This is a genomic window from Saliphagus sp. LR7, assembly GCF_003344565.1.
Taxonomy (GTDB): domain Archaea; phylum Halobacteriota; class Halobacteria; order Halobacteriales; family Natrialbaceae; genus Saliphagus; species Saliphagus infecundisoli.
Genome location: NZ_QPND01000021.1, coordinates 1 through 53,520 on the forward strand (window position 1 = coordinate 1; position 53,520 = coordinate 53,520).

40 protein-coding genes and 4 pseudogenes are annotated in these 53,520 nt (G+C 54.0%); 29 read left to right on the forward strand and 15 right to left on the reverse strand.

Features of this window, described 5'->3' with window-relative positions; genetic code table 11:
• Nucleotides 1-63 precede the first annotated feature (63 nt).
• Both DVH23_RS19235 and DVH23_RS19240 read left to right on the forward strand, forming a co-directional pair.
• A complete protein-coding gene (locus DVH23_RS19235; protein ID WP_114579024.1) occupies nucleotides 64-303 on the forward strand; it encodes a hypothetical protein in 240 nt (79 codons plus the stop codon).
• 163 nt (nucleotides 304-466) lie between these two features.
• Complete coding sequence (locus DVH23_RS19240) at nucleotides 467-772, forward strand: hypothetical protein (protein WP_114579025.1); 306 nt, start codon at nucleotides 467-469, stop codon at nucleotides 770-772.
• A gap of 300 nt (nucleotides 773-1,072) precedes the next feature.
• Here DVH23_RS19240 and DVH23_RS19245 read toward each other — a convergent pair.
• Both DVH23_RS19245 and DVH23_RS19250 read right to left on the reverse strand, forming a co-directional pair.
• Nucleotides 1,073-1,372 (reverse strand): annotated as a pseudogene (locus DVH23_RS19245) (chromosome segregation protein SMC); the annotation flags it as partial.
• Nucleotides 1,373-1,429: 57 nt separating this feature from the next.
• A complete protein-coding gene (locus tag DVH23_RS19250) occupies nucleotides 1,430-2,392 on the reverse strand; it encodes a transcription initiation factor IIB family protein (RefSeq protein ID WP_114579026.1) in 963 nt (320 codons plus the stop codon).
• 145 nt (nucleotides 2,393-2,537) lie between these two features.
• Between DVH23_RS19250 and DVH23_RS19255 the strand changes: the two genes are divergently transcribed.
• On the forward strand, nucleotides 2,538-2,780 hold the full coding sequence (locus DVH23_RS19255; protein WP_157972505.1) for a hypothetical protein: 243 nt from the start codon (nucleotides 2,538-2,540) through the stop codon (nucleotides 2,778-2,780).
• Nucleotides 2,781-2,936: 156 nt separating this feature from the next.
• On the opposite strand, the gene DVH23_RS19260 is transcribed toward DVH23_RS19255, so the two are convergent.
• Nucleotides 2,937-3,614, reverse strand: coding sequence for a helix-turn-helix domain-containing protein (locus DVH23_RS19260; RefSeq protein ID WP_114579028.1), 678 nt, complete (start codon nucleotides 3,612-3,614; stop codon nucleotides 2,937-2,939).
• Between the two features lie 412 nt (nucleotides 3,615-4,026).
• Between DVH23_RS19260 and lrp the strand changes: the two genes are divergently transcribed.
• Nucleotides 4,027-4,488 (forward strand): HTH-type transcriptional regulator Lrp, encoded by a 462-nt coding sequence (gene lrp, locus DVH23_RS19265; RefSeq protein ID WP_114579029.1) that lies wholly within the window; start codon nucleotides 4,027-4,029, stop codon nucleotides 4,486-4,488.
• A 1-nt stretch (nucleotide 4,489) separates the two neighbouring features.
• Here lrp and DVH23_RS19270 read toward each other — a convergent pair whose 3' ends face one another.
• Nucleotides 4,490-4,768 carry a hypothetical protein gene (locus DVH23_RS19270; protein ID WP_114579030.1) on the reverse strand — a complete coding sequence of 93 codons (279 nt, stop codon included), beginning with the start codon at nucleotides 4,766-4,768 and terminating at the stop codon, nucleotides 4,490-4,492.
• A 522-nt stretch (nucleotides 4,769-5,290) separates the two neighbouring features.
• Between DVH23_RS19270 and DVH23_RS19275 the strand changes: the two genes are divergently transcribed.
• From DVH23_RS19275 to DVH23_RS19340, 14 genes and pseudogenes are all read left to right on the forward strand, one after another.
• Nucleotides 5,291-6,082: a hypothetical protein gene (locus DVH23_RS19275; protein ID WP_114579031.1), complete on the forward strand. Its 792-nt coding sequence runs from the start codon at nucleotides 5,291-5,293 to the stop codon at nucleotides 6,080-6,082.
• On the forward strand, nucleotides 6,079-6,714 hold the full coding sequence (locus tag DVH23_RS19280; RefSeq protein WP_157972506.1) for a hypothetical protein: 636 nt from the start codon (nucleotides 6,079-6,081) through the stop codon (nucleotides 6,712-6,714). The genes DVH23_RS19275 and DVH23_RS19280 overlap by 4 nt, the downstream gene beginning before the upstream one ends.
• Before the next feature lie 112 nt (nucleotides 6,715-6,826).
• Nucleotides 6,827-6,964 (forward strand): hypothetical protein, encoded by a 138-nt coding sequence (locus tag DVH23_RS24705; RefSeq protein WP_232833830.1) that lies wholly within the window; start codon nucleotides 6,827-6,829, stop codon nucleotides 6,962-6,964.
• Nucleotides 6,964-7,314, forward strand: a complete 351-nt coding sequence (locus DVH23_RS19285; RefSeq protein ID WP_114579033.1) for a hypothetical protein — start codon at nucleotides 6,964-6,966, stop codon at nucleotides 7,312-7,314. The genes DVH23_RS24705 and DVH23_RS19285 overlap by 1 nt, the downstream gene beginning before the upstream one ends.
• A 587-nt stretch (nucleotides 7,315-7,901) precedes the next feature.
• Nucleotides 7,902-8,234, forward strand: a complete 333-nt coding sequence (locus DVH23_RS19295; RefSeq protein ID WP_114579035.1) for a hypothetical protein — start codon at nucleotides 7,902-7,904, stop codon at nucleotides 8,232-8,234.
• Between the two features lie 151 nt (nucleotides 8,235-8,385).
• The gene (locus DVH23_RS19300) at nucleotides 8,386-9,354 is read left to right on the forward strand and encodes an ArdC-like ssDNA-binding domain-containing protein (RefSeq protein WP_114579036.1); all 969 of its coding nucleotides are present in this window, start codon (nucleotides 8,386-8,388) and stop codon (nucleotides 9,352-9,354) included.
• Between the two features lie 80 nt (nucleotides 9,355-9,434).
• Nucleotides 9,435-9,554: pseudogene (locus tag DVH23_RS19305) on the forward strand (IS5/IS1182 family transposase); the annotation flags it as partial.
• A 107-nt stretch (nucleotides 9,555-9,661) separates the two neighbouring features.
• The gene (locus tag DVH23_RS19310) at nucleotides 9,662-12,808 is read left to right on the forward strand and encodes an exodeoxyribonuclease V subunit beta (protein ID WP_114579037.1); all 3,147 of its coding nucleotides are present in this window, start codon (nucleotides 9,662-9,664) and stop codon (nucleotides 12,806-12,808) included.
• 56 nt (nucleotides 12,809-12,864) lie between these two features.
• Complete coding sequence (locus tag DVH23_RS24395; RefSeq protein WP_198668014.1) at nucleotides 12,865-13,695, forward strand: hypothetical protein; 831 nt, start codon at nucleotides 12,865-12,867, stop codon at nucleotides 13,693-13,695.
• Nucleotides 13,688-14,590 (forward strand): hypothetical protein, encoded by a 903-nt coding sequence (locus DVH23_RS19320; RefSeq protein WP_114579038.1) that lies wholly within the window; start codon nucleotides 13,688-13,690, stop codon nucleotides 14,588-14,590. The genes DVH23_RS24395 and DVH23_RS19320 overlap by 8 nt, the downstream gene beginning before the upstream one ends.
• Nucleotides 14,587-17,613 (forward strand): hypothetical protein, encoded by a 3,027-nt coding sequence (locus tag DVH23_RS19325; protein ID WP_114579039.1) that lies wholly within the window; start codon nucleotides 14,587-14,589, stop codon nucleotides 17,611-17,613. The genes DVH23_RS19320 and DVH23_RS19325 overlap by 4 nt, the downstream gene beginning before the upstream one ends.
• Nucleotides 17,613-18,389, forward strand: a complete 777-nt coding sequence (locus DVH23_RS19330; RefSeq protein ID WP_114579040.1) for a hypothetical protein — start codon at nucleotides 17,613-17,615, stop codon at nucleotides 18,387-18,389. The genes DVH23_RS19325 and DVH23_RS19330 overlap by 1 nt, the downstream gene beginning before the upstream one ends.
• Nucleotides 18,386-23,875 (forward strand): DEAD/DEAH box helicase, encoded by a 5,490-nt coding sequence (locus tag DVH23_RS19335; protein WP_114579041.1) that lies wholly within the window; start codon nucleotides 18,386-18,388, stop codon nucleotides 23,873-23,875. The genes DVH23_RS19330 and DVH23_RS19335 overlap by 4 nt, the downstream gene beginning before the upstream one ends.
• 116 nt (nucleotides 23,876-23,991) lie before the next feature.
• Complete coding sequence (locus DVH23_RS19340; protein ID WP_114579042.1) at nucleotides 23,992-24,312, forward strand: hypothetical protein; 321 nt, start codon at nucleotides 23,992-23,994, stop codon at nucleotides 24,310-24,312.
• 1,232 nt (nucleotides 24,313-25,544) lie between these two features.
• On the opposite strand, the gene queC is transcribed toward DVH23_RS19340, so the two are convergent.
• From queC to DVH23_RS19365, 5 genes are all read right to left on the reverse strand, one after another.
• Nucleotides 25,545-26,243 (reverse strand): 7-cyano-7-deazaguanine synthase QueC, encoded by a 699-nt coding sequence (queC, locus tag DVH23_RS19345; protein WP_114579043.1) that lies wholly within the window; start codon nucleotides 26,241-26,243, stop codon nucleotides 25,545-25,547.
• Nucleotides 26,240-26,839 (reverse strand): GTP cyclohydrolase I, encoded by a 600-nt coding sequence (gene folE, locus DVH23_RS19350; protein WP_114579044.1) that lies wholly within the window; start codon nucleotides 26,837-26,839, stop codon nucleotides 26,240-26,242. Before folE ends, queC begins: the two co-directional genes overlap by 4 nt.
• 3 nt (nucleotides 26,840-26,842) lie before the next feature.
• A complete protein-coding gene (locus DVH23_RS19355; protein WP_114579061.1) occupies nucleotides 26,843-27,622 on the reverse strand; it encodes a 7-carboxy-7-deazaguanine synthase QueE in 780 nt (259 codons plus the stop codon).
• Nucleotides 27,623-27,626: 4 nt separating this feature from the next.
• A complete protein-coding gene (locus DVH23_RS19360; protein WP_114579045.1) occupies nucleotides 27,627-28,079 on the reverse strand; it encodes a 6-carboxytetrahydropterin synthase in 453 nt (150 codons plus the stop codon).
• 226 nt (nucleotides 28,080-28,305) lie between these two features.
• Nucleotides 28,306-30,024, reverse strand: coding sequence for a DUF262 domain-containing protein (locus DVH23_RS19365; protein ID WP_198668015.1), 1,719 nt, complete (start codon nucleotides 30,022-30,024; stop codon nucleotides 28,306-28,308).
• A gap of 399 nt (nucleotides 30,025-30,423) precedes the next feature.
• On the opposite strand from DVH23_RS19365, the gene DVH23_RS19370 reads away from it, so the two are divergent.
• The 5 genes from DVH23_RS19370 (at nucleotide 30,424) to DVH23_RS19390 (ending at nucleotide 37,856) form a co-directional block, all read left to right on the forward strand.
• Nucleotides 30,424-33,324: a DUF6884 domain-containing protein gene (locus tag DVH23_RS19370; RefSeq protein ID WP_114579046.1), complete on the forward strand. Its 2,901-nt coding sequence runs from the start codon at nucleotides 30,424-30,426 to the stop codon at nucleotides 33,322-33,324.
• A 213-nt stretch (nucleotides 33,325-33,537) separates the two neighbouring features.
• Nucleotides 33,538-34,572 (forward strand): tRNA-guanine transglycosylase, encoded by a 1,035-nt coding sequence (locus DVH23_RS19375; RefSeq protein WP_114579047.1) that lies wholly within the window; start codon nucleotides 33,538-33,540, stop codon nucleotides 34,570-34,572.
• Nucleotides 34,569-35,465, forward strand: coding sequence for a hypothetical protein (locus tag DVH23_RS19380; protein ID WP_114579048.1), 897 nt, complete (start codon nucleotides 34,569-34,571; stop codon nucleotides 35,463-35,465). Before DVH23_RS19375 ends, DVH23_RS19380 begins: the two co-directional genes overlap by 4 nt.
• A complete protein-coding gene (locus tag DVH23_RS19385) occupies nucleotides 35,466-36,623 on the forward strand; it encodes a BREX system ATP-binding domain-containing protein (protein ID WP_114579049.1) in 1,158 nt (385 codons plus the stop codon).
• Nucleotides 36,624-36,917: 294 nt separating this feature from the next.
• Complete coding sequence (locus tag DVH23_RS19390; protein WP_114579050.1) at nucleotides 36,918-37,856, forward strand: ADP-ribosylglycohydrolase family protein; 939 nt, start codon at nucleotides 36,918-36,920, stop codon at nucleotides 37,854-37,856.
• Nucleotides 37,857-37,950: 94 nt separating this feature from the next.
• Here the strand turns inward: DVH23_RS19390 and DVH23_RS23810 are convergent, their stop codons facing one another.
• From DVH23_RS23810 to DVH23_RS19405, 4 genes are all read right to left on the reverse strand, one after another.
• Nucleotides 37,951-38,223 carry a hypothetical protein gene (locus tag DVH23_RS23810; protein WP_157972507.1) on the reverse strand — a complete coding sequence of 91 codons (273 nt, stop codon included), beginning with the start codon at nucleotides 38,221-38,223 and terminating at the stop codon, nucleotides 37,951-37,953.
• A gap of 64 nt (nucleotides 38,224-38,287) precedes the next feature.
• A complete protein-coding gene (locus DVH23_RS19395) occupies nucleotides 38,288-39,310 on the reverse strand; it encodes a hypothetical protein (protein ID WP_114579051.1) in 1,023 nt (340 codons plus the stop codon).
• Nucleotides 39,310-39,780, reverse strand: a complete 471-nt coding sequence (locus DVH23_RS19400; RefSeq protein ID WP_114579052.1) for a hypothetical protein — start codon at nucleotides 39,778-39,780, stop codon at nucleotides 39,310-39,312. Before DVH23_RS19400 ends, DVH23_RS19395 begins: the two co-directional genes overlap by 1 nt.
• A gap of 85 nt (nucleotides 39,781-39,865) precedes the next feature.
• Nucleotides 39,866-41,260, reverse strand: a complete 1,395-nt coding sequence (locus DVH23_RS19405) for a hypothetical protein (protein ID WP_157972508.1) — start codon at nucleotides 41,258-41,260, stop codon at nucleotides 39,866-39,868.
• 181 nt (nucleotides 41,261-41,441) lie between these two features.
• Here DVH23_RS19405 and DVH23_RS24710 point away from each other — a divergent pair.
• The 3 genes and pseudogenes from DVH23_RS24710 to DVH23_RS19420 all read left to right on the forward strand — a co-directional run.
• Nucleotides 41,442-41,639, forward strand: a pseudogene (locus DVH23_RS24710) (HNH endonuclease); the annotation flags it as partial.
• A gap of 48 nt (nucleotides 41,640-41,687) precedes the next feature.
• Nucleotides 41,688-42,530, forward strand: coding sequence for a zinc ribbon domain-containing protein (locus DVH23_RS19410; protein ID WP_232833831.1), 843 nt, complete (start codon nucleotides 41,688-41,690; stop codon nucleotides 42,528-42,530).
• A 520-nt stretch (nucleotides 42,531-43,050) separates the two neighbouring features.
• A pseudogene (locus DVH23_RS19420) lies at nucleotides 43,051-43,647 on the forward strand (IS5/IS1182 family transposase); the annotation flags it as partial.
• Here the strand turns inward: DVH23_RS19420 and DVH23_RS19425 are convergent.
• Both DVH23_RS19425 and DVH23_RS19430 read right to left on the reverse strand, forming a co-directional pair.
• Nucleotides 43,647-44,837: an McrC family protein gene (locus DVH23_RS19425; protein WP_114579055.1), complete on the reverse strand. Its 1,191-nt coding sequence runs from the start codon at nucleotides 44,835-44,837 to the stop codon at nucleotides 43,647-43,649. The pseudogene DVH23_RS19420 and the gene DVH23_RS19425 sit on opposite strands and share 1 nt — an antisense overlap.
• Nucleotides 44,834-47,173 (reverse strand): McrB family protein, encoded by a 2,340-nt coding sequence (locus tag DVH23_RS19430; protein WP_114579056.1) that lies wholly within the window; start codon nucleotides 47,171-47,173, stop codon nucleotides 44,834-44,836. The genes DVH23_RS19425 and DVH23_RS19430 overlap by 4 nt, the downstream gene beginning before the upstream one ends.
• Nucleotides 47,174-47,564: 391 nt before the next feature.
• On the opposite strand from DVH23_RS19430, the gene DVH23_RS24715 reads away from it, so the two are divergent.
• From DVH23_RS24715 to DVH23_RS19445, 3 genes are all read left to right on the forward strand, one after another.
• Entirely contained in the window at nucleotides 47,565-47,762 is a 198-nt protein-coding gene (locus DVH23_RS24715; RefSeq protein WP_114579057.1) for a hypothetical protein, read from the forward strand.
• 562 nt (nucleotides 47,763-48,324) lie between these two features.
• On the forward strand, nucleotides 48,325-52,005 hold the full coding sequence (locus tag DVH23_RS23815) for a hypothetical protein (RefSeq protein ID WP_157972509.1): 3,681 nt from the start codon (nucleotides 48,325-48,327) through the stop codon (nucleotides 52,003-52,005).
• 367 nt (nucleotides 52,006-52,372) lie between these two features.
• Nucleotides 52,373-53,056 carry a hypothetical protein gene (locus DVH23_RS19445; RefSeq protein ID WP_157972510.1) on the forward strand — a complete coding sequence of 228 codons (684 nt, stop codon included), beginning with the start codon at nucleotides 52,373-52,375 and terminating at the stop codon, nucleotides 53,054-53,056.
• The last annotated feature ends 464 nt before the right edge of the window (nucleotides 53,057-53,520 follow it).

Below are 53,520 nucleotides of genomic sequence, written 5' to 3' on the forward strand. Positions count from 1 at the left end.
AGACAGAGTGTACCGTTCCCTGGAGTTGTTCGTTACCCCGGGAGGGGTGAAGTGAGATCAATTATGGGCGACGACGCCGATCGAACTCCGAGCCGAGAGGAGAACAGCCGGTCAGGACTGACACCAAAACAACGGCTTGGGACAGCGAATCCACGCCTCTTGGACGCGTGCATCGTCACGATCCACGATATGGAGACGCTCCAGGAGTGTGTCGCCTACGAGAACCAGCACGAACAGCGCGTTCCAATCCTCGAGATGCTTGCCCGGCGTGCCGAAGAACTGCGTGAAGAAGACGAGTCGTGAGTGATCCCACAGCCTATCCCGACGATTATAGCAAGACGGCTTGGTTTCGTTGCCTTGTGCAACAGCGGGCGGGAACCTCCAACGGCGTTGCACAAGGCCGCCAGCAACCGGTGCCGCCCGGTAGTGTTGTTCGGACCTCAGAGAGGGGTGGAGGGTTTCACAGATGAGCGATCGACCAGAGATCACGATCCAGCACCAAGCAGCGTTCACCGACGATGGTGAGCTCGAACTAACCGGAGAAAGCGTCGAGACCTCCCTCGAGGATTTCGGCGCCGACGTCAGTCATCGCGATCAAGATACGCACCTCGATCGGCCCGCAGCCAGCCAGTTCGGTATCGACGATCGCGTCGAAGTGCGCCAGTCAGAGGCCGACGACACTGACCAGTCACCACTGTTCGCGAATACGGCCGATGATCAACAGACGCTCACAGGCGAGGACGCCAGCGCACAGTTCCTCTTCGATGACTGACCACCAACCTCCACGAGCGAACGCGAGAACACGCGTCCTCACGTTGGCTGCAACGACTCCGAATCCGCCGACCAGTGGAGTGTACGCACACGGTGATCCATGTCCTCGCTGCGAGGCAGCAGTGTTGGCGGGACGGGTCGACGAGAAAGGAAAGCAGTATCTCGAGTGCGAACAGTGCCTGTACCGCCCTACAATAGCCGGAAACACCGGAGACGACTGACAATGAGGCCGAGAATACTAAAGACGGATGCTGATCGTCACTATCGACCGGGTCGGCGGGTAGCAGAGACACGCCCCTACTCACCGATGTAACCCCTGATAAATCTCAGTAACGTCGTTGTGGGCGTCGTCAAGGGCGCTTGCGTCCTCTGGAAGCAAGGCGACGATCAGACAGTCCGCATACGTCTCGAAATACTCGACCAGCGCGGCGATCCGATCCGAGTCGATTGCCTCCAGGGAATTGAGCAGCATGAACGGTACCTGCTCGTAGACGTCGTGGACGAGGTAGCCCGCGAGCGCGAACACGAGTCCCGTCAGTTCGCGTTCGCTCTCCGAGAGGTGTTCGATCCAGATCCGGTCGATATTCGCGTAGTCGAGCATGCCCGAAGGAGCGCTTTCTATCTGGTCGTCAGATCAATTGATGGTCCGTAGGGATCTTTAGGAAGACGGCAGCCCCATTGCTTCGAACTGTTCCTGGTAGCGATTGCGAATCGTGACTTCTGTGACGTTAGCGACGTCTGCGACCTCCTGTTGGGTTTTCTTCTCGTTGCAGAGTAACGAGGCTGCGTAGATCGCCGCCGCCGCAAACCCGGTCGGCGATTTCCCCGAGAGCAACCCCTTCTCGGCCGTGGTCTCAATGATGTCCTTGGCTTTCGCCTGGACATCTTCGCTGGCCGCCAACTCCGAGCAGAATCGCGGGACGTACTCCACCGGGTCGACAGGCCTCATCTCAAGGGAGAGTTCGTTAGCGACGTACCGATACGTTCGCGCGATCTCTTTTTTCTCAACTCGGGAAACGTCGGTAACCTCCTCGAGACTCCGCGGGATGCCCTCTTGACGACAGGCCGCATACAGACAACTTGTTGCGACGCCCTCGATCGATCGGCCACGAATGAGATCTTCCGACAGGGCTCGGCGATAGATCACACTGGAAACCTCGCGTACTGATCCGGGAACTCCCAGCGCGGAGGCCATTCGATCGGTCTCGGTAAGTGCGAACTGAAGATTACGCTCGCCAGCGTTTTTGGTCCGAATGCGCTCTTGCCATTTGCGAAGTCGCTGCATTTGCTGGCGTTTGCCCGACGAGAGCGAGCGCCCGTAGGCGTCTTTGTTTTGCCAATCAATGGTCGTCGTCAAGCCCTTGTCATGCATCGTCTGGGTGGTCGGTGCCCCAACCCTGGATTTCTCGTTTCGTTCGGTGGCGTTGAACGCTCGCCACTCAGGCCCATGATCAATGTTCTTTTCCTCAACAACTAAGCCACACTCCTCGCAGACGATCTCACCCTGATCTTCACTCGTGACGAGGGCAGTTGAGCCACACTCCTCGCAGGTTCGATCATCTGTTTTTTCGGCCTGCATCGAGTTCTTCTTCCGTTCACGTTGACGAGTGGGGCGTTCCATGTTACCAAGGGAACCATTCTGAAGAACCTTAAGGTCTCCTTTCGAACAGATGCGACTCTCATCTCGTCAGCAGGGCTTGCTGGCGAACGTCTGTTGTGGCAGGTACAGGCATCACGCTCACGCCGCTGGCACTCAAACTACAGGTGTGGATGATCCTCCGTCTGATACTGCGGATGACGACGAGCCGTGGATCCTGATGGAGTGGTCGTTGTGGGACGAGCGAGACGACGAACAGACCGGCCGCCGTATCAGGGTCGTCCCGTACGATGGTCCAGAGGGAGCGTGGAAGGCAATACTCGAAGCCCAACCCCATGCCGAATTCTGGGTCGAACGAGCCACGATCGGGTATGGGGATTCACCAGCTGATTTCGACGTCGTCAAACTATAGGAGAAGATCGTGGGACGTCTGTTGTGAGACAGGCATGGTTGATGTCCCTCCGATACAAGCCTGTATCGCTATGAGCGGTCGCTAACCGTCGTCGCAGAACAACAGAATGACTAGCTTGTGAGTTCGTGATCACGTCGTTGTCAGCAGGCCCCTGCGTTAGTGGGCAATCTCGTCGTGACCGGGCTGTCCGATCTGTTCGCTGGCGAGGACCTTGTTCGCCCGTCGGAGGCGCTCGGAAAGTGCTTGGTGCGAGATGTCGAGTTCGGCGGCCAAGTCCTCGAGGGAGATCCGGCGAGGAACGTCGTAGTAGCCCCGGTCGTAGGCTTCGTTGATTGCCTCTTCTTGAGCCTCGGTGAGTGCTGCGGTTTCCTCAAGGTCAGCGTTGCGGCCGGCCTCGACCATCCGCTTGACGTCGACGGTGATCCCCTGGTCTTCGAGTTCGCCTACCGTCTCCGAGAGGAGGTTCCGCTCGGGGAAGAGCAGGCGGAACGTCCAGTTGGTGGCCGAACACTGCGCGTCGAGGATCGTCCCGTCGTTCGAGAAGATCGCCGAGCACATGTTGCTGACCCCTGTGGCGTACTCGATCCGGTACAGGTTCTCATCCGTGTCGGATCCCTCGATGAGACGGTCGAATTCGGTGACCGATGAGTCGTCGGCAAGTGCATCCTCGATTGCAGCCTGCGGTTCGCCGGAGATCCAGACGAGTGGCATCGCTTGCTGGGGACCCTCGGCGACGATACTTTTGATCCGGATCTCGAGGTCGGGCAGCGCCTCGAACGTCTCGGCGAGCGCAACCTCATTGGAGGTAAGGGCGAGTTCGGTGACGGTCGTCATGCCGCCTCACCCCCTGTCTGATCGGACCCGTCCGTTCGACCGGGCGACCGATACACGAGCGACACACCGCCACTATCGGCTATCTGGGTATAGGTCATGATTAGAACGGATAGGTTGCCGGGCCGACAATTCGCGGCCACCCGGATCGATCCTGTCCATCGATACATCTCCTGGCCCGTTGCGTTGTAGCCCTGACTATTCCAGCGGTTTATATAGGGAAAGATAGCTCGAGACAAGGTCCCACTCGCTCTGATACGGACTGTTATAAGTCATCACCGGCGAAACCGCGACCTGTATGCGGTTTCGTCGGTAAATCGTTACAGCAGACCGTATGAATGAGGGACCACCCACCCGTCTTTCTGTCAACGGCCACGCGCCACAGTATAGTAGCTGGATGGGATAGTCCAGGGTGATGACGTACGAGAATCTCGATGCGGAACTCGTGAACGCGCTGTTGGACGACGGCCGGGCAAGCCTGCGGAGCCTCGCTGAGGATCTCGATGTCTCGGTGACGACCGTCTCGAATCATCTCTCAGACCTCGAAGAGGAGGGTGTCATCGAGGGGTTCACTCCACGGCTCAATTACGATGCGCTCGGCTTCGATGTCACGGCAGTCATCCAACTCAAAGTTGAAGGGGACGCCCTTTCCGATATTACTGATCGGCTACGCGACTTCGAACAGATGACCAATGTCTACGAGGTCACGGGCGACTACGACGTGATCGCGATCGGGCGGTTCCGAGACACGGACGAGATGAACGACCAGATCAAGGCCTTGCTGACTGATCCCGATATCAACGAATCCAACACCAGCGTCGTCCTCAACGCTGTCACCGAAAACGAGCAGTTCGAGCTAGCTCTTGCAGACGACTGAGCTATCGATTGGTCACGGACACGAGCGGGCCAAGAGACGAAGTCCGTTGGACCCGAGATCTGTCATCGGTGTCGCCATCACTCTCACTCGACGAGACACTGAACACGTAGTCGGATGTGACGCCGGTGAGCTGGTTGTCGTCGGTTTCGACGAAGAGCACGATCTTCCCGTTGTCTTCTGGGGCTTGGACAACTGTCCCCGTTCGCGACACCGTGTTCCCTGACCGCGTCGATTCGTATGCAATCTCGACCTCATCACCAGGTTCAACTTCCACGTTCATATTCAGATTTCGAACGCGAGGGGTTTATCGATTTTTGTTCGGTCTCTCTGGCGCTCAACATACGAGCAACCAAATCAACGCCTGTGTCAGTGAATCGGCGGCTATACGGGGTAGCTCGCAATTTCTGTCGAATCGCAGACCGGGCACTGCTCAGTTTCACGGTCAACAGTGGTTCCACAATGGCGACACTCATATCGGAGAGCGGATGGCTTGCGGCGACCAACGGCTGCTTTGACCCGCTGTGTGAATGGGCTCATAGTAGTACGTCGAATGACCTCCTGGCAGTTCGATACTCGCGATCTCTTCGCTGTACTCAGCCTGAGCAGCGGGGTCTGTTCCCACGCTGTCTGTCGGTAGTTGGAATGAAGAGCGGCGAGTGTAAATAGGCTGTCCAGCCACAGTGAAAATGGTTCTGAAAACAGGATAACGGCGGAGATGTGGGAGACGCTCACCACGGCTTCCGCGCGTCATCACGCCCGCCCGTGGTGTTGTTCACCCCCCTGTGAGGGATGGAGGATCGAAATGACGCACGTCACGAACCAATCAGTCGAATCGTTCTATACATGCCTCGAGACGGGGGACGACTTGGGTTGTACCTGCCCGATTCATCGTGATCGCGACCGTGAGCCGTTCACCGCCCCACTCGGGTTATCCTTCGCCGACCGGGTGAGTGTCGAACCGATCACGCGCCAACAGGCCGCGACGATCTACGATGCTCACCACGCCTACATGGATAGCCTCCCGTCGGTGAACCTCACCCATCACGGCCTCTACTACCGGGGCGAGTTGATGGGTGCGATCACCTACCGTTACCCACTGCTCTCGAAAAAGCGACTTCACTTCGGACCTGACGGCAACCTCTTTCCCGAGCCGATCAGTGACTCCGACATCGAGCGACTCCCACCCGAGTTGCGATCGACTGCTCGACGGATCATCCCCACTGTCAGCGACGCCGACGTCGCGACCACGACAGTCATCTCCGGCGAGACGATCATCGAGGCAGCACGAGTCTGTCTCGGCGTTCGGATGGCGAATCTCGCGAGCGCGACCCTCGCACGAAGCCAAGAGCGGTTCGTCCAGAGTCCGACCTGTGAAGACGACGTTTGCTACCTGCTCACGTTCGTTCGTGCGGACTACGACGGGGCGATGATTCGAGCGTTGCGAGACAAAGGATGGATCTGCACCGGGTGGACCCAGCCCTCCCAGGCAGGGAACCGCGAGGAAAAGCCGATCCGCGAACGGTACAAGTGGCGGTTTCTCTGCCCGATCGACCCACCCGAGTCGCAGTCAACGTTCGACCGGTGGTCACCGTGAGTTGGTTCGCCGATCGCGGTGGCTTCGGCGCTGAGTTCCACTCGACCCGCTGTCTCGCCGTCGATCTCTATGAGCAGCAGTACGATCACGTCGAGACGATCGAGGACTGTCCGAACGCCGACCCACTGATCGAGTGCCTGCTTTGCGAGCACGAGATCGTGCCGGGAGCTGAGCGATACGCGCCACTTGCTCGAGAGCTAGCTCCGACACTGACACCGACCGCGTTCGAACTCGAGGATTGCAGCCGGACAAGCCGCCATTTCGATCCGTTGCGAACGATCGGCTCCTATACGGAGGCCCAGCTCGTCGACGAGGGATACCTCGCAGAGAATACTGGCGTCGAAGTGCGAAGCCGGCGGGACTGGAAGGATACGCACGGCGACGTGGCTGATAGTGCCTTGTTCGAGTTCCTCCTTCGAGATGCCGTTGAGGTCCATCTGGTGTTCTATCGCGAGTACAAGGACTACGACGATGAGGAGGCGTTCATCGAGGACACGTTGGAGGCCAGCGGGACGACTGCCGGTGGCTCTGCACCCAACATCGTCGGAACCTGGGAGTGGCTCCAAACACTCGGTGTGCCCGACACACTCGACAGCCGACAAGCATCCTTCGCGACGTTCATTTCCGAGTAACCCTACAGTTGCGGACGCTCGTGGTGTTGTTCGCCCCCTGAGAGGGGTGGAGGGTTTCACAGATGTCTGATCGACCAGAAACGGCAGTACAGGCCACGAGCAGAGGCGAACAATGATGTTCGACAACCTCCCACCGGGCGTCCGCCCCGAGGACTGCGAGCCCGACGAGCCCGATCTCCCGGCTGATCCAGATCGCTACTACGAAGCCCGGATCGAACGTGAACTCGAACAGGAGATGGAGGCACACTGATGGGCGCTGTCATCTTCGAAACGTTTGCGTTCGGCACAACCGCCGACGAGGCGTTCACCAGTGCCGTCAAGGACGCCAAGCATATGCACGGTCACAGCGGGTACACGGGGACGATCGCCGAGAAGACCTCCTTCACCGTGATCCCCGAACACGAGCACAAGGGCCGCCAGAAACTGACCGTTGCCCGTGAACTGATCGACCAGGGAGATCAGCGAATCCAGCGCAAGCGCGGTCCCGCTGGGGCGATCAACTGTTCGGGAACGAAAGCCGCCACACGCTATCGCGAACAGCACGGACTCGAGGGCAAACACGGCGACGTCTGGCTCTTCTTCGGCTGGGCTGCGTACTAAGACCCCTACGTGACCGGGTGTGTTGGTCGCTCTTCGAAGGGGACGAAGATTCGAATTAAGAACTGTATCGGTCGCTCATAGTTACCCCACGCAGGCAGGATGATACTCGAGTGTGGGTTAACTACGTAGCAGCTAACCGCCCTTTCCAAGACTCGGTTCATATCTGGTTTATCGATCGGATGACTATGTGCTGAACAAGATGGATGCAATAGCTATCTATCACCTGGTAGTAGTTGTTTATGCACCCTAAAGGGATGCAGCGCGTCCTGAACTGACGCAGGTTCGTGAATCGATCAATAAAGTCATGACTACCATCAGTAACTCGTCAGTCTCGTTCAACTCGACTGACACGCGATCCGACGAGATGAACAGTCCCATTGAAAAACGGATCAGCAACCTTTCTGTCCAAACCGATGAGATGCAGGCCAACGCCGAGTTCCAAGAGTTGCTCGATGGCCAGAGTCTCTTCTTGGACTACTCGTATTGGAATAACCAGCCTATCAAGTCCCACTGTCCTCAGGCAACCGCGTCGCGGGGCGGGCCCGGTATCTTTAATCTAGCATCGCACATATTGATATAGCACCAGTATGACTACTGATCAGCTCCCATCGATGCACCACTTTGAGTCCAAAGAAGACTATCAAGAGTTCGTCGACGAACTTGCCGCTAATAAATCGGAGGCCATCGAAGAATGGGGTGCATACGAAATTGCAACTAATGTGATAGCCCAAGTCGAAGACCGCACTACGGAGATACAGGTCGGTGACAAATCCGCACCTGACGACGACGGCATCAATGCCCCCATCTGTCCGGTAACTGTTCTCGAATATTCCGACGCAACAAGTAGACTTCCCCGTGATGAAGTTGAATCGATCAGTCATCTCGCTGCTGAGCTTTTAGAACAGGATCTTGAGCAGTAGACGAGCGTTGTAGACGATTATTCCGCGACGGAAATACACACAATACCGGATTTTCACTCGGCATCCGGTGTTTCCGATAGTGGTGTTGTTGGGCCCCTGAGAGGGGTGAGGCGCTTTCGAGCAGGCGAGAGCGTCAACACGAGTGATTCCAATGTCTGTGACCACAAAGCGAGCAGTCTCATTCACCGAAACGGAGACGCGAAGCGACGAGATGAACCGTACGATCGAAGCATGGGTCGACGATCTCGTCACTGACGTCGGCGAGGCGGCGGCCAGCGCGGAATTCCAAGAGTGGCTCGACATCCAGAGTCGCTTCCACGACTACTCCCATCGCAATTCCCTTCTCATCAAGCTGCAGTGTCCAGAGGCGACTCGTGTCGCGGGGTACAACACGTGGCGCAACGAGTTCGACCGGCACGTCCAGGAAGGCGAGAGCGCGATCTGGATCTGGGCGCCGATCATCACCAAGCAGTGTCCCGAGTGCGAAAACTCGCCGTCGTATCATGAGAACAGTGACTGTGAGTACGACGAAACGTCTCCCGACGAGTGGTCGAAAGGCCTCGTCGGATTCAAACCCGCTTCTGTCTTCGATATCTCCCAAACCGAGGGAGAACCTCTGCCCGACCTCGAGACCGAAGCAACTGGTGATCCGGGTGAGCTGGTCCCGGCCCTCCTCGAGAGTGCAGACCAGTTGGAGATTGAGACTCGGATCATCCCTTCAGACGAGTGGAACCACGGGGAAGCGACGGGCGTCTGTACACGTCGAAGCGTGATGACGATGCACCCCAGGGTCGAAGTGAAAGATCGAGAGAACCGGGCCGACCTCGCGAGTACGCTCATCCACGAGTACGCCCACGCACTGCTCCACTTCGACGTCGACGACAACACCGAGCGGGTGAAACGCGAAATCGAAGCCGAAGCCGTCGCGTACGTCGTCGGGCGGTACTTCGGGGTAGATACGAGTGGCTCGGCGTTCTATCTCGCTGCGTGGAGCGGTGACGATCTCGAGGTGATCTCTGACCGGCTCGGTCGGATTAGTAACACGGCCCAAGAACTGATCGAAACGCTCAAACAGAAAACCAAGATGCCCGCCGAATCAAAGGTGAGCAAGGCAGTCTGAGGCAAAGCCACGATCCCTAAGGGCCGATAATTATATTCGATGAGATCTGGGTGAAAACATTCTGTCGCTCAAACGCGGTTTCGACAGCAAAGCGCTCGCTCGGCGACGCCGTATGAGCGCTGGGCTGGTATCGACAGTTCCGTGAGATTGTTCTGATGTTCGCCATCATCAACATAGAATTACTGTATGAACCGCTGTAACTGTGGCTCAACATCTATTCAACAGAGCAGAACATAGAGGCGCGTCGATGAGACGCTCTCAGAACCTTGACGCCAAACTTATTTGGCCGGGTAGAGAGAGTTGACATATGCCATCTCTTCCGCTTTCTGAGGACACTTTTGTCTCGTTACTGGAAGAAGCAAACAGAGACCGATTCGATGACGAGGACTGGAAATTCAACAATAGCCAAGAGCGATCTATACTCGCGGGTGACGGGCCGCTTTGGATTACTGCGGGACCGGGCAGTGGAAAAACCGAAGTGCTGATCTCGCGGACTCTCAAACTCCTACTCGTTGACGACATCGCTCCAGGAAGTATTCTCCTGACGACGTTCACTGAGAAAGCCGCTCAGAACTTAGAAGAGCGGATAGTTGACCGACTAAACCGATTCGGTTTCGAGGACGAGATCGATGTCAACGAAATCCACATCGGCACCCTTCATTCTCTCTGTAACGATATAATGAAGGAGTATCGGTATCCCGCATATGCGAATACAGAACTTCTCGATGAAGACGGCCAGCAGCTCTTTACGTACAATAACTGTGACTTCGTGTCTGTTCTCCAGGGAAACGCCGACGCAGAGGACTGGGAGACAGTCACTTCGGATGAGTTATCGGAGGACGCTTGGGAGTTTTTCGAGGAGGTACTGCCGCGTCGCGTCAGTTCTCAGTACGGCCCAAACAAATGGCAAGCGACTGATGGCACTTCTCAAATATTCAATCGGGTGTCCCAGTACTTGGCGGATACGAAGTCTATGCGTCATGCTCCGGAACCTGAATGGCGGATCTGTGCTGAAGGACTTGACCGATACCGCGAGACCCTAAAGGAGAATCGCCGATGTGACTTTGCCCGCCTCCTAGAGCGTTTCATCGATTTCATCGGAAGCGAGGCCGGCCAGCGGTTCATCCAAGGAGAACCGGACCGCGAGCGCCCATCGCTCGAACACATCCTCGTTGACGAGTACCAGGACACGAACCCGCTTCAACAAGAGCTCTATTTCCGGTTGACGGAAGAGCTTGATAATCCGAATATCACCGTTGTCGGTGACGATGACCAGGCCCTGTATCGCTTCAGGGGTGGTACCGTGGAGTGTCTGATCCAGTTCCCGGAGCGCGCTAAAGAGCGATTTGGTGCGTCCGTTCAGCAGGAGCAGTTGAACACAAACTACCGCTCTACGGAAGATATCGTGGACTGGTGTAACCGATATATGAACGAATACCCCCTGATGCAGCGAGAGGGGGCACGCGCTCCCAACAAAGACCCGATGGCTGTAGGCCGTGAGGAGACGGGAGAACGGAAGAGTGTCAAGTCACTTCTGGTCGGTAACAGTGACGAACGGCCAGCAGAAACAGCAGCAGAATTAGTCGAAGAGCTCCACGACGAAGGGTACATCGAGGATTACAGCCAAGTGGCGTTCCTTTTCAAGAGCACAAAGGAGAACTCTCGATGGGCGGGTAAATACGCGGAGGTTCTCCGGGAGCGGGACATTCCCGTTTATAATCCTCGAAACAAGGCTTTTCTGGGACAGGAGGAAGTCCGGTTTGCGCTGAGCGCTGTTATTCGCTGTCTGGATCCCGAACTGGAAGGAGTGGAAGCGGCACGCGTTATGGGGCGAGTCAAGGGACAGATCGAGAACTGGCACGAGGAATTCGATGAGTTCGTTGATGATTACGATGCGATAGAGTTGGACAACTACGTCCGCAGGAAACGGCGCGAACTCAGACGTGCAGGCGACAGCGAATCTCTGGGGTATACCGTCCTCGAACTGCTCTACCGGATGCTCTCGTTCGAGCCATTCCAAACGTGGATCGAAACTCCCGACCGCCCGGAGCGAGGGAAGAGGCTCGGTCGTCTCTCTAAGTTGTTCGACTCCTTCGCTAGTATCACCGGGCCGGAACACATGCAGAAGTCTTCGAGAACCTTGTCAGTATCAACCCGTTTCCTCGGGTCGTTCTACTACGTGTTCTGCGGGTACCTGGAGGCGTCCGATTTCGACGAACCTGAGGATCCCCATGACCAAATCCCGGACGGCTTCGTACAGATGATGACCGTTCACCAGGCCAAGGGTCTCGAATTCCCGGTGACCTTCGTCAGCGACCTCGACAGCGAACCTTGGACGGGCGGCACGTATTGGCTGGAGGAACAATTAGAGCCGTATGCTGACATACATCCCACTGGAACTACTGACGAGAGGGCCAACCGAGACGAGATACGCCGCTTCTACGTGGCGTACTCCCGAGCGGAGGAGGACCTCCTTCTACTTGACCAAGAGGGGACGACGAATGATCTCTCCCTGGGTTATACCGAACAAGGGGACCCTCTGACAGAGAACTGGTTCACAGGGGCCAGAGAAATCGAATCCGCCGATGACTTTCTCAACTTGGTGGGAGGAAGTGTCGGTCCCCACAGCGATGTCGGATTGAAACGCAGGTATAGCATCACCGGTGACGTGCTAGCCTACCGCCGGTGTAAACGCCAGTACGGGTATTATAACGAACTCGATTTCGCACCCAACCACGTCACACAACTCTTCTTCGGGCATGTGGTCCACGAAACACTGGATCGGGCGCATCGACACTACGCCGGGGAGATTGAGGACGACGATGAAGAGACAATTCCGACCGACGACGAGATTGCCACGTACTTCCACGAGGTCGCCGAAGCACTGAAAGCGCGGAACATCTATCCGATGAGCCAAGAGGCCGAAGACACTGCGCTCTCGTACATTCAACGCTTCAACAGGAAGGAAGGTGAGCGACTCTACCCGAGAGTCGTTGACACCGAACACCGCCTTCAAAGCAACCGAGATGACTTCGTTCTGGAAGGCGTCGTTGACGTTCTCGCGGGAGACGACGTAGACGGTTACGAGATCTGGGACTACAAGGCGGGACAACGGCCGGACGGGAGTCGGGAGCTAAACGACTACCAAGCCCAACTGAACACCTATGCAGAACTATATCGCTATCAGCAGGGCAAGTATCCCCAGAGGGGAGTAATCTACTTTTTGGGAGAAGACGATCGAGACGACGCAATGTTTGAACTCAATTTTCAAGAGGGGTCAGTGGAGAGTTCACTCTCCGCTTTCGAAGAAACCGTGGAGGACATCGAACAGGATCGAAAGGGCGGTGATTGGTTCGACATTTCTCCCGCAGACGCGCCATCTGAGGGAACCTGTACCGAATGTGATCTACGCTGGAACTGCCCCGCCCGTCCTGAATACCACGGTTCGCAGTAGGACGAAGATCTATTCGTCCAATACATTTATCAGGTGACCACAAGTTGTGACAACTTGTGGAATCAGGGCTCCCCTCACTGACTGGGCAGACGCATGCGAAACTCATCGTCATTCGAGATCCATACGTCGGTGAGCACACCCACGAGCCGAGAGCTCAATTACGCAGCCTCCCGTTGCTCATAGAGCACGGTTATGACAGGGTCATACACACAGACCTCTGGGACAACGATTTCAAGCCAGTTTCGTACACCTACTTCGATCCGGAGGATGTAGATCCTCACGAGATCGAGTTCCCCTTGGTCCATGTCGTGAACCAAGAGGGGCTGACCGAATGCGGCGAGCAACACCTCGTTCGGTCGCTCCTGAAGCAGCGATCAGAAGACGACACCTACATCGTCGTCACTGATACCAACGCACCACGGACACCGGCATACACGACCGAGCGTTCGTTCGTGGACGAGTTCACGCCGAACAAAGGGATCGATTACGAGTCGAGGGTGACGAGTTACATCCGAGACAACCTCGACTCGGCGTTACCTGTCTCGACCAACCGGGGCTCCAAAAACCTCTACTATCACCAGATCTCGGACGGTCACAACGCCGTTGGTGCGCCAGCCAGTACCCTCCCGGAGTTGTTCGATTACGAAACGGCGCCTCCGAATAGTCCGGCTTGGGACCCGCTCTATTACTTCGTCGAGCACGACTTACAGGAGATCCTCGACAGGTATACGGAGCGAATTCGGGAGGCGTTACGCTCATGGACGGAACGGGGAGACATTCAAAAAATAGCGAACAAGATGGATTCGATGCTCACGCAGTGTCAGTTCAGAACGGACCGCCTCGACGAACGTCGCCGACAAAACTCGGAGATGTACCCCGATGCCTGACTACAAATACAACACGTCGAAACCGGAAAAGCTCCTGACGGGCTACGGAACGGTTCGCGGAGCCGAGCTCAAGTCGATTTACACTGACATTGAGCCCATGACTCCGCTTTCACAGATCGAGAATCGGTTTGGCCGTCCAAGCTCCTCGGGCCTCGAAACCGATCACATCGACAACTGCCTCCGATTCCTGAGGACTATTGACATGATAGAACAGACGGAAAAAGATGTTCTCAAAACGATGAACAGGGACATCTTCCCGGAATTCGAACTCTCGTTCGAACCGAAACTGCTCCATCACATACAGCGGCAGACGGGGAAACAATCCCATCTCGCTGCCGTCTACGAGATAGCCGTTCAAGAGATCTTGTCCGACACGGGGCACTACGGAGTTCGTCGCGTCTCCGTAGACGACCTTGTGATCAAGGTCGATCGGGAGACCGACTACGACCTCGAGTGGAGGGAGGAGAAAATCCTGATGTGGACGAATCTCCTCGCGCCTCTCGGAGCTATCTCGTTCTCCTCTGACCACGACGAGATACTGCTGTCCCCGAGCAGAGCCGTGCTTCACGAGCTACTGTCCCACCATCAACGTCATCGTGCTAACGGGGACACCATTTTAGCCGCCTTGGAGTGGATCGATGGGAATTTCTTCCCGGTTTTCAGTCGGACGGGGGGGCAACCGGCAGTCCACGTCGGGGTCGCCGATGTCCTGGAGAGCCTCGTTGCGGACGGGGTCTTGTCACTCACGGGGATGTCCGACCGGAGCGAAGTCGTGGACCTCCCGACAAGCATCGACGACAGTGAGACACCGGCCGACTACACGATCGAAGCCGCACCAGACAAACCTTCGTACTGGTACCCGCTCGATAGCTCGGAACGGAGGTACAAAGCATGACTCAAATAGTTCGCAATTGGGACCGGGATGTCGTAGGGGATTTCATCAAACCGGAGTCACAGCAGAAGACTCCCGAGGTCTTCCGAGAGACCCACGTCGAGATAGACAAGATACGGGCGGAGATACTGCGTCCCCACAGCGGAGACGACGCCTTCGTGACGGAGTCCCAGTTCCGGGACGCAGTCGTGGATTCAGACCTAAAAGACGATAATCGCATCTTCATTGTCAAGGGCGAGGTCGGAAGCGGGAAGAGCCACCTCTGCCAGTGGCTCGAATACGAAATCAACGGATACGACGAGGGCGATGGAATCGACGACGAACACGTCGCAATCCACATCTCCAGGAGCAACACCAGGCTAGACGAGATCTTGGAGATCCTCCACGACCCAATCGACAAAGAATACGAAGAAGTCAACGACATTTCTTCGCTGAACCCAGAAGACGTTGCGGACTTCATCATTCAGGGACTCCACACGTTCTACAAAGGACAGGGCGCCCTCAGAAGCTTCGATCTGGAGGAGTTCCTCGAACCCCGTTCGAATGCGGAAGATTTCAGAACGATTCTCGTCGAGAATATCGAGGAGTACCAGGAGTCCGTTGAGAGCGAAGGCCAAGAGCAGGACATCAAGGAGTACCTTTTGTCCCGTGAGGACTACGGACGGATCTGTTTCAGTGCGTACGGGGAAACCAAGCGAGAGGACGATGTCTATCCCGTAGTTCGCCGCGCTGTCCACGATCTACTGACCCGGAACATCGGTATCGAAGACTTCAAGCGCGAGTTAGAAGACATTTCCGAAGCTTACGTCGAAGAAGGCAAGCGTCCCGTTCTGATTTGCGAGGACCTGACTACGTTCAGCGTGCTCAAAGACGATTTGTTGGACCACATCTTCGAGTTGTCCAGCGGTTACTACGACGTCATTATGGGTTGGACGACGGGGTGGGAACGCGAGAATATCGACGACGCGCTATCGACGAGCGAAGACTCGCTGACCTACATGAAACAGCGAACGCAGGGATATCTCAGCATGACCGATGACAGCGGTCAGGCTTACTTCCTCGAAGGACGGAGCGCTCCCGTCGTCCTCGTTAAGGCGTACCTCGACGCGATCAAGGAACATTCCGGAGCGAGTGCCGAGGTGCCAGAGGGGGCATTCGATTCGGTGTACCCGTTCAACGAGGCATTCATTCGTCACGTCTATGCCAATCTCGTGCAGGATGGCAACCTCCAGCAGACGCCGCGCATTTTACTCGTCCACGTCATCGCCGAATGCCTCACCTCCGACGTGCCTCCGTTCGAGGCAGTCCAGAACAACTCCTACGTCCGCCAACGCCCCTACCTCATCGGAATCAACGAGCACTCTACGCCGTGCCTCGAGTTGACTCAATGGTACGCATTGAAACACCGGGGACATCTCTGGCTGCCGACCGAGGTGTTCGACGCGTTTGGAGTTGATGCGCAGGGGGCGGCGGAGAAAGACGGGAACGTGTTCTTCGACACCAGTTTTGCAGCGGGGGACGTGACTGTAATCGAGCGCGAACCGGGAACTGAGCTGACCCCTGAGCCCAGCGACACCGATGACGAAGCCGACGAGGAACCGGAGGAAGGTGAATCGGAGGAAGAGACGGACGATGAAGATGAGACGGAAGAAGAGGATAAAGAGGAACGTCCGGATCCGAAACCGGAAGTTGAGGTCCCGCCAGAGGACTACCGGGAGTTCCAGAGTTGGCTGATGGACGGTACGGAGTACGCATCCGCGGATCGGTTCCGAGACGGCGTGGTAGCCACGCTGGAGAGATGGCACGACCCGACAAGACTTGCGAACGAGAACTCCACAGCGAGGAACACCACGGGGCTCTATTTCGATCGGGGATCAGAGCCGCCCGTAGTTATACGAGGTGCTGACTCGCCGGCGTCGATGAGTTTCGAAGTCCCCCACGGTACGGAAAATGAGGAACTGTACCGTCAGATGCTCTATCACGGGTACGCGGACTCGTTCGAGGACGACGCCAATTTCGACAAACTCCGGGGATGGGCAACCAACAAGGTTGTGGAGTATCGGAGTCGGATGCGGCAGGACATCGAAGGCCACCTCCCCGAGCAGATGACCATAGAGGAGTTCGTCGTCCTCGCTCACTTCCTAGTGATGAATCTCGGTAAGGGGAAAACCGAGCTTTCGCCCGAACTAGTCTTCGAGGGGTACCAGATGGAAGAGACGTCCCCCCTCAGCTACCAATCTAATGTCGGAATAGAACTCCCACAGGGCCTCGAAGGCGCTTTCGAGCGGGTGTCTAATCACACGCGAGACATCGGAAGTCTCGCACGCGGCTTCTTCCTGTTGAAAGAGAACATAGTGGACTTTGAGCGCCTCAATGAAGCCATCAATGGCGTGTCCGAGAATCTCGAAAGTTATCTGAGTGGTCTAAGTACGACGAGCGTCGATGATTTGGCGGATGCCTACAGAATCGGGACGACTCGAAACAACTCCCAGAAGCGCTTCGGGAAGATTGTAGAGGACTACTCCGACCTAGCGGGGGAACTGGAGAAGGTGGAACAGCAAGTAGACGTCGAAAACCTCCGGAAAGAAACAAACTATTACCAGAGGTTCCACCACCTGAGCCATACTCAGGAGGAACTAGCAGAACTTTACGATGAAATGGAAAACGGGCTGGGCCCATTGAATGTTACCCACCGTCAGAAATGGAGGGACATCGGACAGTTACTGAACGACTCCGAGAGTGACCTCGGTCTTGGAGATTTCCGTTCAACTCTCAACGAAATTGAAGACGCGGAGGCAGACGACGCGATCTCGTCAATCGCTCTCCTACACGAATATCAACGTAGTCTGAACGAGAGCACTGCATGGGAGGTGTACGAGGTCTTTGCGGAGATGGTCGAGGAGTTGGAAGACGCCGAAGGCAGCGAAGTTGGGGACTTCCGAAATCAGGTAGAGTCCTCGACCGAGTTCGAGGCGTTCAGGGACGCACGTGACTCAGTTCAGCAGACTATCGGGGGCATCCAGTAATGAGCGAATCTCAGTTTCAGGACGAACTCAAGCAGAAAATCGAGGAGATGGGGAAGAAAGCGGATCGTGCCGAACGGGCCAACGATCTAGAGGCAGAGATCCGACGAGCGAGGGACAACATCGGGGATTTAGGGCGGGAACTCAGCAGCCTCGACTCGTCCGTCGAAGGCCTGCTTTTCTACGACGGAGTGCTGACGAGCGCCTTCGGCGACAACCGCCTCAACGAAGTCGACAGAGCGGTCCGGCGCGTTCGTGAGGTCTCTGATATCACCGATGAAGAGGTACTCAGTGCGGCCGAAGACAGGCGGACGAATGAAATCCTCCAGAGTGTCGAGGACGCTCGAGAGGTAGTGCGTCACGCTCGGAGCGAGACGATAGACGCGATTCGAGAACACCAGCGGGAGTGGGAAGGAGAAATCGAGTCTGCCCGTGACCTCAATCAGATTATCGGGGGTGCCGGGAGCGATTTTGAGGAGGTGCTATCGGATATGGATGCGTTCCTCAATAATGCGATGTGGGACGAGGAAACGACCCTATCGTCTCTGGAGTCGCGGTGGGACAACTTGACCGATAAGTGGGAACAGAACGCCGGAAAGCACGGATGGGACTCGTTCCAGGAGGAACACGGACTGAGCGAGGATGCCATGAACATACTCAAGCGGTTCTCGGAGGAGGGCAGCGTCCGTCTGAACGAACTCTCTGTCGAGATCATCAAGGAGATAAAAAGCGTCGATGACCTCGAATCGGCAATCCGAATGGAGATTGACACTCGATGAACGATCCGGCTCGTCGCGCAGAACAGATCAAGGACGCCTACGAGGCATACCTGCTTGGCGACCTCGGTAACGCCGCGCGGAACGTTCATCGACGATTTCAGGCCACGGATTCGGATGACCCGTTCGTTGGTTCTCGCGGACCCTATCTCCAGGCCCTCAACATTCCGAACTGGAGTGAGCATCCGTGGGAGGACTTCGCAGCAGATGCGGGGCTTCACCCCCGTATTATCGAGGCGTTCTCTTCGCTGGGATTCGAACGTCTCTACGACTTCCAAGAGCGCAGCGTCGAGACAATCACAGAGGGAGAGAACACACTCATAACCGCCGCTACAGGCCGTGGAAAGACAGAGGCGTGGCTGATTCCGATTCTCGATTACATCTTACGGGCCCGCGAAGGAGAAATCGAAGACTGCGATCCCAAGAGTGTCAAAGCGCTCCTGATCTACCCAACGAAAGCGCTCGCTCAGGACCAGCTGAAGCGCTTGATCGAGTACCTGTATAAGATCAACCGCCACCTTCCGAAGCGGAAGCGCATCACGGTCGGGATCTACGACGGCGACACGCCGAGGGACACAAGTGAGAGCGGAGCTGAAGGATACCTGCGTTCGTCGTTCAAGTACTTCGAGTGTCCGGGATACAACGAAGACCTCGAAAAGTGCCAGACCTGCGGAAAAAGTCTCCGCGTGGAACCGGACCAAGGCCGTTTCACAGCCAAGCCGGAGAAGCCGAAGTGCGTTGACGACGTGCCGCTTGAATTCATTCACCTGACGAAAAACGACGTACTTCGCGGCGACGTGGATATCGTTCTCACGAACCCTGACACGATCAATCTCAAGGCGATCAACGTCAACGCCCCGGACGAACACGACACGTTCCTCTACGAACCAGATTTCCTCGTGTTCGATGAGGTCCATACGTACTCCAGCCTGTTCGGCTCCTATACCTCGATGCTCGTCAAGCGGATGCGTGCTCTGCGCCGGAAGCGGTTCGGAAACGACGACCTGCAAGTGATTGCCAGCAGCGCGACTGTTGGCAATCATGACGAACTCTTCAGGAAGGTCAGTGGCGTCGGGAGTATCGAGCACGTCGACGAAGACTCTCGAGAGTTGAACTACGAATCGTCCAATGGACTTCCTGCTGCTCTGACCGATTCCGATATTTTCGAAGAGGATCTGATAAAGATGGGCCACGAGCCGAGTGCGACACCCGACGCTTTCGGCGATTTTACCTTCCTCGTTGAAGATCACGAGAACCTCAGTAATAACGAACTCGCGGACGCAGTCAGCGACCAGCTGTTCGACTATCTAACTCGGGAGAATCCAGGTAGCCGAGTCGTGAGAGCGATTCAGGAGCTATACTCGGATCTCAACAAGGAGCCCCGTACACGGGACAGTCTCCTCTCGGATATTCAGGCGGAATACAAGTTGGATGAGGCCGACGCCGAAACGCTTCTCAGCAACTTTCGAACGATCGGCGAGTTCTCCGGCCTCCTCGAAAATCGGAGCCATCTGTTCTCGTGGCCGATGGACGGGTTCTATAGCTGTGCGACTTGCGATGCCGTCTATCGGTCGCCACGGGACACGTGTGGTGAATGCGGCGGTCGCTTCGTCACGCGATCCAGCTACTGTAATCACTGCGATGAGGAGTCGCTGGTGAGTTGGTACTGCCCCAAGTGCGGGCAGTTGGAATCGTACATGCCCACCGAGCACGGCGGAGTCAAGCAGTCGTCCAGAGAGTGTCAGCGGTGTTCCGCTGCCAGGGACGAAGAGGTGGGAATGCTCCGCGTGACTTTCCGTCCCTACCTCGAATGTGGCTCGTGCGGTCACGTCGAAAAGCGTAGCACAACGAGCGATTGCCCTGCATGCGACGCGCCCACTGTTCGGACTGACGGCGACGTCGCAGTCTGCACTAATCCGAATTGCGAAGGTGAACTGACTATCTCCTCAGACTGTTCGAATTGCGGTGGAGAAAACCGACAGCTGAAGACCCGGCCCGAGGGAGGGGATTGTCCGTCGTGTGGACGTTCCTACGAGCGGATCCCAGCGGGCGGGATCGAATGTGAATGCGGTGAGGGAGTGCTGAACACGCACCTCTTCCCCTGGGTATGCAGAAAGGACGACTGCGACGAACTCTATTTCGAGGCCCAGCCCCCGGGAAAGTGTGACTGTGGCTCCAGAACATTTGCCCAGGCCGGACTCTACGAGGTTCTGGAGCGATCGGAGTGCCAGAACTGCCAATCGACGCTGATTCCCGGACACAATTGCGATTGCGACGATCCAGACTTGACGGCCCGGACCTTCGAGCCGGATAATTACCACATGTTCGACCGAACGGGGAAGTTGCGCAGTCCGACGGACTTCCGAACCGGAGTTCCCTGCTACCACGCGGGCACGTCCTATAGCATCAGTGGGCGCGGACAGCGCTATTCGGAACTGATGCGCAGTCCGAACAACCTCGCCGTAACGACGTCCCAGTACCTCTTGCGAGGAGTGGCCGCTGACGAGGGATTCGAATCGGCCAAGATGCTATCATTCGCCGATTCACACCGGGATATGAACGAGTTGGGTCGGGACTTCGAGGACCCCGAAGCCGAGACGGTTCTCGACCAACTCCTCTACGACGGAGTCGTTTCGAATCAGGACGAGAACTCATGGGTCCCGCTCGATGAAGTACTCGAGACGGCAGGTGACCGTCTCAACCAACTCGAGGAATCCCTTTCGGAGGTAAGGGACGTCTCCGAAGGACAGGTGTCTCTACGGAGCCAGTTGAAAGGCCGAGCTCGCCGCCGGTGGAATTCGGAGGAAGCTCTGCGCGACCGATTACTTCGCCGAGTAGTCCCTCACACGTACAGCGGTCGCTTCGACGAACGGGATCCCCCACTCGTTCACGATGGCGTACTTGACGTCAAACTCCGAGAAGCGAACGACCTGTCTTCCGATGAGCGCGCAGTCCTTAGAGCGATAGTAGACGAAGGCAACGACATCGGAATCGATAATCTCCGAGAGACCAGCGGGGCAGATAACGCTACCCGTGCCGTTGACACACTCGCGGAACAGGGTATCCTTGCCTACGATGTCAAGGAGGGTTACGTATCGTTTGATCCCGCTGCCCTCGAGGTCACTGCCTCTGGTCGGGATGACGACCTCCAGTATCATCCACACGACCAAGCGACGTACTCGTCCCTGGAACGGAGGTTCGGTATCGTACCCAACGAGGTTGTAGAATTCGACACTACCTTTGATGAACAACGTGACCCGAACCATCCGCGATTCAACTATCGCGCGTACAGGATCGGCTACGTCCCCCCGATGTTCCTCTTGAGCGAAACGTATCTCGGGACGACACCGAAGCAAAAACGGAGAAACATAGAGTATCTGTTCAAAGAGGGGAAGCACCCCCACTTTCTCTCCTCCGGACCTACGATGGAAGTGGGGGTTGACATCGGGGCGCTCGATTCGCTCCTGCTGTTCGGGACCCCGCCGAACATGAACGCGTACCTGCAACGCGTTGGACGAGCGGGGCGACGGTCGAAATCAGCTCTGGTCCATAGCGTGAGTCAGCGTAATCCTATTGATTACTATTATTACGAGCAACCAGTCGATTTGATCGATACGTCGCCGAAGGACGTCCCCCTCAACGAACACAACGAGGAGGTTCTACGGGTGTCCTTGAGCTGGGCCGTCCTGGACTACATCGCTGCGAACTTCGCCGTAGATTGGGACGTCCAACACGAGGGACGAAACGCCCGTATCGAAGGTGGCGACAACTTCGTTAGAGATCCTGACGAGGGCGAGCAATACAGCAAGTTCACTCATCTGATGGTCCTCGAAAACGGGACGCTCCAGTTGGAAACACAGAGTCCCAAACTCCGGATTCTGGGCACCTTACTCCACGACCACGAAGAGGACATCAGGGAGTACCTCGAAAGCTTGCTCGGTTACGATTACTGTGCGTCCTGTGGCGCAAAGTATGACCAAACCACCAGTCCGGCCAGGTGCTCAGAGCCCGATTGTGAGGGGAGGATCGAGTCGGCGTCGGATGAGTACGGCCATCTAATCGGAGATGCGATTTCGTCCTTCACCGAGCGGTTCATCGAACACTACCGGGAGTATACCGACGAATTATACGAGACCGTTGATGAACTGTCTGAGCGGGAGAGGGAACTAAATCAGGAGTTACGGGGGGCCGCTCACGACGAAGAGATAACTCGAATCCGGTCAGAGCTTGACAATGTTCGAGACCGCCAACAGGTGATTCAGGACCATCTCGCGGACGTTCGTTCAGAGGGTTACGTGGACTTCCTCCGCGGATCGAGACAGAGCAAGTACGCTTTCAATATGAGGAACATCTCCACGTCTGTCGGCCTGACTCTCATCGCGGAGAACTACGAACGTCGACGACTTGGTGACGGAGATGGAGGCCGAGAGATGCGGATGGCGATGAACGAGCTACATCCGGCAGCCGCGTACCTCCACAATGGGGAAACGTACGTAGTGTCCAGAGTGAACTACGACGACTACGCGTCGGAAACCCTCGAAGAAGAGATCACGGAGAATGAAACCGTGGACTACGGGGAGGAGTTTGTTTGCCCTGCTTGCCACACCACCTACCAAGAGCGCCAGCAGGAGTGTGAGGAATGCAATGCTGAAGCCCCCTTGAAGCGGCGACGGTTGGCAGTTATGGACTCAGTCGAAGCCTTCCAGGAAGACTTAGCCGTCTCCACGGATGACGGGTTCGAAGCGCGAGAGATTCACTCTGAGAGTGACGCCGGGATACAGAGCACGCTTTCGGATCGAGACACGAGTATTCTCTCGTTTGAGTCGGAACGCACGTTCAGTCTTGAAGACGCTGAAGAGGACGAAATAGGTACCCTCCAGTACGGCGAATTAGAGGTGCTCGATCACGCGACAGGATATCGAGCGCGCTACACAAATGGCGCGATTGACGCCCAAGAGTCTCTTTTCGAACGTTGTGGGGTTGAAGGGTGTCCGGGGGTAGTCGTCCGAGACGAGGAGTCCGCAAGGTGTACTGTTGATTCCGGACACGATCCCGATGGCTTTGATTCTCCCTCTAAATTCGTACGGTTGGGACACAAGTACACCACCGAGGGAATAAGGGTGAACCTGGAATCGGACGTGGCAGAACACACGCTCGCTCACGGGCTTCGTGTGAGTCTCCAGTACCTCGGCGGCATAGACATACGGGAGGTCAGTGAAAGCGTTGAAAATGACTTCGTTTACGTGTTCGATTCCCAGGAAGGCGGAGGTGAAATCTCCCGCATCCTCGTAGAGGAAGATCAAGGCTCTTTCCCCCAGTTCCAAGAGGCCATGGAACTGATTGAGGATCACTTCGAGTGCGACTGTGATAGCGGGTGCCCGTTGTGCGTCTACCAATACGGCTGTGATCGTCGAAATGACCCCCAAACACTTGACAGGAAAAGTATTAGCGACGTAGCCGGGCCTATACAATTGAGTCGGGAAGACTAACTAGTGAGATTTCAATCCTCTTCCTAGTGAATTGATTTTCTGTACCCTATCAATAGGCGACTTTTTGCTTTCTATTCACCCAATGGTTTTATCCGTTCCAACTCGTCATTCGACCTATGCCAGAGAGTGAGACAGAGTACATCGACTATTATCCCGCAGGATGGGAAGAGCAGATTCACGACGAGAATTATATCGAGTGGGTATACGAGGAGGATCCATCAATCTTCATTCGGCTTGATGGAACAATGGGTGACGACGACTATTCTGTCAGTCCAATATCAGGGATAAACAAAGAGGGAGAGGAATTCGTGACGAGACCGCTTTCAGGGCTCTCACGAGAGATGGCATTTGAGGTTGCAAATACTTTGATCTATGCAATGAACGGAACCGTAGGCCGCGTCAAGGAAAATCCGGAGTTCACGGGGGATAAACATTAACACATGACCCGTAGATGAGATTCCACGAAATATGAAAATTGCCTACTAATATCCTTAACAAAACAATCTCTAAGAGGGTCATTTCTACTCCTCTCAAGGCATTAAATTCATGATAGGCAATGGAAAATATAGCCATCGTTCCCACCTAATAAAAATTTGTTATTTACGCCTCGGAAATGGATACACTCGATTGTCACCGCTGATAGTAATCTAAAGTGCCTTTCTCAAATTCCCATATTCTCTTTTCAACTTCGTATCATTGAGTTGTTTTCCCCCTTGAGGGGTGGAGGCAGTTTCGCTCGCCTCCATGTTCCCCATGAATGTTCGATTCATACCACGAAAGAATCAGCTTCAGACCACCTTGTTACGAGGTGAGACAGATGACTACTGATGACACTGTCAAACCAACAGATCTCTTCGCTCTGCTTGGGAACCGGCGTCGATTACTTGTCATTGAATACCTTTCACTGTTTGAAGAAGGAACTTCTATTAAGGTTCGGCACCTTGCCCGCGTTATTCGAGGTATCGAGCTAGAAAAATCTCCTTATCAGGTAAATTCGGATGAATACGAATCAGCATACAATGGACTCATCCAAACACATCTTCCGAAACTTGATGCGTACGATATTATTGAATACGACGTCTCGCGAAAAACCCTTTCCTCAACGTCTCGTGTTAGTCAATATACTCTCTTTGTACAGATCATACGTTATCTCAATCTATAGCCGCTAAGGGCACTGATGGGATGAAAAGCCTGCTAATCCTTCAGCGCCTGAACGAGGACTGGGGTGACTCAGGGCCGCCAACTAGATAGTGCTCGGATTGCAGTACGCCAGAGATGTATCTCTCGTCTGGTAGCTACCCGGTCGTCTTCGCTCATAAGCACGAAATTGACCGTAGGTCCTCTGCTTCTGCCAGACAGGTCGCTCAACTGGTCCGGAAAGAAATGACTGGGGAAGGGTAAAATCAATTGGCCTCTATGAGTCCTGGGTGGAAGGACTAGTGGAGCCGAGTGAATTAATCTTAGTTCCCTGTGCAGACACGGCACCCACTGCTCTCGCCGCCGAACGAGTATTCGGTGTTGAAGCGAGATACGTCTGCATCGATAATCAGGAGGGCGCCTATGAAGCAGTCATGCGCGGTAGAGCGGATGCAATTTCAGAAACCCGACAGCAGAAATTCTCGGCAGAGTAATCATCGTCAATTGAAGGAAACGCTTGATTAGAAGGGGTCTACTCCTCCGTATAATCTGGGCGTTCAGTGTATTCTATCGGGTCACGAGCACCGATATTTTGGAATGCCTGGAGTCGAAAGGCACACGCATCACATGTTCCGCATGCCGGTTCCTCATTACGGTAACAACTCCAAGTGAGGTCGTACGGAACATCAAGATCCGTACCTCGTTCGGTTATCTCTGTCTTGGACCACTCGGTAAACGGTGCTTCGATGCTGATAGTGGTCTCGTCTTTCGTACCGAACGTAGCCACCTGCTGGAACGCCTCGAAAAATTCCGGGCGACAGTCGGGGTAGCCAGAGAAATCCTCTGAATGAGCACCCATGAACACGGCATCACAGTCATAGGCTTCTGCGTAGGAAATCGCCATCGCCAGGAGATTACCATTCCGGAACGGAACGTAGGAGGTTGGGACCTCCTCAGACTCGAGATCGGCCTCTTCGACTTCTATCTCTTCGTCCGTGAGCGAGGAACCGCCAATCTTCGAGAGATGGTCAGTCGTCAGGTGAAGGAAGTCTGCGGCGTTGAAGTACTCTGCTTGGGCTTTCGCGCATTCGTATTCTTTGTCTTCGGTACGCTGGCCGTAGCTCGTGTGGAGCATATAGAGGTCGTAGCCCTGCTCCTGAGCGACGGCTGCAGCCGTCGCGGAGTCCATCCCGCCTGAGGCGAGAACGACGGCGCGCTTCGCGTCGGTCATTGTCGGCCCTCCGCACGAGCGACTGCAGTCCGGAACTGCGCGCGTTCGATGGCGGTAGGCTCACCGACGGTCGTCTGGGTTATTGTCGTGCTCTTCGTTTCGATGCCACGCATAGCTTCACAGAGGTGGGTGGCGTCCATTTCGACGAGGACGAGGGGAACATTCAGTTCCTCGGCGAGGCCGGACGCGATGTCGTTTGTGAGGCGCTCCTGCATGGTGAGTTGGCGGGACTGCCAGCGGACGTAGCGGGCGACTTTGGAGAGGCCGACGACTTTGTCGCGGGGTCGATACGCGACGTGGACAGTGCCGTGGAAGGGAAGAAGGTGGTGCTCGCACAGCGAGTAGAACGGAATGTCGGTCTTCACGACGAGGCCGTCTGCCTCGGCGTCGAAGGTGCGCATCGTCGGCTTCTCGTTCTCCCGAATGCCGTCGGTGAGCGTTGCGAACGCATCAGGGACGCGACGCTCCCACGTATCGGCGAGCCCCGGTCGGTCAGGATCTTCGCCGAGTGCTTCGAGAAGGAGGCGCGTCGCACGCTGCGCCTTCTCCCGGTTGATGCCGTCTTCTGGTTGGGTGAGCTGTGAGTGTTGGGTCATTGGTTAGGTACCGGGGGCGTCATTCCAGAGATCAACGTGGAGGCGTGGCGTGTAGCGATAGCCGTACTCCATGGCGAGCTCCGCGACTGTATTCCGAGAATCGTCGAGTTGCTCGCGCGTCACGCCTTCGGGCATCAGGAGGACGTCCGAGTCCGTGACGGTCGTCGATGCCGCCTCTCTGATCTGAGTAAGCACCTCTTCAATTTCGGGAAGGTCGTCGGGGCCAGTGACGACGAACTTCAACTGGGAGTCGTAGGTGTCGACCAGTTCGGCGAGTACGTCGACATCGATGCGTTGTTTCTCGTGACGGTCGGCCCACTCGCCATCCCCTTTCGGATCCTTCTCAGGAGTCGGAGTACTGGAGGCGAGTTTCGGGCTGATGCTCGCGAGGTCGATCGGTGCATCACGATACGTCGTCCCGTTCGTCTCGACGGTCGTATGATACCCCAAGTCGTCGAGGCGCTCGAGGAGCGTTACGGCTTGCTCATGGATGAGTGGTTCCCCACCGGTGAGGACGACGTGATCGGCCCTTTCGTGGGACTCGACTTCCGCCACAATGTCGTCGAGACTGAGCTGTCCGTGCGTGGGTTCCCATGAAGTGTGATAGGAATCGCAAAACCAACATCGGAGGTTACATCCACTCGTGCGCACGAAGACGCACGGCACACCGGCGAGTGTCCCCTCGCCCTGCAGTGAGTAGAAGAGTTCATTGATTGGCAGCGTCTCGGCGGCGCCGTTCGCCTCAAACGATGAGTCGGCTTCATAGGTCGAGTTGACGGGCATCGGTTCAGTCGCCCCCCGCACAGAGTTCAGCCGTTTCGCGGACGGAGACTGATATCTCGGAGACGCGGTCAGGCAGTTCTTCGAAGAGGCGCTCCTCTAAAAGGACGGCCATCACTTCGGCTGTCGGCGGATGTTCGAGGACGATGAGTCCATCACTGTCGCCGCTGGCTTCGAACGCCTCGATGAGTGGATCGCCCTCTTCGAGGAGGAAGCGATGGTCCCATTCATATATTATCCCAGTAATATCGCCCTTATCAACTACCCAACCTCTCTCGGAAAGTTGGCCTGTTATTTTCACCGAGATCTCGTAGTTATGACCGTGTGGACGACTACACTTTCCTTTGTGGTGAAGTATACGATGCCCAGTACTGATCCGAATTGGATGATCCCTGCCGACCTCGAGTGTTCGCTCCCCTGCGTTGGTTATGAGGGATGAAGACTCCTGTTCTAAGGGCATGAGTTGGTATTCTCTAGGTATGCACTAAGTATTATCGTTAGAATACAACGGTCTTGTCCACTGTATTTCACGACGAAAGTGGTGAATAACCGTCTGTCCATCAATGCCTCAACGGCAGTGTAATTGTCGAGGTCTTTATTCAGGAATTGTATTATGTTCGTAGTAAACAAAGGCGGTGAACTAACCTTTAGGGTTGTCTCACAATCTTTCCATAACTATTGCAAATCTAAGATTCTGGTTCGAAGCACCAGATCTCGATAGCAATCTCTGCAAGTTCTTCAGAGCGCCGCTCAATGGTATCAGTATCCCAATCTGAATAGTTCGAACGGACGTATTCAGTCATCTGAAAGTCCGAGAGACGATATTGATCTTTCTTTTGTTGGAATGGGTTCGCACTTGCTTCTTCGTTCAGACTTTCCTCTAGAAGTGTGAGATTCCCGATCCGATTACGGTATTGATTCTTGTACTCTGCCTCGGCGATATCTAAGACGTCCCGCCACGCACGGTATTTGTCGGCGGATAACGCTGCCTGTGGCGCGATATGTTCGATGTCAACTGAAGCTCTATCGTATGTCTTCCCACCCCCTGTTGAGTAATGTTCGCGCTCAAGCGTGTCTAAGATATATCTTGTCATCGTATTCTGTTTGAACCCGGAATTCGCGAATTTTGCTTTAAATTCATCATCTCCTGGTGCCTCCTCTTCGAGTTTCGATCGGATATTCCCAATGGGATCTTCACTATCGAAGGCACTCGAGCAGAGACTAGAGAATATTCGATCAAGGGAAGCACCTGTCGTCAGGTCCGCGACTCTCCAGCGAGTCATGAACGACTCTAATAGGCGAAGAACCTCAATGGTCTTAGTGGAATCGTCGAATTCTTCAATGGACCGTAGAATCAACGTACGCGAATGTGATGACTCTATATCGTTCAAGTTTCTAAGACGTGAATTTACTTTCTTTGACTGTTTTCCGCTATATTTGTCGATAGAGGCATCGATGATGCCGAGATACGTATCTGATATTGTAACCATTTCGTCGACGTAATCATTAATAGAGAGACCTGCTGCGTTCAGTCGAGTATTGATCATCTCATTGAACACATCATATAGTTTTCGAGAGGAAACGTTCCCTTCATAATCTGGAACATTTCGTGACATTATAAAATGTCTGAAAAAACGATTTGGGTGATCGATCTGGTGAACGACATTCTTTAAGAGGTATTCCCACTGATTACGAACATGGTTATATTCCGGACTATCATTCCCATGCTCTCGAGTCGCTGTTTGAAGTAGAGAATTCTTCATCAAGTCGACAGAAGATAGTTCCATCCCACGATTATTCAACGTCTCGAATAAGCGAAATGCCGACCCAGGCGTATCACATTCAACCACAACGATAGTCATCTGTTTTGTGAGGTGCGCCCTGAGATCGTCAAGTTCGTCAATCGTGTAGTCTGCTAATTTTTCTTCGAAATACTTCAGGCACTGAAGTAGTCTCGAGTCGCCGCTGACTGCGTTTCTGCGTCCTTCGAGAAGGTGTTGGTAATCTTCTCCATCATATTGACTCAGGGAGAGTTTTGCATGCTTGTCATTGCTGTCGTCACGTTCAAAGAGATACTCGTCGTCGATTAAATCTCCGATACTGTTCGGGTCACCTTCACAATCATATTGTGACTCCATTGCACGAAATAGTAAAGAAATTGTCGTAAGTCGCTGTTGACCGTCCACTACTTCTAATTCCGCTAGTTGATTAAACCCCTGATCATGCTTAATTAGGACAATCGAGCCAAGAAAATGCGTTGTGTCTTGAATCGTGGTTAGATCAGTCCAGAAATCCTCCCACTGATCTTTTTCCCAAGAATATGGGCGCTGATAGTCTGGGACGGTGTATGTACTCTTGTTCGCGAAGACACCTTGAAGGGTGCTCTCAGTCGCATCAATATCCATTCTCTACCCCAGACAGTCATTTAAAGACTAAAATAGTTATGTATTCCCCGTCGTTCACTAATAGAAATCCGGGATAATAATATTGATGATGATCTGATTCAACGTTAATTCAACCAATGAATTTTATTTATTTCCTTTTTCAAGGTAACTCCTTCCCTTTACAACACGATTTCAATTGCCTATTTCGGAAAAAGATTTTCTCCTTGAGTTTCGTCCGGAACGGTCGTTATGGCAGGCTGAGAAATTGTATCGTTAGTGTCACCTTCTGAAATGAACGTTACTTCCTTACATGGAAGAATATGAAATATTGGAGAAGAGGAGCACCCCGACAAATGCATCCATTCGAAGACGATATTCATATAGGAGAGCGAGAGAAGATTTGAACAGTGAATCTGATCTATGCGATTCTACGTTCCTGAGTGGGATGACGCAGTTGACGCCCACTACGACTTTGAGCACGACGAACTTTCCACGCTTAACCGTCAAGAGCGTGATTTAGCCTATATTTGGGATATTTTTGAACCTGAGACGGCACCCATCGACGGCGTACTTATCTCACGCGAACAGGTCGAAGAAACTGATCGGAAAGCTGAGCGTCTCGCAGAATACGGGGTTTATGACGATCCGGTGCTCTCCGTACCGAACTGGCTCCCCACGATTAGTGACTGCGGTGCGTGGGGGTACAAGTCTCTCCCTTTTCCACCGTATGGCAATGAAGGAATGTTGGAGTTTTACGAAACTCTCGATGTCACGGTCGGTGTCACAATTGATCACCTCGTCCTTGGCTCTGGGAAAGAAGAGGGTCGTCTTTACCTCGATGAACGCGCCTTCACGGGCGAGTTGAGCAAGAGTGACATCCCAGACGCAATCGAAGATGTCGTCGATATAATGACTGATGAGTGGCCTTCCGAATGGCCCGACTACGTAGAGGAGTACGAACCAACTATTCGGACTGCTGTTGATGCTGAGGTTGAGCCTTTCTCCATTGATGATTTCCAGGGTGATATTGACCATGTACTCGCACGACTCGCACAAGATTCTCGTGCGGTCTACCGCGAGGATGATGCCGCCTTCCGCTATGAACTCACTCTGCGGAATGCCCAAGCAATGTACGATCTCTATCAGCAGCGAGACTATCCTTTCCGCCTGATGGTCGCAATCCAGGGATGGAATTCAGACACCTACGCTGCAGCCGCCGAAGATGTCCTTGAAATTGGCTATGACTATCTCGGAATTGGCGGGGTCGCTGGGAGTCCAATTCACGACGTTCGGGCTATTGTGAAGTCCGTCGGAAAGTCGGTAAAGACATTTGAACGTAAGCACAACACGCGGATCGACTCACACGTCTTCGGATTCGCGAAGACGGATGGGTTTGAGACAATCGGCCGTTCCGGAATGACGAGCTTCGACAGTGCCAGTATGCTCCGGTCGGCATGGACCGGGGGACAGAACTACCGACTTGACCACGACGAACGCTACGACGCAATCCGTATCCGCTACCCATCGAGTCGCGATGATCTTGAGACAGCGGTCGAAACCGCACTCCGCGGTCGCGAAACCCTTGTCGCCCTACGTGCCTATGACGCAGTCGATTCGATCCCAGACGCGCTTGAGGACTGGCACGACCTCGCAGCACAGGTCCTTCCAGCGGTGAAGCACTACCTCCGCGAACACCGTCACGATGAGCAGTTCAATGAACGCTTGCTCACCGATGTTGAGATAGCGTTTCGAGACGATTTCAAGTACGGTCGTGAACTTCAAGCGAGTTTCAGTGGAACCCTTCGCGGTGCGCTCGTCAAACTGCTCAGGAAGGACGACCCGGACGATCCTATTCCAATCTCAGAGTACGATACTCTCTTGAATACTGCCGCGGAAATATTCGACCAGTTCCCCCATGCCACTCCGATCCTCAATGCTGCCGACACAGTGAGTGGCTACGATCGCGTCTGGACTATCGTTCGTGAGTACGCGATGTGGATCGGAGATGACGATCTCCTTGCAGAATACCAAGAAACGCTCCGTAAGCGTCCCTGGGAGGAATGTGATTGCCCGATCTGTCGTGAGTCCGGGATCGAGGTTTGTATCTTCCGTGGAAACGACCGGAATCGGCGACGTGGTTTCCACAATATGCGCCGATTCTATGATGAGTTCGAGGAAGAACTCCCGAAAATCCTCGTCGCGACTAGAGGGACGGCAAGTCTCAATGGCTATGATACCGTTGAAGACTATCTCCGGGACAAGCATCCCGATTTCTGGACTTACACACACGATCTTCCAGTAGCCGAACTTGGAGTACTCGATGCGAACGGCGTAAACGAGTGGTGGGAGGACTCGCCCGCGATAGTATCGTTCGCTCCTGACCGTATGGCCGCGAACGTCGCCGAACAAACTGCTCGCTACCAACATCTCTTTGTTCATACCGATAATGGGATGCTTGATAACGAAACCGCTGATGCGGCACGCGAGAACGGCTGTGAGGTTACAACTTGTCCTGATCCAGCTGTGCTTCGCCAACAGGTGCTGGAGACGTGTGGGGAGAACTATGCTGTCGGAGACGATTTCCTTCCGCAACCCCCCAAAATCGAAACTGATGATCTAGATGTTCTCGTTATCGATCAGTGCTCAGGATCGAAGAACGCTCCTGATGACGCACCAGTTTTCGACGCTGATGAAACGCTCCAATTCTCACCTGGGGATCTCCTCGCACGCGATAACGTCCCCGGAATCGCCGCTCGTGACCTCTACACTGGCCGACAGCAGAACTATGTTCGAGACGCTGTTCGTCGTCTTCGCTCGAACGGTCACAGTGTTGACCGCTACTTCATTAGTGCAGGATTCGGTCTCGTTGCTGAAGATGACCTCCTTCCCCCTTACGAGGTAACGTTCAGTTCGATGAACGTCAGCGAGATAAACGAACGCTCTGGGAAACTTCACATTCAGGAGGATCTTTTACGTGTTCTCGAGGAGAGCGACTACGATATCGTCTTTTTCACGCTCGGCAAAGATTACTACACCAGCATTGATATCGACGATATGATTCAGGAGGTGCGTTCTGACCGTATTGGTGTCGTGTTCAATCGAGAAATCGTTGAGGATCAGTTTGACAATATTGAGTCCGTCCCCGCACGTCTAGAGGATGCGAATCGACATGATACGATCGTTATCGGCTTGAAAGGCCTCTATTTGAAGAACTTCGCCAAGTATGTTGAGAAGGTTGACGCGCTTCAACCGGCAACAATCGAACAACTCTGTCAGCGTGTCGAAGAGAAATTGAATCAAACTGGATTCAAGAATTACTGAATCCTCTTCGGTGATGCACCCTCAATGGTGACCGGCAAAAATGCCTCCCATTTACCAGGCCCGTTCTGTTGGGGTCAGGAACCCCGTTCTTCTGATTAGTGGTTATAATCATTCATATAACCTACTCAAATATAAACCGATACCAGGTTAGAGATATTTACTTTCTATCGCCCCATTATATAAGTAATAGAACAGCTTATCCGAGCGGGAGGTATGTTATATAGACGACGAACACTCGATCTCGCCCGAGGAGAATTGGAGACACCGGTGCTCTTCCCAGTACGGAATCTCGGTAAACGATCAAGCGACAATACCCCCGCATACGTAGGTACTATACCAGAATTTTCAGCGGCGATGATCAACGTTCGATCGATTCGAAATCGAGAACCAATGTGGCAACGCCTTACTAATGGTGTCTCACTTCGAGAGGAAATGGGAGTTCCTGAAGACACAATCGTGTTCGCAGATAGTGGTGGATTTGATTTCTCTTCTAAGGAGGTGGACACTACCCCAGCAAAAACACTCGATACACAACGTCGACTTGACGTCGACATCTATGGCACGGTAGATATTCCACTCTCCAGAGAGAACCGAGATGCCGAGAATGAACGCCGCATCAGTCAGAGCGCACAGTATGCTCTCGAAGCAAGTGACCACCATGATGGTCGCGGACCCCTCCTAGCTAGTGTCCACGGCTACGATCCAGAAACCGTCCGGAACACCCTTCGATATCTTGAGAAACATGGTGACTTCGACGGCTATGCGCTTGGCAGTATGGTTCCTATCCGAACTGACTATGAGAAGGTGACTAAATTGATATTATCGGCGCGAAAGTCGACAGAAAAACACCTTCATGTGTACGGTCTCGGTGGTCTCGTCTATCAACCACTTCTTTTATACCTTGGTGTTGATAGCTTTGATTCATCTGCTTTCATTCGGAGTGCTGGGAACCGAAATTACCTCATTCCAGGTTTCGGTGGCGAGGAAATTCGAAACATCGAATCACTAGATTACCTTCCCTGTCCATGTCCTATCTGCGGGAAACGGAGTCTCGACAAAATACGCGAAGACCGAACAGCGCTTACTCAGCATAATCTCTGGGCACTTGCGACTGAACTCCGCCGATTTCGTTACGTTGCGGAGTCTGGTCGTGATATTGAGGAATATCTTGATCTACGTTTCCAAGGTAACGGTGTCACACAACGTGCGTATGAAACCGCTAAGCAGCAAGTTCGGAGGCTCACATGACCGAAGAAAGAGCCACTGTCCGACCAGTCACGCTGAGCCGCTTAGTGGAAGTCACCCACGTTTGCGAAGAGGGGACCAAATCCACGGATGAAGTCAAGGCAGCCCTCGATGTTAGCCATCGCCGTGCGCGCGAGACTATCCTCGAAGCGGAGCGTATCTCGCTCTTATCCGAGAGGGGTAATGAAGAGGAGTCGGTTTACGCGACCACTGATGTTGGTGAGTCGTTCCTAGAGTCTGTCCGGGCGGAAGACTGGCCACAAGTGAGTTCTATCCTCGCCACTCACAGCCCACATTACAAGGCGTTCATCGAAACCTTAGAGAACGATGGTCAAGGTGATCTGGATGCTCTGTTGGAACGACTGGAAGTGGCTCAGGAATTCACCCCATACTCGTTCAATCAGACGGGAATCGAAGTCGTCGGCGACTGGACGGAACGGCTGGGTCGCGTTCAGCGTAACGCCTTCTCCGGGAGTTACTACCTGAAGGACAGATCCGAAGTACCGCCCAACTTCCACTTCGTGTTGCTCGAAGCCTACGACGACTTCGAACAGACCGCGGGAGTGGATTTACGTCAGCGGTATCTGTCGATTCCGAGACTCCGTGAGGAAGTGTGCGAACGGCTCGGTTGTTCCCGCGAAGACTTTGATGACGCCTTGCTCGCCTTGTGCCAGCAGAATGTGGGCAAACTCGAACTCTCCGGCGCTCCTCTGGACTCGGCAGCGAAGGACGCTGCTCTCGGGATCAAGAAGATGGAACGGTCCAACGAAGGCGGGCTCGTGACGACTTCACAATCCACACAGCAGGTGATGAGCGGAGTGGAACTGTACGACAAACAATACTACTACCTTGCGGTGTACGACAGCGACATCACGTTTAACACGGAGGCTTCCTAAATGTCCGACGCATTCACGATCAGCGACGAACAGCAAGACTACTCACAGTACGACCTGAACGCCAACCCATTCCCGTATAGTCCGGTTCCGGACGATAGTCCCGAACTCTACTGCGGGCAGCAACACGTCTCGGAGAAGATCAGTTCGACGGTATCGTCGATGCTCGCCACCGGGAAGTCCAAGCACCTTGTGGTGACTGGAAAGTACGGAAACGGTAAGTCGCACACACTCAAATACACCCGTTCCCTGCTACGAGACCGAGACGATGTCGTAGTCGGATACGTCGCACAACCCGGTGAGGGATTCCTCGACATCTATCACGAGTTCGTGTACGATTTCGGCTTCAACCGCCTCCAGGAGATCGCCTACGAATTCCTCGCGACGGTCGCCCGTGACCTCACGGATAGTAACCCGATGAGCCCCAACGCCATGCAATCGCTCATCGACGAGGGCGACGTCCTGCTGTCCGATATCGTGCCGGAAGCGATTCGGCGGCTCAGCGACGTTACGAAGTTTGCCGACTTCGCGAGGGCGATCGTCCACATGGTGTACGAGGACACCAATCTATATGCCTGGCAGTGGCTCACCGCTGAGGGAATTCGGTACGAACAGCGCAAAGAGATGGAGATCCACAGCGCACTCGATGACGATACTATGGGGGTGAGGGCGTTCACCGCTTTCAAAAACACGCTACTGGAACTCGGCTATACCGGGGTCTTCGTGTTCGTCGACGAGTTCGAGAGCGTAGCTCGCCTCTCCCCGAAGGATGAGCAAGCGACTCTGAACAGTATCCGCCACTTGATGGATCAGAACAGCACAGGGCTCTGTATGTTGTTTGGCTGTGCCCCCGAGGTTTGGCAGGACGTGATGAGCGAGTATCACGCCTTTAGTGAACGAATCGGGCAAGAGGTGTCGCTCCGCCCGTTGACCAGCGAACATCTCTACGAGTTGGTCAAAGACTATCTCGATCGAGAGCGGACTTCAAACGGAGACGCCGGTCGTGTTAGACCATTCACTCAGGACAGTCTCGACCTGATTCTACAGCGGTCCCAAGGGAATGTACGGCAAGTGCTCGCACTTTGTAGCCGGATATTAGATGATGCCGCGAACAAGGACCGTCAGGAAATCACCGCCGACTTCGTACAAGAGGCTATCTAGCGTCTCTGTGCTTGTGAGGGGGCCTCAAGCCGAGTTTTCAAACTGAGGGTGCTCAATCAGTCTTGTTGAAATCCTCAACCGATGATAGAACCCGTCGGTCACGTCATGCTCCACGCACTATACGATCCTCGGCGGGGCGAGAGCCAGACGTCAAGACTCTCATCATCTGAGAGATATAGCAACGACGCATGGCCGAATCCACAAAAACCCGATTGTGGGAAGTTACTGAGGCATCATTGAACACCCTGAGGATCGGCCCCAATAGTTAGCATCCCGAAGAATAAACAGGAAAGCATGGCTACCGTCGACGACCAGCGATCGAGAGCCCGTGGGATACTCCTCGGGCTCGCCTGTGGCGATGCCCTCGGCCGTCCCGTCGAGTTCCAACCCCCGGATCGCATCAGGCGCGACCACGGTCGGGTGACCAAGATGCTCGCAAACGGAACCCACGGCCAACCGGCGGGGACGATCACCGACGATACGGAGATGGCCCTCTGTATCGCACGCAGTCTCGCTGACAACGGAGAGTTCGATCCGGCCGACATCGCCGATCGATTCGTCGAATGGAAGGCCTCTGGCCCGTTCGATATCGGGATCATGACCTCTAGTGCACTTCAGCGGATTCAGGACGGCGAGTCGTGGGAGGAAGCCGGTCAGAACGAGTGGGAGACAAGCCCGGAAGGGAGCAACGCAGGCAACGGGAGTCTAATGCGATGTGCCCCGTATGCCATCGCGTTTCGGGACGATCCCGATCGCCTCGTCGAGGTCAGTCGGCAGTCCTCGGCAATCACTCACGCCGACCCGCGCTGTCAGTGGAGTTGTGCGCTGTTCAATCGAACGCTCGCGAACCTCCTCACTGACGAAGAGCGGCCGCTGGCGACGGCGACCACAGCTCTCGAGAGCGGCCTCCCCGAAGAAGTTCTTGGTGCTGTTGAACCAGTCCTCGAGTCGCGTCACGGACAGCAGGCAAACGTAGACCTCGAGAACTCGGGGTACGTCATCACTACGTTGCAGGCTGGACTCTACCATGGGCTGACGGCCGGCACCGCCGAAGAGGCGATCGTTGACGCAGTAATGATGGGAGGAGACACCGATACGATCGGGGCAGTCGCCGGTGCCGTCGCCGGCACGCGCTTCGGCGTGGATGCCCTCCCCGAACGCTGGCCCGATTCACTGTCCGCTCGAGACGAACTCGATATGCTTGCCTCTCAACTCCTCGATATCGACGCATAACTTGTCGTCGTAGGAGAGAGATTAACATGAGGCAGGAACGTCTGGGAACGGGTATTCACGCAGAGTGCGATTTTCATCGAAAGGAAACTCCAAATCAGGATTCGTTTTCCTGCTTTTTCTTACACCACTCAAAGAGTTCCTGGCGTAGATCATCATCTGTTTCCCCGAATACACTCCCAAGGCGGTACCCGAGGTTATCCCACGTTAATTCCTCTGGTGGCGGACCATCAGAATACTTCGATGATTCATCGTTGGCCCTGAGATCTTTCACAGCAGCTGTCCACCCTCGTTTGAACGCCCCCTGTCGGTCACTCCCGGGCTCTGCTTGTCGCACATCTCCCATCGGGATCGTTGGATCATCTGTCATAGCAATTGATTGGTCGATCAAATTTAAAAGTCTCACCAAATTCCGAATACGGAGCACGAACAGCTCAATCGAAGGATTCGACGATCGAGAGATCGGCTTCGAGCTGTGGATCGAGAGTGGTGCTTCGACAGTCGATCTTCACCCTCTCGTGTTGCCAGTCGAGGCCGTCCTTTCCGCGCCACACACCGTGTAGGGTGACGCCGGGCAGTTTCACGATTCCGAAGATGAGTGTGAGGGTATACATCAGGAGTTCGACCTCCCGCCACGTCGCCGACGTCTTTCGTGGGAGGTCGGCAGGGAGATCGACGTGCTGTGCGAGAAGCGTATGGCTGTGAGCCCGTTCGACGAACGTCCGATCGTTACTAAAGAGGAGGATCTGGCTTCGGTGGTTCGACTTGTAGGTGTCGTACGCGGGGATGATCTGTTCGTCGCCTCTCTCACAATCGATCTCGTCGGCCTGCTGTGTGTCGCGGATGTTCCGATAGGCGAGCAAACCGAGTCGGCCGATCCGTGCCGACCCGAGTGGCTGGTTCCAGTACTCCTCGTACTCGTCGCCGAAGGCGTCGACGAACGGGCGTGTCTCGTGGCACTTGAAATCCCAGTCGAGTTCGTCGCGAATCCCCGTCGCGAGTACGAACCCGTTGACGTATCCCGCCCCCTCGTCCGGCTTGCGCAACTCAAGGATGCGATCGATACGCCAGGGGAGCAGATTCGTGTCGAAGCCGGCGAACACTGGCGGATGGCCTGCCAGCAGATCAGGATCACCGTACCGATCGAGGAAGGTTCGGATCTCCTCAATGTTTTCGATCGGGACGATGCCGCTGGCCATCGCCGCCTTCACGTATTCGTCAGGGGCCGGCAGGTCGTTCGCGACGGTTTCGGGTACCGTACGATGGATTTCGTCGTAAGCACTCGTGTACTCATCGCGCCGTTTTCGGAAGCGGATCGTACAGTCGTCGGGTTCGCCCAGTTCGATCGTGAGCAGATCACCGATCTCGCTCGAAGGATGCGAGATGGTAAACCGGCCATCACCCCGGTCGTACAGCCGGTTCAGCAAAAGGGTCAGATGGGAGCGCTGGATGCGCATCAGAGGACCTCCGTGAAGTCGATCAGTTCGATGGCTGTCCGGGGGATCACGGGATAGCTCTCGCCGAAGTAGCCACCGTCGAGATGGACGTAGTAGAGGTGATCGACGTTGAGCTTGCGGCCAGCCTGGAAGCTGATGATCGACCAGAACTTACGGCCAGGCGTGACGTCGACGGCGATCTCCGCTCCACCATCGTGACCGGCTTCGATCGCCGTCTGGAGGTACTCGACGATTGCCTCGAAGTCGCGTTCCTCCTCGATGGTTTCGACAGTGACAGTCGGTTCGTCGCCGCCATGGGCGGTAACAATCGTTTTGATCATCGAGACCGCTCGGTCAGTTACCTCTTCGATGAAGGGGTTGTCGAGAACGTAGACGTCCGTTGGTTCGAATCCCTCCCGACAGGCCGCGTTCAGTGGATTGACGATCGGCGCGACGCTTGTGCTCCCATTTGTGACCCAGACCCGCTCCATGTTCTTGTTCGTTCGACAAATCAAATAAAGATACGGTACGAACGCTGGCCGGTACCGATTGAAAGTACAAATCTGACGGACTCAGCTACTGATCTGCGTGTTCCCTATCAAACACATAGAGGAGTGTATGCACGTCGAGCATCGTCGCGTCGTCGAGTTCGCGATCGAGTTCGATGAGGAGCTGGTGCTTGCATGCCACGTTGAGCTTCCAGTACTGGTCGGTGTTGAACCCGGTCCGAACCTTGTAGTCGGCGAACTCGCCGAAGAAGGTCGACATCAGTCCCCACCGGTACATCACGTACTCTCGCGGGTAAACGAAGGTGAGGAGGATCGTCGCGAGGCTCATGAGTTGTCCACCCCCCTCGTCGAGTTCTCCATAGAAGCTCCCGAATCGGTCCAGACGGAGATTGACGTGTGCCTCGTCGTCGAACAGGTGTGAGAGGACGGCAGCCGCTTCTTCGGGATTCTCAAGCGACCGGTTCTTGAATCCACTCCAGATGATACCGCCCTGGCGTCCGCCGAGCATGTAGGCCGGCACCGATGTCGACAGGCTGGTTGACGTCGAACCGCCTAGGTCGTCAAGCAACGACTCGACATTTGCAGCCGTCAGATCGGTCAGGTCGTATTCCGGTTTGACGACATCCGCTACGTGCTCACGATACTCCCCTTTCCACGCTTCCCAGTATCCCTTGTTCCAGAGGTCTTCCCGACCGTCTAGTTCGAGGCCGCCGTTTCGTTTGGCCTCCACATAGCCCTCGATGTGTGGCTCGTGTCCAGTAAAATCGATATCGGTCGTGACTGGCCACTCCTGGCGCCATCCCGTGATCGGTCGATACTCGTCGTCGAGGAGTTGGTCGGCGATCACGTCGTCGTCCTGGGTCGCGACGAATCGGAGGAGCTCGCTCATCTCGTGATGTCGTGGGACCTCGTGGCCCGTCCCGCGTGTTGCATACCCGACGTGGTCGTCATAGAGACGATCGAATTCACTCCAGGCCTCTTTGGCTTCCGCGAACGTGCCTGGTTGGGGGTGGCCCATCCCCTTGAGTCCCCGCGTACACTCGCTGTAGAGTATCGGCGCCGATTCCGGATGTAACCGTCCGTACAATTCCCAGACGGCAGTGTCGACAGGAAACGTTGCCTCCCACCCTGGATCGTACGTGGTGGCTGCTCGAATCTCCTCTATCGTGTCGGCTACTTCTTCGACACCACGACACTGATTCAACACGAGTTCCGGACCTCCGATAACGGCATCAGCTAGTATTTCATACGACCAGAGGTCGCGAAACTGGTCATCTGAGGGTGCATTGAGAAATGATGTGACTTGGTCTTGCGTTCGATGTGTCCGATTATTATCGGTGAAGTCGAATCCAGGACCGGACTCAATATCCGATACCGTATTCCCCCACGCCTCGAGAAGCGCTCTCCGCCGTGGCCCAATGTTTTCAGATGACATACTTGGTAGGGGCCACAGATACTCCAAAAGGGCATCGAAATACGTGAATTAACCGTGTCAAATTATTTTCGAAACAACTATCATTCATTTTATCAAGTTCTTTCTCTTGGGCTCGACTCGAGATGACGTATACCCGTCCTCGCCATACACTTTTTATCAGGAGGCGTAGAACAGCACATCACCGTCGATAGGGAGGCCCGATCCACCGATGTCAACCGACTATCCCCCTGACTGGGATCAACGACGACGGGAAGTGTACTCCGAGGACGATTTCCAGTGCCAGAACTGTGGCAGAGAAGGGGGTCCTCATGGATCGACCGAGTTGCATGCCCATCATATCGTACCGAAAAGTCGAGGCGGGAGCCATGCAAAATCGAACTTAGTAACGGTCTGTGATGAGTGCCACGCAGCCGTTCACGGGGATGCGGTCGCTCCGACAGCACAGCACGGGGACGTGGAACGATGGATCGAAATTACAGGCAGCATCATCGATGACTCGAAACAGTTGGTCATCGACGTCGACGAGCACATGGGGCGGGTCTCCGATCATCTGTCCGGAACCGCTCACGAGGGCGAGTACACCCTCCTCGATCGGAATCCTGCCGACAGCACCGAGCTGTGGAACGAACAAGACGGCCTACGACACCGGTTTTATGATATCAAGGCACTGCTCGACGAGCGAAAGCAGTACCAAAACGACGTCACGCCGGCCACGGTAAAGCGTGCGGTATCTCAGTATTTCAGCTCCTTTCAGGCATATGTGAAGGCGACGATCGATATCTGGAGCTTCTTCGAGGAGGTGAGCAGGGACGGCCCATTTTCGGTCCTGCACTGTCCGACCTGTGACGAGGAACTGGAAACGGATAGCGAGTTCTGTAGACATTGTGGCGCAGAAATCGATTTCAGCGATCACGAAACTGGTGACCAGGCGGAACAAGTAGGACAGCAGTGGGATCAGCTACACAAGACGTTCAACGAAGCGGCAGACGAGATGCAGATCGATATGGTGGAGATGGATATCGCAATGAACGAGGCCTCACCGAACGATACGGCGGTTGAGTGGGAATACTGCCCGAACTGTGGCTTCAAGAATTCAGTCTGGGTAGATACGCCTCGCGAGGCGACCTGCCGATTCTGTCAGGCCAAATGGAAGAAACGCGGCATCCTCTTTACGAAATGGGAGATGGTCGACGGCAACTATGCGGGTGAGGCGGTTGCCGACGACGAATGGGAACGACGAGGCCGCACGAAACACGGGGATCGTGAATTCGAGGATCGACTTCGAACCCACCACTAAGACTCGCTCTGTGCTCCGTGGGTCCTCCTCAGTGGTCAACTGACGTCTCCGCCCGAGAGGAGCCGAGAGCTGTCACTGGCAATCCTCACGAATCCAGCCTCGTTAGGGCAGATTACGCGAGATCGGCTTCGAACGGTTCGTGCTGAACCCGCTCTAACAGCAGAGACCGGTGAGAGTTCGGATCCAGCGCATCGTTCAACAGTGACTTGACGAGACTCGGTGGCTCGTAGCCGAGTCGCTCAGCGACTCGGCGGAGAATATAATCACTTCGCCGTCTGAACGCTCGGACCCACCGTTCTCGGGGAAGCAGCGACGACGCGTCACCATCGTCGTCGCTGCGGTCTTCTTGCTGGTGTTTGATGATCTCGATGAACAGTTCTCTGAGCGTGCGGCTAATCACGAGCGAGAGCAACCCGATGAGAATCAGTTGCCCTGTTTTGCCGCCGATTGACGGTAGCTTCAGCCGCTCTCACAGGAAGATTCCGTGAGGCTCACCAGGTATTGGACGCCGTCTGGCGATATGGTATCGCTCAGACGGCTCGCACGGTTGTGTCGAGACCTTGCCAAACAGCACGTTGCGGATCCGGACGTACCCGCCGCGCCGGAGGGCGCGGACGGGTACGCCGAGTGGACACAGATCGCGTTGATTTTGTTCCGCGTCGAACTGGAGAAGAGCCTCCGTGAGACCGAGGACTATCTTGATGAAATTCCCGGTGTCCTCGCTGTATTTGACCTCGATGAGGCATCGCACTACAGCTCGCTCTGTCGGTGGGAACAAGAGTATCGGATGCGTAAACTCCGCCGAAGCGCGGAGCAGGCGGGCTGGAGTGGTGAAGCCGCGATTGACGCGAGTGGCTTCCAGCGCGATCAAACCAGCCATCACTATCGCGATCGCGCAAACTACTCATTCCAGTTGATGAAGACAACGATCTTGATCGACGTGCACTCGCTCGGGATCAAAAACGTTTATTTCACGACGCAGAAGGCGTGGGACGGCCATATCGGGATGCAGGTCTTCCGCCGGAACGCGGAAGACCTGCGTGTGATGTCTGCTGACGCGAACTACTCGTGGAGCGACCTCCGTGAGGAGTGTCGCTCCGAGTCAACGCGACCTATCTAAAACAAGAAGTCGGTAAGAGCTTCCACACTTCTCCGACCAAATTCACCGACATCGGCGGTGTTCACCCCGGTCGGCAACTCCAACATCGCTAAACTATGCCCGTTCTTCACGGAGTAGTCGTTTTGAAGGTCCTCATCGTTGTCGGGATAGACTAACACACAAGGCGCGTCATACGCTGTCTGATATGCTACGACCTGATAGACATCGTTGTTCTTGACCTCGGTCTTCCATTTGGCGTCCCCAACCAGCACTGGCTCACCGTGATGTCTGATCACGAAATCAGGTCGCATACGAATCGATGGACTTCCTCTGAGTAGATTGCCGGTCCGGGCCTGTCCCTCTACGCTCCAGCCATCTCGTTCGTCTACGGTTTCTCGTGCAGTTCTCTCAACCAACTTTTCGAACACCTCATTCATTCCGATCAGTAGCGAGTAGGATACTCCCTCACCCACGACGATGTCTTCGATGTAGATGTGTTTCAACACGAGCAGCGACAAGGCCAGAAGTTTCTCGTAGTAATCGGTAAGACGAGTCAGTTCGATCTGTTCAGCTTCCTCAATCGGCACTTCTCGGAGCGTTATTCGTCGCCTGAGCCGCGATTCGTGTTCGCGTAATTCGCCGGCAATCTCGGCGCTATCCATCAACGACGACAGGACGTTCGTAACGCAGAGAATTGTCTGGTTTAGCGTGGTATCGTACGTGAACTCGTCATAATCACACTCGAAATCTGTCTTACCGGGGCCCCCTGCGAGCTGCCTCCGGACATTCAATCTGCCTCGAAGGTACTCTTCTGTTCCTTCCACTTCGACGTACTCCCTTCTGAGGCCCTGCGAAAGGATTTCCTCCAACTCTTCGAGATACAGTACTGCTATTGTATCGACGAAATTCGTCCCGCTTTCGAGTTCCGTTTCGCGCGAGAGGTGGGTTGGTTCTGTCCCATTTGCATATCGTAGAAGCGTGACCAAGTTCGGATCCCCGACCTTTGGTTGGATCTCGATCGTTGGCCCATCGGGTAGGGATACAACTCCGACTCGATGGTCCGTGTGCAGTACGACCTGCTCGTCCCGTCTGTATTCAACTCGTAACCCATCCACCTGTGATTCGATCATCTCGATATCGTCATCCGACAGGTCGATGGGGTCCGATTCGTCGTATTCGGACAGTTCTATCAGGTCATCAGCCGTCACTCGTCTTCACCTTCCTCGCCAACGAGTTCAGAAAACGCCTCACGGAGCGCGTCCGAATCGAAATCGGCGATCTGCTGTTCATCCCAGTTGAAGAGTTTCCCGCCACCGCCATCGAAGATGTGCTCTTTGAGCCGCTCCATATCTCCAAAGTAGTACTCTTCGAGCAGGGGGAGTATTTCGTTCTTCCAGGACTCGACGAGATGCTCGTCAGTGGTCCCACCGATGAGGTAGGAGTGTCCGACCTGTTTGCCTTTTCCGAGATTCCCACTGTCTCGAATGCGCTCGTTGATGGCTCGGAGTGTGAGAATGGAGAGTGCTCCGAGGTCCTGCCCCTCCTCCACGGAGGCTTTGGTTTTGACGTCCTGCTCACCTTCAAAGCCGAGTTCGTCGTAGAGAACGTCATAGTTGGGCAGGAAGTGCCGAAATCGAAACCGCCGACGTATCGCGGCATCGACGAGAGCGATCGATCGATCGGCCGTGTTCATCGTCCCGATGATGTAGAGATTCGGGGGCACTACGAGTCGGCCATCCGAGTGGGGCAGCTCGTCCTTCATCTCGTTCGGTTCACCGAGTCGTTTGTCGTTCTCAATGAGGGTGATCGTCTCACCGAAGATCTTCGGGATGTTCCCTCGGTTCACTTCGTCGATGATGAGGATGTATCTGGGCGCGTCTGCTTTCGAGTCGGCGTCTTCGTAGGCCTCGACGGCGTCCTCAGCCATCTCCTTGAACACGCCAGCCTCGGGTTCGTACACGAGGTCGCCGTCACGGGTCTTCGCCGTTATCCCCTCGATGAAGTCTTCATACGAAAACGTCGGATGGAACGTTACCATCCGAAGGCGGTCCTCAACAGCATCATCGAAGTGGTCGTCCTCGTCTAGCCCCCTGTCTATCCACCACTTGGCGAAGTTGAGCGCTCCATAGGTCTTCCCGGTTCCTGGCGGACCGTGGAAAACAATCTGTTTCTTGCGTTGGAGATGTTTTTCGACGGTCTCGAACCACGGTAACTCGTCGTACTCTGCGGTGTCTGGTTCTTCGATCAGTTCTTCGTTCCATCTCCAGAACGTGTCCAACCGTTCTCTGTATGCTTCGACCACGCTCTGGATCGATACCTCGTCTTCAGACTCGAACGACTCGTCATCGTATTCCTTTCGAGGGACATCGCTCCCGTTGTCGATCCCGTATTCGATCTCATTGGGATAGAAGTAGATGTACAGTTGATATGCCGATTTGTGATCTCCGAGAACGCTCGGATACAGAACAGCCCACGAGCGAGTACTCGGGATATTGGTTGCGCCTTGGTAGGTGACGTAGTGAGTAGACAGTTGGTCAGCATCTATCTCGTTTCGCAGATAATCGAGTAAATCCTCGATGTACGCCTCTACACGGTCTTTGGCATAGTTGTAATAAATCTGAGCGAGGATCTTGTAGTCGTCCCACGAGTTCATGATGTTCTTCTCGTGGTTTGCATTCTCTCGTGCGGCGATTTCGTCGATATCTACGGATTCACCGTCAAGGATGGTATCGAGTACGTCGTACCGGATTTTGGTTATTTTCTGGCGTCCTTCGTACGCCTCAAGCTGATCTCTGAGAAATGCCTGGGGTAGCGTGCGAATCTCGTCGAGGAACAGAGAAGTGTCCTCCTCAAATTCCTCTAACCGGCTAGTGTGTCTGAAGAGGTATCTGAGAATGAAATTGTATCTACATTCCGCCGAGTACGTTACACTACTCACGAACTCTTGAATGTCCTGAAGCGTTGCTTCGGTGAGTTTCTCGTTCAAGACTTTTGTCTGGATTGCAGAACAGTAGCTCCGATACAGATCATATTTTCTCCCGACCGAAAGATCGTCTATATCGGGACTGTTTAACCCAGTAAAGTAACGAATGAGGGTCTCAAAGCCTTCCTTGTCGTACGGTACGTATAGGTCTGGGTCGGAAGTCGTCAAGAGAATACTGATGACCGGGAGGTCTATACTTTGATCCGTCCTGAATCGCTCGATGCGATCTTCGAGTGGACTCTCATCTTCGAATAGGGCTACCAGATCTTCGATGAAGGTTTCAGCGTCATCCGCTACCTTCGCCTCCAGTTTATCGAAGTCTTCCTCGGACAGGAGGTGGTGACCATCTCCCGTTGCTTCTCTGAGCGCCGTCATGTATCCCGATACCGTGTTCGCAGTCAGGTCATGTTGGTTGAGCCACGAGTGGCCGCTATTCAGAATCTCCAAATTCCGGTTTCGCCGATTCTTATCGGACGATTTGAAATCGAGGTACGTATCGACAGCTGCGTGGAGGGCTCCTTTATCGAGGTCGAATTCTCCTACTGAAACCACATTAACCATACCGTCGGTATTGACAGAACGGACAGAATAACCTTGTCCCGGTGGGGTACGCTCGGCTCACAACGGCAGGGGAACCGCTAACTTAGGCAAACGTTCCAGACCCATGCCAACTGTCGGAGCCAGTTGTTCGTGGTGTCGACACCGTGTTCCGGTGAAAGAGCCGTAGAAGGTCTTGGCATGTAGAAGCCCGGGGTCAGACGTCGATGTATGCAGCCGACCGGATATATGCACGATCGGCACCGTCGACGAGCACCCACCGTGCATAGATCGACGTCCATCGCGAGCACTGTCGGCCCGATCATACCGGAGGCCCAGCCTACCTTTATCCGTATACCCGTTTTCGGAAGTCGAGATCGACGGGTTCGTACCCCCCGTATGCACATCGGTTCATATGCCGACGAAACGGACGACCCTCAGACTCAGTGACGAGCGCCAGCAGCTCCTCGACGAGGCAAGCGAGATCGTCGCCGACGTCCCCGAGGACGACCCGCCGATGGCTGACGTGATCGACGCGGCGCTGACGCACCTAGTCGAGAGCGAGCAGAATATTCATAGGGATCAGCGTCTATATTCGGAGGTTCTCATGTAGAAAACAGCCTGCTAGGAAAACCGCACGACGAGAGAAACTATGAACTAGTCTGCTGATCCCTATCAGAAGGCCCCGAGGAGCACCCGCCTGATGTCATTCAGTCGATCGCGAATACGTGCGTCCTAGCGCTCCACTATCGAACCCGTGTAGAGAGTCGCTGGCGGTGAGAGACAAAATTTCACCCCACCCTACTGATTCTCGTGCTTGGTACAGGCGAGGGATGTATCGCGACGGATTGAAAACCATCGGTTATTTGATGTAATCCGCGTGGGACATATAGAGGGCGAAGTCAGCACGAAGTAGTGAACGATTTTAGTTGTTGGCCGAGGGCCTCGACACTCAAACCCGGAGGAAGTACCGGTGCCAACGATATTTTCACTGGGCTCACCTTCGACACACCACCCACCACAGCACGATGATTCCACGTAAGGTGGAAAGCCGCTTGTCCTTTTTATTTTCACAGCTATGACTTACTGGAGTACATGTTATAAGAACCAGGCGTGGTTATTGTGATAACATACCCGAGGATGGAAGAGTGATGGTCAAAAAGCGACTCTCTCAAATGAGCGATTCAGGGAAATTTGAGTCAGTTGTATCATCTATTCTTCGAAGAGCCGATCCATATTATGAATCTGTTATTCAGACAGGTATTAACCCAGAGGGCAAACCGGTCAAAGATCCTGTAGACGGAATTGGATGGGTAAAGGGATCTGATAATCCACATTATATCTTTTTTGAATATACAACGACAAAGAAGGCTGGTTTGATTTCAAAATGGCTTGCTGACCCTGATTCAGATAGTAGCCAGGACAAGGGGGACTTGATCAAGGCTGCCGAACGTGCAGATGAAATCCGGGAGGGTTCTCCTAGTGCAGAATTTACTGTCGTTCTTGTATCAAATAAGGATCTGGATAGTGACCTTGTGACAAAAGTCAAATCAGAGGCAGATAAGCATGACGTGTCGGTTGATATTTGGGGGGTTCATCGGCTTAGTGATTTCCTTCATAACGATCCAGATGGACAGTGGATCCGGCAGAATGAATTTGGCATAGAGGCGGAGCGGTTATCGGAGCCACTTTTGTTAGAAATTGGCGAAAAAAGCTTGAGTGCGTATCAGGAGGAATTTCGCGTTGAGGTAGAGGAATTACGCGTCCAGCGCCCAGAGTTATCGACCATTCTCGAGACCGCTGAATCTTCTTCGCCTGGAAACCATCTAATTCCGCTTGTCGGGAACTCAGGGTTCGGAAAAACAGTAACTAGTTATCAGGCGATGGAGAATTGGCTGGCAGAAGAAACACCGACTTTGAGGGTTAGACCGAGTGATGTGGAAGCTTCTGCGAGTTTGACACAGGCTCTTCAATCCGCTCTTAGCCGACATCATGTTTCTTTGACTTCTACGGCAGGACAGGAAGCCATTCGAATCGCCAGTAAGAATGGTCGTTTGCTGGTTGTTGTTGATGATTTGAACCGGGCCAATGATCCGACTCATCTATTTAAACGGATTTCAAATTGGGTTGGGAAAATGCCGGATGGCGGTGATAGCGAAACTGAGGAATTTCCTGTAGCCATAATATGTCCGCTATGGCAACGAATTTGGGACAGACATAAGCGTAATATCCAATACAATAAATTTGCAGACCCTGTTGAACTCGGTCCCCTTTTATCAGATACTGCTGTTGAGTTAATCCAGTCTCAGGCGGATGTTCACGGCGTCAACATCACCGAGGACGCTGCCCATGACTTGGTTGAAAAGGTTGGTGGTGATCCTCATATCATCGGTCTTCTGGGTAAGCTAATGGAGAATGAGAACAGCGTGGCAGATCTACCTAAAGCTTCTAAAGACGTGATTCGGGATTTCGTTAATCAGTCGTATGATACAGCGAGTGCAGCATCATCTGAGTCGTTTATTGCTGCAGATTATAATTTGGCGGTTGAAGACCTGTCAATAAATGTCTTAGAAAAGAGGGATTTAGAACCGGGTTGGAGGTCGGTGCGTAATTGGATTTCAGGTTCTGAGAATGTGAAAGCAGTTCGTGAACTGACTCAGCAAGCTCAGCTTCTATTTATTGTTCATAGAAAAGAAGAGCGGATTTTATCATACCGGCATGACCGAGTGAGAGATTATCTATTGTCAGCTTATACATTTGATCGACTTTCGCGAAATGAAAATACATCTTACATTAGTGACCCCTATTATTACTCTATTTTGGGAAAAGGCATAGCGTATTTCCGCCCACCAGAGGACGTTCTTTCCCAACTCTGTGAGAAGAATCCGCTTGCACTTTTTGAAGCTCTTCGTGAACTCGGAGGTGATGCTTCTGACTATGAGGACAAGCTAAATACAGAACTTCAACAGTGGTTGGATGAACAAGGCAATCCGACTAATCTCCCCTCTAGCTTACTTTGGAAATCAATAGAAATTGTTCAGGAAATGGATTCAAGGAAAGTTTGTGAGTTGACAGAATCGTTCCCAGACTGGCCGCAGGTTCTTTTAGCGCGATTTCGGAATGGGGATTTGGACGCCGGGATTCAGTTTTGTAATCAGCGGGATTCGGGCAATCCGAATACCAATTTTTCTCAGCGAGATACTGTTATGGAGGAAGTGAGACTCCGGTGGGGTGAACAATACACAGAGGAGTTTTCGACACGATTTGAGACTATTGGTGAAGAGAATATCTCGGGCGCAATACAACTTGCTGGATTTATTGGTAAGTCAGGGCTCTTACCGGGTATTAAAGATGCGTGGAAGAAATTCGGTGACGAAGACGGTCTCTTACCGGTATTCATTTGGGCAGCATTTCAATGTGGTCTGCCAGACGATTCTTCGTTCGTCAATAAGGTATTCAGTCGTTGGGCGTCTTTACCAAGCACTCATGAAGTAGAGAGGGAGGATGAAGCTGGTAATAATGATGGGGTGACGAAGGGGAGAGTGTATTCTGCAGTGAAGTTTGCGCTAGCCCGTGATATCTCTAAGCGGCAAATTAAATATCTATATGAGGCTATTGATGAATTCCCTGAATTAGAGTATCATCTTGTACTTCTCCTTCAGAATATTGCGGATCCTGATGCGTTGGAAGTAGCTGTTAGGAAGATGGGGGAATTTCAGCATGAGGCAGAGGGTCATGGGCCTATTCATCTCTCGAGTGAGCTTTCTCGACAGTGGGATCCGAATGCGATGCGAGGTCGTTCGCTTCCGGCAAGTTGCAAAGCACGTCTGAGAAATCTCTGGACAGATGAAGACGAGTTAGATGAGACTCGACGTTTGGCATTTCGCACGTGGTCAAAGGCTGCTCAAGTTGAGGAGCTTGAAATTCTGCAAGATATGAGTAATAATGAACTGTTTGAATATCGTGCTCATTATCGACGGTTGGAGTTAGGTGATCAATCAGTTTTTCATTCTTCGGCATTCGACATAATTGAGACTCCTTCGTATCTCCAAGCTATTTCCAGGACGTGGAGTTCCGAGGCTTATGAGTTGGTAGACGAAATTCTCGCCACAGTGGATCCGGATGATGAGCAAGATCTGTTTTACCAGCTTGGAAGGTTCTTGTTCCGGATTCCGGATAGTGATGCAGAACAACTACTTGAAGCTCATTGGGATCGTATTGGTAATCGTCCAACATTCTTTCAGGCGGCACTCTATACTGCGACTCCGTTGTCTAGAGATCTGGCTAACCAAACGTATGAACAAACTGATAACCCCGGGAAATTACTTGAGCACGTTCGGATGAATTTTGGATTCAATACATACGGTCGGTCAGAACTCATATCGGAGAAGCATTTGGTGTCGCTTGAGCCATATCTCGATCATATTAGAGAGATGGACTTGATTGAGATTGCACATAAAGCAAAAGAGATTGGAATGATGGAGTGGAGTGCAAGTAATGTTCAGCCTTTGATGTCCGAACATAGATATAGCGCACATCCTACTGACGAAGACCTGTTTGACCGTCTTGATGAGATTGAAGATGACGGCGATCATAGAATCGACATTAAAGTCTGGATGGACGAGTTTGATAGACGAGCAGAACCAAAGTCTCGCGCTTTCCACATCCTTGAACAATGGTTAAAGAAAGATACCAATCTTGACCGCTACAATATTGTTGCAAAAGTTATCAAAAACCGTGGAACACGAGAGCATCTGTCCATCTTGGATAATGTGTCAGAAGATATTGGGGATGATCAAGTTGGTGCAATCTATGAGGACGCTGAAATCGGAGTTAAGACGCGGACCCTACACTAAGTTAATCCTACTTCCGCAGGTTGATCTCAAGATCCACTATGTATTATCGCTATTATCTGCAGTGCTGGCACCTAATTCGTGGACATATTCGCACCGCACCCCCACGCCGTCGCCCATACCAACATGGATAGATAATCAAACAGTCACACCGGCGGCTCGCCGACGTCTCGGATAATCGAGAGGAATGAAAGTTCACGCCGCTGCGGGCGTCCGTCCGTAGCTCCGGTAAAAATCTCCCATGGGTACGGCTGTTCCATGAGGTAGTTTCCCGAATTCTTAGGCATTTACGCGCGCGTGTGGCTAACTAGTAGCACTAAATGTGACAGACGGCCACAACATACTTGTATTCGATCTATGTGATGAATGCATGGCGGCAGAAGAACACGGCCGAACTGACAGTCCTTCAATTACCGAGCGAGTCCCCGGAATGCGGCCAGGAGAAACCGCACGCAACATTGGGGTTGGATACGGGTATTTCCTACTCGCTCTTGTTGCAGTGCTCTTCTTTCCTCTTGCACTCGGGATAATCGTCGGGAATAACTACGCGGGAGCTGCCGAGAAACTATCGGGGGCCCCCGGTATTGACCCTTCTGGTGGTGTGAAATCGGGGGCTATCGTGGCTGTTGTCGCACTATTCGTGTGGGTTCCGTTCATCCAGGGTATGGAAGATCCGTCTGTGTCAAACGTCGAAAGCCGATCTGTGTCAAATATCGACGAGTTCGAGCAAGCACTGGAAGACAATGGAGTTGAAACGGGATACGTTGGGGAGACAGAGATGGAATATGTCGTTGGAGGAGATACGGTAACTGGAGTCGATTACTATCCACAGGATCCGACGAATCCACACGACGAGATCCGGACAATTGCTATTATGTATGCCGAACTTGTTGACTCAACCGACGGAGCGATTTCGCTTATCGCAGTCCCAGTTGACTCGGAGGGCCCGGTCGCTGACGGGACGTCAATTACTTCAAATTTAGCACAACAGTATGCCGACGGCGACATATCCGAAGAAGAATACATGGATCGGGTTAATTCGGGCGGTGTTTGAGATATCCGGTGTCAGTGGTACAGCCTCGCCCTTCCGTGGGCATCGAGACTACAACGGCCACCTTAGCGTTGGATTCCTGCAGCCTCGTAATCAAACACGACCTGGGGCGGGAAAAGACAACGTCTCATGCAGGATTAGAGCTGTGAGAACCCACTCGCACTTCTCTCATATCTCTACCTTGTCGCCAGAGATACTTAAAGCGAGAAATGGGGACTGTCTGAGTTACCCCACGAACCTACACTCAAATCCGATCGTGGGGTAACTCTCCAAACCAGCGACTCGGAACGGCCGTTCCTCGCCCTAGCGAACCACGGCGCGTATCCCGATCGTTACATCCGGGTGCGAATAGACCACCGCAGTCAATTGATCTCACTCGGCCAATAGTACGATACACAGGCTAGACTCTCGTCTACGATTCATCAGACGTGCTCTGTCCCGGATCGACAGTAGGAAGCAATCCCGTC

Bases quoted from the DNA above. Each gene is read 5' to 3' on its own strand.
- DVH23_RS19235 (WP_114579024.1), top strand. From the start codon at position 64: ATGGGCGACGACGCCGATCGAACTCCGAGCCGAGAGGAGAACAGCCGG.
- DVH23_RS19240 (WP_114579025.1), top strand. From the start codon at position 467: ATGAGCGATCGACCAGAGATCACGATCCAGCACCAAGCAGCGTTCACC.
- DVH23_RS19250 (WP_114579026.1), bottom strand. From the start codon at position 2,392: ATGGAACGCCCCACTCGTCAACGTGAACGGAAGAAGAACTCGATGCAG.
- DVH23_RS19260 (WP_114579028.1), bottom strand. From the start codon at position 3,614: ATGACGACCGTCACCGAACTCGCCCTTACCTCCAATGAGGTTGCGCTC.
- lrp (WP_114579029.1), top strand. From the start codon at position 4,027: ATGACGTACGAGAATCTCGATGCGGAACTCGTGAACGCGCTGTTGGAC.
- DVH23_RS19270 (WP_114579030.1), bottom strand. From the start codon at position 4,768: ATGAACGTGGAAGTTGAACCTGGTGATGAGGTCGAGATTGCATACGAA.
- DVH23_RS19275 (WP_114579031.1), top strand. From the start codon at position 5,291: ATGACGCACGTCACGAACCAATCAGTCGAATCGTTCTATACATGCCTC.
- DVH23_RS24705 (WP_232833830.1), top strand. From the start codon at position 6,827: ATGATGTTCGACAACCTCCCACCGGGCGTCCGCCCCGAGGACTGCGAG.
- DVH23_RS19285 (WP_114579033.1), top strand. From the start codon at position 6,964: ATGGGCGCTGTCATCTTCGAAACGTTTGCGTTCGGCACAACCGCCGAC.
- DVH23_RS19295 (WP_114579035.1), top strand. From the start codon at position 7,902: ATGACTACTGATCAGCTCCCATCGATGCACCACTTTGAGTCCAAAGAA.
- DVH23_RS19300 (WP_114579036.1), top strand. From the start codon at position 8,386: ATGTCTGTGACCACAAAGCGAGCAGTCTCATTCACCGAAACGGAGACG.
- DVH23_RS19310 (WP_114579037.1), top strand. From the start codon at position 9,662: ATGCCATCTCTTCCGCTTTCTGAGGACACTTTTGTCTCGTTACTGGAA.
- DVH23_RS19320 (WP_114579038.1), top strand. From the start codon at position 13,688: ATGCCTGACTACAAATACAACACGTCGAAACCGGAAAAGCTCCTGACG.
- DVH23_RS19325 (WP_114579039.1), top strand. From the start codon at position 14,587: ATGACTCAAATAGTTCGCAATTGGGACCGGGATGTCGTAGGGGATTTC.
- DVH23_RS19330 (WP_114579040.1), top strand. From the start codon at position 17,613: ATGAGCGAATCTCAGTTTCAGGACGAACTCAAGCAGAAAATCGAGGAG.
- DVH23_RS19335 (WP_114579041.1), top strand. From the start codon at position 18,386: ATGAACGATCCGGCTCGTCGCGCAGAACAGATCAAGGACGCCTACGAG.
- DVH23_RS19340 (WP_114579042.1), top strand. From the start codon at position 23,992: ATGCCAGAGAGTGAGACAGAGTACATCGACTATTATCCCGCAGGATGG.
- queC (WP_114579043.1), bottom strand. From the start codon at position 26,243: ATGACCGACGCGAAGCGCGCCGTCGTTCTCGCCTCAGGCGGGATGGAC.
- folE (WP_114579044.1), bottom strand. From the start codon at position 26,839: ATGACCCAACACTCACAGCTCACCCAACCAGAAGACGGCATCAACCGG.
- DVH23_RS19355 (WP_114579061.1), bottom strand. From the start codon at position 27,622: ATGCCCGTCAACTCGACCTATGAAGCCGACTCATCGTTTGAGGCGAAC.
- DVH23_RS19360 (WP_114579045.1), bottom strand. From the start codon at position 28,079: ATGCCCTTAGAACAGGAGTCTTCATCCCTCATAACCAACGCAGGGGAG.
- DVH23_RS19365 (WP_198668015.1), bottom strand. From the start codon at position 30,024: ATGGATATTGATGCGACTGAGAGCACCCTTCAAGGTGTCTTCGCGAAC.
- DVH23_RS19370 (WP_114579046.1), top strand. From the start codon at position 30,424: ATGCGATTCTACGTTCCTGAGTGGGATGACGCAGTTGACGCCCACTAC.
- DVH23_RS19375 (WP_114579047.1), top strand. From the start codon at position 33,538: ATGTTATATAGACGACGAACACTCGATCTCGCCCGAGGAGAATTGGAG.
- DVH23_RS19380 (WP_114579048.1), top strand. From the start codon at position 34,569: ATGACCGAAGAAAGAGCCACTGTCCGACCAGTCACGCTGAGCCGCTTA.
- DVH23_RS19385 (WP_114579049.1), top strand. From the start codon at position 35,466: ATGTCCGACGCATTCACGATCAGCGACGAACAGCAAGACTACTCACAG.
- DVH23_RS19390 (WP_114579050.1), top strand. From the start codon at position 36,918: ATGGCTACCGTCGACGACCAGCGATCGAGAGCCCGTGGGATACTCCTC.
- DVH23_RS23810 (WP_157972507.1), bottom strand. From the start codon at position 38,223: ATGACAGATGATCCAACGATCCCGATGGGAGATGTGCGACAAGCAGAG.
- DVH23_RS19395 (WP_114579051.1), bottom strand. From the start codon at position 39,310: ATGCGCATCCAGCGCTCCCATCTGACCCTTTTGCTGAACCGGCTGTAC.
- DVH23_RS19400 (WP_114579052.1), bottom strand. From the start codon at position 39,780: ATGGAGCGGGTCTGGGTCACAAATGGGAGCACAAGCGTCGCGCCGATC.
- DVH23_RS19430 (WP_114579056.1), bottom strand. From the start codon at position 47,173: ATGGTTAATGTGGTTTCAGTAGGAGAATTCGACCTCGATAAAGGAGCC.
- DVH23_RS24715 (WP_114579057.1), top strand. From the start codon at position 47,565: ATGCCGACGAAACGGACGACCCTCAGACTCAGTGACGAGCGCCAGCAG.
- DVH23_RS23815 (WP_157972509.1), top strand. From the start codon at position 48,325: ATGAGCGATTCAGGGAAATTTGAGTCAGTTGTATCATCTATTCTTCGA.
- DVH23_RS19445 (WP_157972510.1), top strand. From the start codon at position 52,373: ATGGCGGCAGAAGAACACGGCCGAACTGACAGTCCTTCAATTACCGAG.